The 57,331-nt window shown below is 56.2% G+C and carries 56 protein-coding genes and 2 tRNA genes; 12 read left to right on the top strand and 46 right to left on the bottom strand.

Annotation, left to right across the window (positions count from 1 at the left end; all coding sequences use genetic code 11):
* Positions 1-178: 178 nt before the first annotated feature.
* Positions 179-3,061, top strand: coding sequence for a spermidine synthase (locus tag VMN77_05425; protein ID HTN43222.1), 2,883 nt, complete (start codon positions 179-181; stop codon positions 3,059-3,061).
* Between the two features lie 122 nt (positions 3,062-3,183).
* Here VMN77_05425 and VMN77_05430 read toward each other — a convergent pair whose 3' ends face one another.
* From VMN77_05430 to VMN77_05445, 4 genes are all read right to left on the bottom strand, one after another.
* A complete protein-coding gene (locus tag VMN77_05430) occupies positions 3,184-3,873 on the bottom strand; it encodes a calcium-binding protein (GenBank protein ID HTN43223.1) in 690 nt (229 codons plus the stop codon).
* A gap of 132 nt (positions 3,874-4,005) precedes the next feature.
* Entirely contained in the window at positions 4,006-4,872 is an 867-nt protein-coding gene (locus VMN77_05435) for a hypothetical protein (protein HTN43224.1), read from the bottom strand.
* A 1,007-nt stretch (positions 4,873-5,879) separates the two neighbouring features.
* Positions 5,880-6,608, bottom strand: coding sequence for a calcium-binding protein (locus VMN77_05440; protein HTN43225.1), 729 nt, complete (start codon positions 6,606-6,608; stop codon positions 5,880-5,882).
* A gap of 128 nt (positions 6,609-6,736) precedes the next feature.
* Entirely contained in the window at positions 6,737-7,537 is an 801-nt protein-coding gene (locus tag VMN77_05445; protein HTN43226.1) for a HEAT repeat domain-containing protein, read from the bottom strand.
* A gap of 257 nt (positions 7,538-7,794) precedes the next feature.
* On the opposite strand from VMN77_05445, the gene VMN77_05450 reads away from it, so the two are divergent.
* Positions 7,795-9,132, top strand: a complete 1,338-nt coding sequence (locus VMN77_05450; protein HTN43227.1) for an MFS transporter — start codon at positions 7,795-7,797, stop codon at positions 9,130-9,132.
* An 8-nt stretch (positions 9,133-9,140) separates the two neighbouring features.
* On the opposite strand, the gene VMN77_05455 is transcribed toward VMN77_05450, so the two are convergent.
* From VMN77_05455 to VMN77_05490, 8 genes are all read right to left on the bottom strand, one after another.
* The gene (locus tag VMN77_05455; protein HTN43228.1) at positions 9,141-9,773 is read right to left on the bottom strand and encodes a Fe-Mn family superoxide dismutase; all 633 of its coding nucleotides are present in this window, start codon (positions 9,771-9,773) and stop codon (positions 9,141-9,143) included.
* Positions 9,774-9,830: 57 nt separating this feature from the next.
* Positions 9,831-10,034 carry a hypothetical protein gene (locus VMN77_05460; protein ID HTN43229.1) on the bottom strand — a complete coding sequence of 68 codons (204 nt, stop codon included), beginning with the start codon at positions 10,032-10,034 and terminating at the stop codon, positions 9,831-9,833.
* Positions 10,031-12,934, bottom strand: a complete 2,904-nt coding sequence (locus VMN77_05465) for a cbb3-type cytochrome c oxidase subunit I (protein ID HTN43230.1) — start codon at positions 12,932-12,934, stop codon at positions 10,031-10,033. Before VMN77_05465 ends, VMN77_05460 begins: the two co-directional genes overlap by 4 nt.
* A gap of 53 nt (positions 12,935-12,987) precedes the next feature.
* Positions 12,988-13,557, bottom strand: coding sequence for a peptidoglycan-associated lipoprotein Pal (gene pal, locus VMN77_05470; protein ID HTN43231.1), 570 nt, complete (start codon positions 13,555-13,557; stop codon positions 12,988-12,990).
* 29 nt (positions 13,558-13,586) lie between these two features.
* Positions 13,587-13,769, bottom strand: a complete 183-nt coding sequence (locus VMN77_05475) for a hypothetical protein (GenBank protein HTN43232.1) — start codon at positions 13,767-13,769, stop codon at positions 13,587-13,589.
* Between the two features lie 109 nt (positions 13,770-13,878).
* Positions 13,879-14,289: a CBS domain-containing protein gene (locus VMN77_05480; GenBank protein ID HTN43233.1), complete on the bottom strand. Its 411-nt coding sequence runs from the start codon at positions 14,287-14,289 to the stop codon at positions 13,879-13,881.
* Positions 14,290-14,381: 92 nt separating this feature from the next.
* Complete coding sequence (locus VMN77_05485; GenBank protein ID HTN43234.1) at positions 14,382-14,918, bottom strand: BON domain-containing protein; 537 nt, start codon at positions 14,916-14,918, stop codon at positions 14,382-14,384.
* A gap of 108 nt (positions 14,919-15,026) precedes the next feature.
* On the bottom strand, positions 15,027-16,025 hold the full coding sequence (locus VMN77_05490; GenBank protein HTN43235.1) for a sugar phosphate nucleotidyltransferase: 999 nt from the start codon (positions 16,023-16,025) through the stop codon (positions 15,027-15,029).
* A 353-nt stretch (positions 16,026-16,378) separates the two neighbouring features.
* Here VMN77_05490 and VMN77_05495 point away from each other — a divergent pair, with 353 nt between their 5' ends.
* Both VMN77_05495 and VMN77_05500 read left to right on the top strand, forming a co-directional pair.
* The gene (locus tag VMN77_05495; protein HTN43236.1) at positions 16,379-17,857 is read left to right on the top strand and encodes an ATP-binding protein; all 1,479 of its coding nucleotides are present in this window, start codon (positions 16,379-16,381) and stop codon (positions 17,855-17,857) included.
* The gene (locus VMN77_05500; protein ID HTN43237.1) at positions 17,850-19,253 is read left to right on the top strand and encodes a sigma-54 dependent transcriptional regulator; all 1,404 of its coding nucleotides are present in this window, start codon (positions 17,850-17,852) and stop codon (positions 19,251-19,253) included. The genes VMN77_05495 and VMN77_05500 overlap by 8 nt, the downstream gene beginning before the upstream one ends.
* Before the next feature lie 34 nt (positions 19,254-19,287).
* Here the strand turns inward: VMN77_05500 and VMN77_05505 are convergent, their stop codons facing one another.
* Positions 19,288-20,025 (bottom strand): FKBP-type peptidyl-prolyl cis-trans isomerase, encoded by a 738-nt coding sequence (locus VMN77_05505; protein HTN43238.1) that lies wholly within the window; start codon positions 20,023-20,025, stop codon positions 19,288-19,290.
* A gap of 201 nt (positions 20,026-20,226) precedes the next feature.
* Between VMN77_05505 and VMN77_05510 the strand changes: the two genes are divergently transcribed.
* The 3 genes from VMN77_05510 to VMN77_05520 all read left to right on the top strand — a co-directional run bounded on the left by VMN77_05510 (position 20,227) and on the right by VMN77_05520 (position 24,822).
* The gene (locus tag VMN77_05510; protein HTN43239.1) at positions 20,227-21,285 is read left to right on the top strand and encodes an efflux RND transporter periplasmic adaptor subunit; all 1,059 of its coding nucleotides are present in this window, start codon (positions 20,227-20,229) and stop codon (positions 21,283-21,285) included.
* A 61-nt stretch (positions 21,286-21,346) separates the two neighbouring features.
* Positions 21,347-24,610: an efflux RND transporter permease subunit gene (locus VMN77_05515; GenBank protein ID HTN43240.1), complete on the top strand. Its 3,264-nt coding sequence runs from the start codon at positions 21,347-21,349 to the stop codon at positions 24,608-24,610.
* A 137-nt stretch (positions 24,611-24,747) separates the two neighbouring features.
* A tRNA-Val gene (locus tag VMN77_05520) sits at positions 24,748-24,822 on the top strand.
* Positions 24,823-24,826: 4 nt separating this feature from the next.
* On the opposite strand, the gene dksA is transcribed toward VMN77_05520, so the two are convergent.
* Positions 24,827-25,231, bottom strand: coding sequence for an RNA polymerase-binding protein DksA (gene dksA / locus VMN77_05525; protein ID HTN43241.1), 405 nt, complete (start codon positions 25,229-25,231; stop codon positions 24,827-24,829).
* A 187-nt stretch (positions 25,232-25,418) separates the two neighbouring features.
* Here dksA and VMN77_05530 point away from each other — a divergent pair, with 187 nt between their 5' ends.
* From VMN77_05530 to VMN77_05550, 5 genes are all read left to right on the top strand, one after another.
* Complete coding sequence (locus VMN77_05530) at positions 25,419-25,877, top strand: GatB/YqeY domain-containing protein (protein HTN43242.1); 459 nt, start codon at positions 25,419-25,421, stop codon at positions 25,875-25,877.
* Positions 25,878-25,973: 96 nt separating this feature from the next.
* Entirely contained in the window at positions 25,974-27,770 is a 1,797-nt protein-coding gene (dnaG, locus tag VMN77_05535) for a DNA primase (protein HTN43243.1), read from the top strand.
* A 106-nt stretch (positions 27,771-27,876) separates the two neighbouring features.
* The gene (rpoD, locus tag VMN77_05540) at positions 27,877-29,700 is read left to right on the top strand and encodes an RNA polymerase sigma factor RpoD (GenBank protein ID HTN43244.1); all 1,824 of its coding nucleotides are present in this window, start codon (positions 27,877-27,879) and stop codon (positions 29,698-29,700) included.
* Positions 29,701-29,734: 34 nt separating this feature from the next.
* Positions 29,735-29,807: transfer RNA gene (locus VMN77_05545), tRNA-Ile, on the top strand.
* An 11-nt stretch (positions 29,808-29,818) separates the two neighbouring features.
* The gene (locus VMN77_05550; protein ID HTN43245.1) at positions 29,819-30,604 is read left to right on the top strand and encodes a C4-type zinc ribbon domain-containing protein; all 786 of its coding nucleotides are present in this window, start codon (positions 29,819-29,821) and stop codon (positions 30,602-30,604) included.
* Here VMN77_05550 and rnhC read toward each other — a convergent pair.
* The 32 genes from rnhC to VMN77_05710 all read right to left on the bottom strand — a co-directional run bounded on the left by rnhC (position 30,561) and on the right by VMN77_05710 (position 57,300).
* On the bottom strand, positions 30,561-31,187 hold the full coding sequence (rnhC, locus tag VMN77_05555; protein HTN43246.1) for a ribonuclease HIII: 627 nt from the start codon (positions 31,185-31,187) through the stop codon (positions 30,561-30,563). The genes VMN77_05550 and rnhC overlap by 44 nt on opposite strands.
* 35 nt (positions 31,188-31,222) lie before the next feature.
* Positions 31,223-32,011 (bottom strand): prolipoprotein diacylglyceryl transferase, encoded by a 789-nt coding sequence (gene lgt / locus VMN77_05560; GenBank protein HTN43247.1) that lies wholly within the window; start codon positions 32,009-32,011, stop codon positions 31,223-31,225.
* Complete coding sequence (locus tag VMN77_05565; protein ID HTN43248.1) at positions 32,012-33,109, bottom strand: Do family serine endopeptidase; 1,098 nt, start codon at positions 33,107-33,109, stop codon at positions 32,012-32,014.
* A 6-nt stretch (positions 33,110-33,115) separates the two neighbouring features.
* On the bottom strand, positions 33,116-33,862 hold the full coding sequence (locus VMN77_05570; GenBank protein ID HTN43249.1) for a cytochrome c biogenesis protein CcdA: 747 nt from the start codon (positions 33,860-33,862) through the stop codon (positions 33,116-33,118).
* Between the two features lie 2 nt (positions 33,863-33,864).
* Positions 33,865-34,413, bottom strand: a complete 549-nt coding sequence (locus VMN77_05575) for a TlpA disulfide reductase family protein (protein HTN43250.1) — start codon at positions 34,411-34,413, stop codon at positions 33,865-33,867.
* A 154-nt stretch (positions 34,414-34,567) separates the two neighbouring features.
* Positions 34,568-35,512, bottom strand: a complete 945-nt coding sequence (locus tag VMN77_05580) for a tetratricopeptide repeat protein (protein HTN43251.1) — start codon at positions 35,510-35,512, stop codon at positions 34,568-34,570.
* A 15-nt stretch (positions 35,513-35,527) separates the two neighbouring features.
* Complete coding sequence (locus tag VMN77_05585; protein HTN43252.1) at positions 35,528-36,013, bottom strand: cytochrome c-type biogenesis protein; 486 nt, start codon at positions 36,011-36,013, stop codon at positions 35,528-35,530.
* Positions 36,010-36,564: a redoxin domain-containing protein gene (locus VMN77_05590; protein ID HTN43253.1), complete on the bottom strand. Its 555-nt coding sequence runs from the start codon at positions 36,562-36,564 to the stop codon at positions 36,010-36,012. Before VMN77_05590 ends, VMN77_05585 begins: the two co-directional genes overlap by 4 nt.
* A complete protein-coding gene (locus VMN77_05595; GenBank protein ID HTN43254.1) occupies positions 36,561-38,513 on the bottom strand; it encodes a heme lyase CcmF/NrfE family subunit in 1,953 nt (650 codons plus the stop codon). The genes VMN77_05590 and VMN77_05595 overlap by 4 nt, the downstream gene beginning before the upstream one ends.
* 24 nt (positions 38,514-38,537) lie before the next feature.
* Positions 38,538-38,996 (bottom strand): cytochrome c maturation protein CcmE, encoded by a 459-nt coding sequence (ccmE, locus tag VMN77_05600; protein HTN43255.1) that lies wholly within the window; start codon positions 38,994-38,996, stop codon positions 38,538-38,540.
* The gene (locus VMN77_05605) at positions 38,983-39,480 is read right to left on the bottom strand and encodes a cytochrome c maturation protein CcmE (GenBank protein ID HTN43256.1); all 498 of its coding nucleotides are present in this window, start codon (positions 39,478-39,480) and stop codon (positions 38,983-38,985) included. The genes ccmE and VMN77_05605 overlap by 14 nt, the downstream gene beginning before the upstream one ends.
* Positions 39,481-39,490: 10 nt before the next feature.
* On the bottom strand, positions 39,491-40,189 hold the full coding sequence (gene ccmC / locus VMN77_05610; protein HTN43257.1) for a heme ABC transporter permease CcmC: 699 nt from the start codon (positions 40,187-40,189) through the stop codon (positions 39,491-39,493).
* 128 nt (positions 40,190-40,317) lie between these two features.
* Positions 40,318-40,995, bottom strand: coding sequence for a heme exporter protein CcmB (locus VMN77_05615; protein ID HTN43258.1), 678 nt, complete (start codon positions 40,993-40,995; stop codon positions 40,318-40,320).
* Positions 40,982-41,659, bottom strand: a complete 678-nt coding sequence (gene ccmA, locus VMN77_05620; GenBank protein ID HTN43259.1) for a heme ABC exporter ATP-binding protein CcmA — start codon at positions 41,657-41,659, stop codon at positions 40,982-40,984. Before ccmA ends, VMN77_05615 begins: the two co-directional genes overlap by 14 nt.
* 70 nt (positions 41,660-41,729) lie before the next feature.
* Positions 41,730-44,078 (bottom strand): AsmA-like C-terminal domain-containing protein, encoded by a 2,349-nt coding sequence (locus VMN77_05625; GenBank protein ID HTN43260.1) that lies wholly within the window; start codon positions 44,076-44,078, stop codon positions 41,730-41,732.
* A gap of 21 nt (positions 44,079-44,099) precedes the next feature.
* Positions 44,100-44,582, bottom strand: coding sequence for an HIT family protein (locus VMN77_05630; protein ID HTN43261.1), 483 nt, complete (start codon positions 44,580-44,582; stop codon positions 44,100-44,102).
* 129 nt (positions 44,583-44,711) lie between these two features.
* Entirely contained in the window at positions 44,712-46,157 is a 1,446-nt protein-coding gene (locus VMN77_05635) for an MlaD family protein (GenBank protein HTN43262.1), read from the bottom strand.
* A gap of 82 nt (positions 46,158-46,239) precedes the next feature.
* Entirely contained in the window at positions 46,240-46,998 is a 759-nt protein-coding gene (locus tag VMN77_05640) for an ABC transporter ATP-binding protein (GenBank protein HTN43263.1), read from the bottom strand.
* A gap of 13 nt (positions 46,999-47,011) precedes the next feature.
* A complete protein-coding gene (locus tag VMN77_05645; GenBank protein HTN43264.1) occupies positions 47,012-47,779 on the bottom strand; it encodes an ABC transporter permease in 768 nt (255 codons plus the stop codon).
* Positions 47,776-48,948 carry an alanine racemase gene (gene alr, locus VMN77_05650; GenBank protein HTN43265.1) on the bottom strand — a complete coding sequence of 391 codons (1,173 nt, stop codon included), beginning with the start codon at positions 48,946-48,948 and terminating at the stop codon, positions 47,776-47,778. The genes VMN77_05645 and alr overlap by 4 nt, the downstream gene beginning before the upstream one ends.
* Complete coding sequence (locus VMN77_05655) at positions 48,945-49,523, bottom strand: tetratricopeptide repeat protein (protein ID HTN43266.1); 579 nt, start codon at positions 49,521-49,523, stop codon at positions 48,945-48,947. Before VMN77_05655 ends, alr begins: the two co-directional genes overlap by 4 nt.
* Positions 49,524-49,558: 35 nt before the next feature.
* The gene (locus tag VMN77_05660) at positions 49,559-50,149 is read right to left on the bottom strand and encodes a C39 family peptidase (protein ID HTN43267.1); all 591 of its coding nucleotides are present in this window, start codon (positions 50,147-50,149) and stop codon (positions 49,559-49,561) included.
* Between the two features lie 130 nt (positions 50,150-50,279).
* A complete protein-coding gene (locus VMN77_05665; protein HTN43268.1) occupies positions 50,280-50,696 on the bottom strand; it encodes a PA2779 family protein in 417 nt (138 codons plus the stop codon).
* An 18-nt stretch (positions 50,697-50,714) separates the two neighbouring features.
* On the bottom strand, positions 50,715-51,275 hold the full coding sequence (frr, locus tag VMN77_05670) for a ribosome recycling factor (protein ID HTN43269.1): 561 nt from the start codon (positions 51,273-51,275) through the stop codon (positions 50,715-50,717).
* 24 nt (positions 51,276-51,299) lie between these two features.
* Positions 51,300-52,022 (bottom strand): UMP kinase, encoded by a 723-nt coding sequence (gene pyrH, locus VMN77_05675; protein HTN43270.1) that lies wholly within the window; start codon positions 52,020-52,022, stop codon positions 51,300-51,302.
* Positions 52,019-52,624 (bottom strand): translation elongation factor Ts, encoded by a 606-nt coding sequence (gene tsf / locus VMN77_05680; GenBank protein HTN43271.1) that lies wholly within the window; start codon positions 52,622-52,624, stop codon positions 52,019-52,021. The genes pyrH and tsf overlap by 4 nt, the downstream gene beginning before the upstream one ends.
* Entirely contained in the window at positions 52,614-53,429 is an 816-nt protein-coding gene (rpsB, locus tag VMN77_05685) for a 30S ribosomal protein S2 (protein HTN43272.1), read from the bottom strand. The genes tsf and rpsB overlap by 11 nt, the downstream gene beginning before the upstream one ends.
* A gap of 192 nt (positions 53,430-53,621) precedes the next feature.
* On the bottom strand, positions 53,622-54,827 hold the full coding sequence (gene argJ / locus VMN77_05690) for a bifunctional glutamate N-acetyltransferase/amino-acid acetyltransferase ArgJ (protein HTN43273.1): 1,206 nt from the start codon (positions 54,825-54,827) through the stop codon (positions 53,622-53,624).
* A gap of 85 nt (positions 54,828-54,912) precedes the next feature.
* Positions 54,913-55,965, bottom strand: coding sequence for an N-acetyl-gamma-glutamyl-phosphate reductase (gene argC / locus VMN77_05695; protein HTN43274.1), 1,053 nt, complete (start codon positions 55,963-55,965; stop codon positions 54,913-54,915).
* Between the two features lie 84 nt (positions 55,966-56,049).
* Positions 56,050-56,445 carry a 30S ribosomal protein S9 gene (gene rpsI, locus VMN77_05700; protein HTN43275.1) on the bottom strand — a complete coding sequence of 132 codons (396 nt, stop codon included), beginning with the start codon at positions 56,443-56,445 and terminating at the stop codon, positions 56,050-56,052.
* Positions 56,442-56,891, bottom strand: coding sequence for a 50S ribosomal protein L13 (gene rplM / locus VMN77_05705; GenBank protein HTN43276.1), 450 nt, complete (start codon positions 56,889-56,891; stop codon positions 56,442-56,444). The genes rpsI and rplM overlap by 4 nt, the downstream gene beginning before the upstream one ends.
* Positions 56,892-56,961: 70 nt before the next feature.
* Positions 56,962-57,300, bottom strand: a complete 339-nt coding sequence (locus VMN77_05710) for a hypothetical protein (GenBank protein ID HTN43277.1) — start codon at positions 57,298-57,300, stop codon at positions 56,962-56,964.
* Positions 57,301-57,331: the final 31 nt, after the last annotated feature.

A 57,331-nucleotide genomic window follows, 5' to 3' on the forward strand; every position in this document is an offset into this window, starting at 1 on the left:
ATTGATTCAGTCCGGGTTTTCGGCTTGACACGCCCCACCGTTTGTAGTAGCGTGAATCGAATTTGTTGATTCACGAGGCCCAGTGAAGGCATGACCCCTGATAGCGGTTTAATTCCCCGCAAGTATTTACTCCCAATCCGAATCCTTCTTCGGATCCCACTTTAATCGACGGTATGGAATGACCCTTCTCATCTGCGCGATCTTCTTCATTTCAGGGTCGTCGGCACTCATCTTCGAGACCCTCTGGTTTCATCAGGCGGGGCTGGCGCTCGGCAACAGCGTTTGGGCTTCCAGCCTGGTTCTCTCGGGTTTCATGGGCGGGCTCGCCTTGGGCAATGCGCTGGCCGCGCGATACGGGGATCGCCTCGGTAACCCGGTACGCGTCTATGCCATGGTCGAATTGGCCATCGCAATATCCGGAATCGGCCTGGTCGTTCTGTTCCCGGTCCTCGGAGCGGAGCTTGCGCCCTGGTTTCGGCCGCTGTTGGAACATCCATGGATCTTGAACCCCGTTCGGCTCTTCCTGGCATTCATCTTGCTGCTCATTCCCTCCACGGCGATGGGGGTGACGCTGCCCTTGTTGACGAAGGTTCTTACGGCCTATGATCCCAATTTTGGCCGGGTGCTGGGGAGGCTCTATGGATGGAACACTCTCGGCGCGGTGATCGGGGTGGTGGTGGGCGAGACCTACTTCATCGGTGTTTTCGGAGTGCACGGGACCGCGTTGATGGCGGGAATGTTGAACATGGCCGCCGCCGCCGTCGCGGTGGGGATCTCCCAAATGGCCTCCCCGCAGGCGTCGTCCCCTTCGGGGGCGGGCCGACGACCCCTTTACCGGACCGCGGAATGGCGCTGGCTTGCCTCGGCGTTTGTATCGGGATTCTGCCTTCTCGCTTTGGAGGTTGTCTGGTTTCGTTTCCTCTTGCTCTTTGTCATGGGCCATGCGATGGCCTTTGCGCTGATGCTGGCCGTAGTTTTGGCGGGCATTGCGCTGGGCGGTCTGGCTGCGTCCCTATGGATGCGCATCTTACCGGAGGCCCATCGCTTCGGTTCGCCGCTGGCCTTTTCGGCCGGGCTTTTGTGCGTGGGCTCCTACGCCGCGTTTCCGCTGGCCCTCCAGCCCTTTGCGGCCTCCCCCTACGTGATCACCGGTCCGGTCGAGATTCTACGGGTCGGAGCGCCCCTCATGTTTCCCGTTTCATTTCTTTCCGGTATTTTCTTCACGCTGGTCGGGGCCGCCCTGCGTCACAGCCTGGCCTCCGAAACCGCAACCACCGGCATCCTCACCCTGGCCAATACCGTGGGGGCCGCGTTGGGTGCGCTGGTCGCCGGGTTCTTTTTTCTCCCGGTCTTGGGAATGGAGAAGTCGCTTTTCTTCATCGCCCTGCTCTATGGGGGAATCGGGGCCCTGCTGTGGCCCGGGAGTCCGATCCCGCGGCGGATCGCGTTCGCGGGCGCGGCCGTGTTTCTGGTGGGCGCGGCGCTCTTTCCCTTCGGGTTGATGGAAAATCGTCTTCTTCAGGTTCCCGTGAAGCGGTATCTTCATGGAGACGCCGCCGGCAAGGTCGCGGGCCTTCGCGAGGGTCTCACCGAAACCATCATTTACTTCGAAAAGGAGATGCTGGGAAGACCGCTGTCCTACACGATGCTGACCAACTCATATTCGATGTCCGGGACGGGAATTTCCTCTCGACGCTACATGAAGTTGTTTGTCTACTGGCCGATGGCGGTCCACCCGAACCTCAAACGGGCCCTCCTGATCTGCTACGGGGTCGGGAACACGGCCAAGGCGTTGACGGACTCGAAAAGCCTGGAGTCCATCGATGTCGTCGACATTTCCAGGGATGTTCTGGAGATGAACGACATCGTCTATCCGAAGCCCGCCGACCGTCCTTTGCAGGACCCCCGGGTTCGTGTCCACATCGAAGACGGGCGCTACTTTCTGCAAACGACGGACCGGGACTTCGATCTGATCACGGCGGAACCGCCCCCGCCCGGGATTGCCGGTGTTGAAAACCTTTACACGCGCGAGTACTTTCAGCTGCTTCACGACCGGCTGTCCGAAGGCGGAATCGTCACGTATTGGCTGCCGCTGCATTCGCTCACGGATGTGAGCACCAAGGCCATCCTTCGGGCCTTTTGCGACGCCTTCGAGGACTGTTCGCTTTGGAACGCGATGGGGACCAGTTTGATGATGGCGGGAACCCGCCATGCCCAGGGGCCGGTCTCCGAGGAGCAGTTTACCCGGCAGTGGGACGACCCGGTTGTGGCGCCCGAGATGAGGGCGGTGGGGTTCGAGCGGCCCGAACAGCTCGGTGCGCTCTATATCGGAGATGCCGAGTTTGTGAAACGCCTCGTCGGGGACTCGCCGCCCCTCGTCGACAATTATCCAAAGCTGATCGAGGCTCCCTTAGGGTCCCAAGAGGAGGTCGGGCGGCTCTTTCGGGGCTTCACCGATATGGACGCCGCGAGGGAACGCTTTCGAAACAGCCCCCTCATCAAACGCCTCTGGCCGGAACAACTGCTGACCGCCTCCCTGCCTTACTTCGGCGTTCAGGATATTATCAACGCCCACTGGTACGGTACGATGCAAAGGGAGCATCCCGGGTACGAAGACGCCCATGCCCTCCTGACCCGGTCTTCCCTGAGCACCGCGGTCCTCTGGCGTTTGGGGAGTGATCCGGACATTCAACGCATCGTGGCCGAGGCCGGGCCGGCGGAACGGGCCGACCCCCTTCTGCAGTACCATCTCGGGATACGCTTCATATCGGAGCGGAATTATTCCGCGGCCGTCGAGCCTCTCGCACGGGCCGGGCAACTCCCGCAGGTTCGCCAAGAGGCTTTTCGCCTCGCCGTCTATGCCCTCGCGATGTCGGGGCGGATCGACCAGGCTCAGAAAATGGCGCAGGAGCGATTTTCCCAGCTCCTGATGACGGCGAAAGGCCCGGCCGTGAAATCCCCGGGCGAAATTCCTCTCCCTCCGTTCTGGCAGTGGATGAAGGAAACTTTCGGAATCGATCCCCGCGTGACCGCCCCCGTTCCACAGGGGGCCCCGAAATGAATTCCCCGGCTTGACCAGGCCCGATAAAGCACCCGGATTCCACCGCGAGATCGGATATGGGTCGGGGATATGTCGACGCAAAAAAAACCGCCCCGCCGGAACGGCGGGGCGGCTTCATTCATTTATGGAACATATACGGCCGCAACGGGAGGTGTGTGGTCATACGTGATCGTCTCGCAGCCATAAATGGCATCACTGGTCACGTGCGTACCCCCATCGCAGGCGTCGATTCCGCCGCCGCCGAAGAGCTTGTCATCGGCGTCCTGACCGTACAGCGTGTCATTGCCGACACCTCCGAAGAGCGAATCCTTGCCCGCTCCGCCGATCAGAAGATTATCCCCAGCGCCGGCGAACAGCGAATCGTTGGCGTCGAAACCGATGAGGATGTCGTTTCCGTTCCCGCCATTGAGTGTGTTCTTTCCGGAACCGCCGATCAGAATGTCATCGCCGTCTCCGCCGTACAGGTTGTCGGTAACTCCGCCCCCGCACACGATATCATTTCCGCCATTTGCTTGGACTGTGTTGTTTCCAGCCATGCCGAAGATAACGTCGTCGCCGTCGGTGCCACGAAGCGTCTCGCTTTTATTGCTCCCGACAAGGGTCGCCGGATAGACACCCGGGTGGTTACCCCCGATGACCCGGGCAAATGGATGTTGCGGATTGGTCGCATTGCATACCACGGCAGTCACGGAACCCCAATAGCCGTCCGTCCAGTCCGCTAAAGCTGGGCTCGCAATCGACGCAGTAAACATGGCCGCGGCAATTAAAAATATCGCTAGAATCGGTAAATGAATCTTTGTTTTGTTCTTCATGACCCTTTCCTCCTTGCTTGAGGTTTCTGTATGCCCGACGTTCGAGCGTGAACCTGTCTGGCCTTGCTAAAGCCCGAACATTAAATTTATAGGCAAACACCCCCTTTCGGCTCGGTCGATTGGCCCTAAACGCTAATCTTCCTTTAATGTCTTCAGCAGCGTCCTTGCCATCTCGCTGACACCCGGATCGGGATCATTTACGGCCTGGTTCAGCGGACCCAGCGCGGCCTGCCCGTTCCGCTCGGCCAACAGCATCAAGGCATCCATCCGATGTTCGGGGCTCGCGTCCCTCAAAGCCACCTCGGATAATGGCTCAAGCGGGACAGGCCCGTCTCCATCCTTCAAGACTTCCAAAGCCGCCTCTCGAACCTGTGAATCCTCGTCCGAAAGGCCGGCAATCACCGCTTGAAGGGTCTCCATCCTTTTTTCTTCAGCCTCCTCCTTTAAAGTGGTTATGGCGGTCATTCGAGCTTGAGGATCAATTGTCGCCGCCGACTCGCGCGCCCGATCCTTTCCAGCGTCGGACGTTCCAAGGGATCCCTCTCGGCCACGAGAAACAATCATGAAATCGGCGTCCCGCTGGGCCGTGCCCGGTCCCGAATTCTTTGATACCACCCTGATCTCAACAACCTTTGGAACGGGCGTACGACCATTTGAAAAAGAAGTTCGAGCGTAGGTTAGGGCATAGCTCTTGCCCTGCAGTATCCGCCGGATTCCTTCCTCCAGCGGGAGATTGTTGAATTCGGCCGAGACGGTTTCATTTGCAACAGAACGATCCAGAGAGGTCTCGACATTCGTAAGCTGGGCTAGCTTTTCCAGGACGTTTATTAAGGATACCGCCACAATCTTTGCGCTCAGATGATTGTCTTTGAGGGTCAGAACAAACGGTGGATCGGAAACGGAGGCGGCGTTTATGTTTTTTTCCCACAGAACGAGGAATGGCAGAATGAATGCGCCCGTTAACGCCAAAACCCTGAACTGTGTTCGATGGTCTTTCATGCGGGAGGATCGTTCCAACTTCAGGCTCCTTCATCCATAAATCTAGATCACCCTTCTATGTGAGTGAGCAATTTTGGTGCCATTATTTATCTCCAAAATACAAGTGCCACCTTGTGATAATGGCAACTACGGTGTATCTAGATGGATAACCAAGTTATCCTAAGAGATACTGTTATCTATCAATCGCTAAGCAGGTGTCTTATTAATTTCATCTCTCTTGACGACAGCAGAACAGCCATGTTTTCTACAAAGATAATAGAATAAAGGATTGTTTGTTAAGCCTTTCTCAAGAGGTTATTGAAAGAATGTAAATTAAGATGGCTCACTTTCTGGCCTAATTTGAATCGTGACGCTGTCTTGAATTTCACTATACGCAGTCTATGTCCCTATCTTTCGTGATATCATAGAAAAATGTTGGCACGAAAAACAAAGAAGCCTTCTCCCGAGCATTCGCTCAGAAGAAGGCTTATATTTTGTAACCCGAAAGCCTGACGGCCAAAGAGGGCGCAAGAGCTTCATCCTCATAGAGAAGCCCTAAGCACCATTATAATCCACAGGAGGCCCTTAGTTCCCTGTGGGAAGTGCCCAGCCTCTAATAAGAAGTAACTTTTAAAGCTTTGGGAAAATTTTTAAATAAAATAATAAAGAATATAAGCATATATGCGGGCTAAATGTCAACTACACAAAAGTGGGTTTTTGAAGTAACCATGAAAGGGTTATCCTTCTGTGATGCCTTTATTCCTTTTCCGCCTTATAAAGTCCAAGCCTAGATTTCCTGGTTGATTGCATCGATTGAAGATAAGTGTTCGTATTCCCGAGGGGTCTACGGAGATGACGTCAACTCCGGTACGAGGATCCGGAGAAGGGGAGTTAAGGGCTTGACAAGACCTGACCTCGATCTCTGATCCGGAAGAACGGTCGGAGATGGATGGGAAAAAAGAAAAAAACCGCCCCGCCGGTTCGGCGGGGCGGTTTTCCTTGCTCAGGGGAACCTTCCGGTCCCCAAATTAAGGAATGGCCAGCATCTTATCGCAGTTCGCGTCGGCGTCATCGGTGCCGGTGCCGCCGTTGCAGGAATCCGCGAGTCCGTCATTTAGTCCCTCGATGTTGTCACCGGTGAGGGAGTCGTTACCGGTCCCTCCGTACAGGGCATCATTGCCGGGACCTCCGATGACGGTGTCATCGTCTCCGTCCCCATACAGGGCATCATTGCCGGCGTCTCCTTTCAGAGTATCGTTGCCCGCGCCCCCGATCAGGGTGTCGTTTCCGTCGCCGCCGGACAGGACGTCGTTTCCGTCGCCGCCGGACAGGGTGTCGTTGCCCCCTTCACCGAACAGCGTGTCGTCTCCGGCTCCGCCGACCAACGTGTCGGAATCGTTCCCGCCGATCAGAAGATCGTTGCCATTCCCGCCGACCAGGGTGTCGTGGCCTCCGAATCCGCAGATGATGTCGTCTCCATCGCGACCGCTGATCGTATCCGGACCGGCACTGCCCTTGATCACATCCTGGTCCCCGGTTCCCGCCTTGACTCCGCTGGCTGTCATAGTATAGGGTGCCGTGGCTGTTGATCCGTCCTCATAGGTAATGGTGACCTCCTCGTCCCCGCACGTCGCGTTTGCGACATTTAAGGTGCTGACCTGGGCAAAGGCCTGACCCCCGGTCAAAACCGTGACCACCGCCAGCGCTGATAGAACAATAGACATTGCCGTGAATTTAAATTTTGAGGTGTGTTTCATGACGATTCCTCCTCCCTCTTAAAATTATGTGATCCAGTTTGGACCCTTAATCCGGGGCATTTCCACCATTTCCGGAAACGAATGATTCGAACTCGCAACCTCCTTTCATTGAAATTTATGAGTGTCCCTTAAGGATTTTTCACCTTCAGCTGCTCGAGACGGGTTAGGGCCAAAGCCCGTTGCTCTTCCATCAGACCTTGAGCCAGCCCCCGAACCTCGGGGTCCGGGTCCTTTAGCGCCTCCCGTACCGGATCCAGCGCGGCGTCGCCTCCTTTCTCCGCCAGTAGCTCCAAGGCGTCCATCCGGAGAACGGGGTTTTCGTCCGTCCTGGAAATTTCCGCAATGGGGTCGAAAGGAATCGGCCGGTCCGATCGTCCCAAACTTTCCAGCGCGGCTTCGCGGACCCTTGGATCCTGATCGCGAAGGCCGGAGTCCGTCGCGTCATCGGGGGGCAAGGATGCTTCCGCCGTCTGCGCGGCCACGGAATGGGGGCGATCTTCCCTCGGGCCTGAACCGGAAAAGGGCGCGGAGGAATCCGATCGTTCGTTTCCTAAAGGGGGGATCGCACCTTTCGGAACAACCCGGATTCCCATGAGCTTCGGCAACGTCGTATCGCCTCTTTGAAAGGAAGTTTGGGTGTAAGTAAGTGCGTAGCTCTTTCCCTGCAGAATCTGCCGGATTCCTTCCTCTAACGGAAGGTTCTCGAATTCGACCGTGACGGACTCATTTCCAATGGACCCGTCGAGACAGCTTTCGATTTGCGTGAGTTGGCTGAGGCGTTGCAATACTTCCTTCAAAGAGATCGCCTGAATATTTGCGCTCAGAAGATTGTGTTGGTAGCTCAAAACAAACAAGGGCCCGGCCGCGGATTCGGTTGTGGCGCTCTCTGCCCCTACCCCGAGGAAGGGGAAAATCAGGATCCCGGTCAACAGCACAATCCTAAGATTTGCTCGACTCCGGTTCATGGGGTTCCAGATAGGGTTGGTTTGGGAAGTAATGCATCGGACTATACCCATAACTTATGGAAAATGTCAACTACACAAAAGAAGGGTTTTTGGGGGATGGAAATGGGCCGTTGGCTCGGAAAGCCTGCTGGGGCAGTTTAATGATAATTCTTCCGCGTTGCCTTTGGTTAACTCTATCCTTATAATAATATGATGCATCGCCAGGGATTAGGGAATATTCCGTGAGGGAAGAGGAGCGCCAAACCAATCCGGGGCCAAAACCCTTTTGGGCCGAGGTGAGCGGATACCAGTGGCTGGTCCTGACCGTCGCCTGGCTGGGATGGGTCTTCGACTCGATGGATTCCACCCTTTATGCCGTGACGCTTCAACCGGCGCTTCATGAGCTCCTTGGGGCCGAGAATTCGATTCAAGGAATTGAGTGGTACGGCGGGGTTATCTTCTCGGTTTTTCTGATCGGATGGGCTCTGGGCGGCGTGCTGTTCGGCGTCCTGGCAGATTACATCGGTCGAACCCGGACAATGATCCTGACCATACTGATCTATTCGATCTTTACAGGCATGGCCGCGCTCTCACACACATGGTGGGAATTGACGGCATATCGGTTCTTGACGGCTTTGGGCATCGGCGGCGAATGGGCGGCGGGTGCCGCGCTGGTGGCCGAGACCTGGCCGGAAGCCAAGCGGGCGAAAGCGGCGGGGATTCTTCAATCGGCCTGGGCGGCCGGTTTCTTTCTCGCCGCGTTGGCCAATCTATGGCTCGGATCCTACGGGTGGCGAATCCTATTTCTTGTCGGGATACTTCCGGCGCTGGTGACCCTCCTGGTTCGTTTTACGGTGAAGGAGCCGGAGCGCTGGCTCAAGGTGGGCGAGGACCGGAAGCATGCGCTTCAGAAAGTCGCTCCCGCTGCGCGCTCGGAGCGGGAGCGGGAACTGCTCGAGTTCAGTCTCAAACGGTTGTTCCGTCGAGACCTCCGGAGTCGCACCGCGGTAGGATCCCTCCTGGCCTTTGTCGCCGTCTTCGGCCTGTGGGGCGCCACGAACTGGACGCCGACCCTGGTCCGTGAAATGCTGGCTCCTCAGAATCTGGACCCGGGCGCCGTCAATCGGTATGTGAGCTATTCGGTGATGAGCCTCAACATCGGAGCGCTGGCGGGCTATCTGGCCTTTGGACCGATCGCCGATCGCATCGGCCGCCGCGCCACGTTCTTTCTCATGTGTCTGGGCAGTTTTGTCATGCTGCCCCTCACGTTCTATTCGCCGAAAGATTATACCGTCGTTTTGGGGCTGCTTCCGGTCATGGGTTTTTTCAACAACGGAATCTTCAGCGGCTTTCCGATCTATCTCCCGGAGCTTTATCCCACCTCGATCCGTGCCACCGGTGTAGGGTTTTGCTTCAACATCGGGAGAGTTCTGGCATCAACCGGGCCCTTGGTCAAAGGATACCTGGGCACGCTGTTTGAGCCCGGCAAGGCCGCCAGTCTGATCGGAATCGTCTACCTCTTGGGAATCGTCGCACTCCCTTTTGCTCCGGAAACGAAGGGGAAGCCGCTGCCGGATTAGGCCTGCGGCTAGACCCGATGAATTATCCCTTGTTTCCTTCGTCCCTCATTGGATTGAGCGGCCTGGAAACGCCCGTCGACTATGTTCCAGTCGATGGTCCTGAGAAAGACCTCGATATAATCCCCCCGCTTGATCCCATAATCGATGATATAGGCGTGTTCAAACACGTCCATAATCAGAAGGGGAACGGCTCCGGAGAGTTGGCCCGCATTGTGTTCGTTGATCCAAACGTTGAAAAGTCGCGATTCCATGGAATCGTAGGACAGCACCGCCCATCCGATGCCGCGAAGCGCGCCGGTGGCCTCAAAATCTTTCTCCCAACGGTTGAAACCGCCGAAATCGTTCACCAGTTTTTTAAATAACGACGAGCGTTCGTCTATCGGCGCGGGATCCTTGGTCAAGTTACCGAAATAGTATTCGTGCAGGCGCATGCCGTTAAATTCCCATCCGAATCGGCGTTTCAATTCTCCGTAATCGGGCGTTTCCGTGTTTCCGTCCTGCAACAGCTGATTCAAACGCTCGACCATTTTATTGGTGTTCGCCACGTAGCCTTGGTATAAGGAAAAATGGGTTTTCAACAACCCATCACTCAAGCCTTTTATTCCCAGCAGGTGATTAAAGTTCTTAGGTTCATATTTCATGTTTTTCCCCCTTTCGAATGCCCATCCATGACCCCGGGTAAAAAAATCCGAAGATTCCTAGTCCGTACTCCAGTATTGGATCGTATAATAGACCCCCCAGATCAACAGGGCGATCGAGACGAGCGTGAGCCACAGTGGAATTTTTCCGTGCCGTTCCGCAATTCCCGAGTCCTGGTATCGATAGACCTCGTCCCCGGGGGCTTTGGTCGCTTCCGATCTGTTCAATGTCTCCGTCCCCTCTGTTTTGGTCATTGGTGTCATGGCAGACCTCCCGATGTTTCTACCGGAGAGGAGACCCGAGCGATTCGGGCCTTCTCAGGCCGACCCCGAACCAGGGCCTCATCAATTTCCCCCCGCTGCGCCGCCGGAGAGAGCGAAGCCCAGATGCGCGTGAGGGATACGTCGTGATCCGACTCCTTCAGCCCCGCCGCGGCCAGCTCGGCCTCATGGGCCCGCACCCGAAGGGACTGGACATAATGAACCACGTCCCAAGCCTCCGAAGGCGAAAGCTTATCCTGAAAGGGCGGCATCGGCGTTCCGCCCACCCCGGTCAGGATCGTCTTATAAATGTGTGCTCCATCATGACCTAGCTTCACCCCGCCGTGATCGCCCGCCGGTAAGGTGAAGTTGGCCGGATGTTCCTGATGACCCCAAACGTCCGTCAGCCCTTTGGCCAGCACCCCGTCGCCCTTTCCTCGCGCGCCATGGCACAGGTAACAGATGGCCTTGCCGTGGAACAGTTTTTCGCCGTTTGCGATCGAGGCCTCGGAGACCGGTGGCTCGGAGGATACAGGGATCGGTTGGCCGAGCGGCTCTTTTTGCCAGCGATCCGAGAAGGATTTAATATACTGGATTACGGCCATCCGTTCACGCTCCGAGATCTCCTGCCACGTCGGCATGGCCGTTCCCCACAGCCCGTGGGTGACGGTGATAAAGAGATCACCGTCGGTCGGGAGGGAATCCTTCCCCGGCGTCGATCGGAATTTGAAAATTCCTCGGGTAAAATCACGGGGCTTGGGATCCAAGAAAACGGCGGAGGGTCCGTTCCCATCCCCCTTCTCTCCATGGCATCCGACACAACGGCGCAGATAAACCTGTTTCCCCAAGGCCATCAGATCCCCCCGCTCCATCGGATCGACATTGAACGACGCCCCTGTTGCGAGGCGGGTCGGCGTGAAGACCTCGCGCCAGTCGCCGATGCCGGTTCCCAGTTTCTGGATATAGGACACCAACGCCTTCCCGTCGTCGTTGAGGCGCGGAGGCTCATTTCCCTTCGCCGGATCGAACAGCCAGGGGAACGACGGCATAATCGAGTCCGGTACGACGGCCCGGGGGTTCCAATGGTGGGCGGCATGCCAATCATCTCCGTATTTTCTTCCAACCCGTGTCAGGTCCGGACCGATGCGGCGAGTTCCGAAGAGATGGGGAAAATCAAAGGCGTATTCCCCCGCCTGAGACACCGGCCCCCAACGCATGGATTCTCCCGTGACCGGACGGACGTATTGAGAGTGGCAGTACCAGCATCCCTCCCGGATATAGACTTTCCTCCCCTTCGCTTCAAGCGGGCCGTAGTCGGCCACCTGGATCGTTTTATTCGTGACCGCATCGGTCACCGTGTTGGTTCGGTCCTCGGGCATCATCCAGGGGATGATGCCCTGGATGAAAACGGCCATAAAGAAAAATCCCAATCCGGCGGCAAGGAAAACCGTGGAGGGGGTCTCGATCCAACCCCCCTTGGGCCGGGGTTGTGTTGACGGGGCTTGCTCCCAAAGAGAGCTGTCCGGGACCGCCCGCTCCACCGGTTTTCCTTCACGCGCCGTTTTATACAAGTTGATCACCAAAAGAAGAAATCCGATATCCATCGTCAGCCCGGCGAGACTCCGTACCGCCCACCAAGGCTTCAACTCTTTCACGGTATCGACGAAATTGGCCTGGTACTCCAGCATTGACCCTTGGACGAACCCCATGGCGGTCAGGACGGCGGCCATCAGGCTGAATCCCGTGATCGTCAGCCAGAGATGCCAGCTGGCTAACCGGTTGCTCCACAGTTCACGGCCCGCTACCCGCGGCCAGACGTAATACAGACCCGCGATCGTCCAGACCACCATGGCGCCGAAGACCGTGAGATGTGAGTGGGAGATGACAAAATCGTTAAAATGGGTCAGCTGCTGGACCCGGCGGAGCGCCTCGGTCGATCCTTGAAAGCAGCCCAGCCAGTAATAAATGGCCCCGAGAATCAAAAACTTCGCGGCATAATTGTCCCCTCCGCCCCCTCCCAGGATTGTGCCCCAACGCCCTTTCATCGTCCCGAAGAAGTTCACGGTGACGGCCCAAACCGGAATAATCAGAAACATACTGGTCGTGATCGCAATCGTCTGATTCATATGGGGGATCGGACTATAAAGGTAATGATGGATTCCGACCATGGGGTAAAAGATGGCCAGCGACCAGAACCCCAACAACGATAGACGGTGGCTGTAAAGGGGGTTTTTGGAACTGACCGGGAGAAAATAATAAATCGTCGCGAGTCCGGCCGGGGTCAGCCACAACCCGACGATATAATGGATATACAGGCCGTGCATCGCGGCGCTGTTGACGCCCGAGAAGGCCGGGACGTATTTTAGTATGACATCCCCTAATATCAGGTTCAGGACGGTCCAAATGAAGGCGGCAGAGGTGTACCACATCGCCACATAAAAGCGCCTCTCCTTGCGCCGCCAGATCGTTCCCAGGATCTGGATCGTGACCGCGCCCAAGACGAAAAATCGCAGGATCGCAAAAGGCCATTCGAACTCTCCGGCCTCCAACCCCGCGTTATATCCGAGCATGAAGGAAATGGACCCGAAAAAGATAAAGGCATTCCAGATCCACAAAAGCCACCGGCCCCATTCCTCTTTATACATCCGGACCCCGCAGAGGCGGGGGACGAAATAGTAGGCGAGGGCGATGAAGGTGGTGGAGAAGGCTCCGAAGATCACGCCGTTGACATGAACCGGCCGCAGCCGTCCGAAGGTCAGCCATGAAATGCCGCCCAGAAAATCGGGTTCATGAAACTTGATCGAAACAAGCAGGCCGACCAAGGGAAAGACGGTCAGCCAGACCAAAGCCCATGTCAGCCATTGCTTGACCAATGACCGGTTCACAAGGACTTCGCCGTCCATGGATATTCTCCTTTCCGAAGAGAGAAGAAAGGGTAAACCTTCGGGGATCTACTTCAGGTTCCCGCAGTTAAGGAGACAAAATGGCCCCGCCGGTTTTCCTGATAACACGTCTTGTTGTGTTGGAGGCAGAAGGGCTTGTCCTTTCCATAGCTGATGACCGAGATTCGAGAACCCTCCACTCCCAGCGTGACCAGATATTGTTTCACCGCCCCCGCCCGATGGTTCCCCAAGACCAGATTGTATTCCTCAGTGCCCCGGTCATCGCAATGCCCTTCGATCTGAACTTTCAGATCGGGGTGTTTATTAAGGAACTCGGCATCTTTTTGTAGGCCTGCTTTGGCGTCGTTCCGGATCAGATATTTATCAAAATCAAAGAAGGCGTCCTGAAAGGATTGACCGGAGAGCCCGACTTCGAGCGGTTTGGAGGCTTCGGTCGATTCCTGTATCGGATTCGTAGGAACAGTCGGTGAATATGCCGGAGGCGCTGGGGGTTTCGTCGCCTCGGTGTCCGAGGAGACGTCGCTTTTGACGGTGGCCGTCGCCGTTTTCCGATTGCAGGCCGGCAAAATCACCAAGAGCATCAACATAATAATGATTGCGGAAGCGGATCTGAGTTGCGGCATGGGCTTAACTCCTTTCTTCCAAAGAAAGCTTAATAATACCGATCCCGTCCTGACTGGGTCTTTGGAAACGGGGACGAGGGCCGGTCCCGGTTCGAGATGACGACCGTATCGACCAGATCCCCGCAATGCACACATCGGCACATGGGGGTTCCACCATCCCGGGTAAAGATCCGTTCTTCAACCATGATTCCCTGACATCGTCGACATTTCATTTGAATCCCCTCCATTAATGTCCTGGTTTGTGGCCTGAAGGCCCCCCGCAGGCCCTGGCCGGGAACACCCTTCAGGCCCGTTGCTTTCTCGAGTCGCCGCAAGGGGGGACTATTCCAGGCCCAGGCCGGCGTTGACCATCGCTCGGAGAAGGTCGTGGAGACTGACGGTCTTGATCAGGTAGCCGTCCTCCACGACCGGGAGGTTGAGCAGGTGGTTTTTTTCTATATACCTCAGGGCTGTTTCAATCGGGGTGGTCTGGTTTACGAAATGAAGCTCCCGGCTCATGATGTCCTCCACCTTGGTCGACCGAAGCTCTCTTCCGGATTCAATGACCTCAAGCAGTTCGGATTCGCTGACGAGCCCGACGAACCGGCCCCGATCGTCAACGACGGGGGCCTCGGGGGCGTGGGCCGAGAGCAACGTCTGGGCGACCATCGTCCCTTCCGTGCCGATCTGGACGCGAACCGTGTTCGTCCCTTTGACATCCTGAATCGTCCGATACAACGTTTGAATGGCCATAATTCCCTCCTTTGGGCCAGGATCCGGGAAAACAACCCGATCGTGGCCCTATTGGTGCGGTGCCTTCCATGTCTTTGGATTCACAATCGTCCTCAGACCTGTTGAAAGGTTTCCATTTTGTCGACGACTTTAGACACATCCGGAAGCATTGAAACGAGTCGATCCGCGAAGTGTCTCTCACGGGACCGATCGACGATGCCGCGCAGGGTCACAATGCCGTTGACCACGCGTACCCGTAGTTGCCTGATATCGATCAGCGGGTTTTCGATCAGAGTCGACCGGGCCTTTTTTTCTATCGCGATGTCCTGATCCAGAGGCGGTATTACCAGGATGTTGTTCTGGACCCCTCGTACCCCGGGGATCTGCATCGCGATCAGTTCGGCCAGGCCTTTTTCCTCCCCGGTCAAAACAGTTCCTTCCAGTTTAACAATCCCGTGATGGGACGACACCCCGATGCGGTTCAGGTTCAAATGACCGTCTTTTTCCATGGTGGACTCTGTGGCTGTTTTGATCCAGAGATCCCCTTTCTCCATCGGCGTCGCAGGGGAGGCCGGCCCCGGGATCAGGATCACCAAAAAGACGGCGGCGACTACCAATGTCCACGCTCCGATGTTCATCAGTTTATTCACAATAATCACCTCCCGAAACACGATTTTCCCATCCGTATTTCCTTATATTTTATCAATAAATTTCAGGTCCCTCTTTCCGTTTTGGCCGGCCGACCTTGGGTTCCGGATTCAGGCCGTCCTAACTACCGGATGGTTTGGGGGGCCGATTTGCTCCAAGTCGCTCAGACAACCCAATCGCCTTAAATCATTCAATACACGATGCTCCGATCCCCAGTCGCTCCACGAAACGCCGTCGATGTTCAAAACCGCCAAGTGGGACTGATACCGCCGGGCGAGATTTTCCAGGATCTCCTTTGAAAAATTCATCGGCGTCATTTGAGTGTAGACCGATTCGACCACGTCGTATTCGGCGGGAGTATCAACGGCCTCCCCGATGCGTTTGTAGGCAAGAAAAACATCCGGGACGCATAAGGCCATTAGATCCAGCATGGTTTTAAGCCGGAACACCATCACCAATGAATTCCACAAGCCTCCTCTTTGTATAAGGGTGTGGGCCGCGTGTGACCCGGGTTTTTCGATGAATTTCAAGACGGTTCGGATTTCCTCCGAGCGGTTATCTTCGACGGGGGGGCCCGGAAGGATATAGCCGTATTCGGATTCGGGTTCCCGCGGCTTGATCCCCAACAGGACCAATCGCGAAGGATTGCGTTCAACATACCGAAAGGCGCGTGCCACGTAATCCATGAAGGAGTCTTCTTCCACAATGAAATGGTCCGAAGGAAAGACGGCTACGACGGAGGCCGGATGTCGTTTGGATAGGTAAATCAACGGCAAAAAGAGTCCGGGCCCGGTGTCCTTGTTTTCCGGTTGTACAATAATCGTCTTCTCCCCACGTCTCGCGATTTGGCGTTGGACATCGAGATAGCGTAGGTGGCTCTTGTTGATGATGGTATAGAGATACTCCGGGGGGATGAGTTTTTCAACCCGGTAAAAGGTCTGTTCAAGCATCGATCGTGTTCCGTAGAGATTTACAAACTGCTTGGGCAGGGCATTCCCTCGAAGCCGTTGGACCAATGATCGCAGGCGCCTGCCGTCGCCCGCCGCCAGCACGATCCCGCAACGATGAAAGCCGTATGACGATTCCCGTGTTTTCTCTTCCATCATCATGAATTTCATCTCCCCCGAACGAATCACGGGTTTGGGTCGTGATTGGTTTACTGAGCGAACATTGCAAGGACGATACCAAATCGAAAAGTTACATTTAATTGGGTCGTCAGCAAGAAGAGAATCGGGAAATGGGAGCGGTTATCAGGTTTCAACACCCGATTTTCGGTAAATCGATCCTGATAGATGAGGATGCTGAACCCGCTTAAACGGGGAATGAGTCCGCTGTGATGCATGGTCCGGAATTTGCTTTAGGAAGTCTGCAGAAAGTGACTGTGACTTGAGACGTGAGCCCTTCGTATGATAGCATGAACGATATGTATTCCATCTGGTCGTTTAGGTCGCGCCTTACGTGGATGATGCTTCTGATCCTGTTGACCACGACGGGGTTGCTGTTTGTCCTGAATTATCAAATGGAAAAACAAGTGTTGACCGATCAAATCCGCCAGCGCGCCTTGCTGATGGGAAAAACTCTTCAGTTGAACCTATCCCGCTTGCTCTTAAGGACGGACCATCAGGTTCTCGCCAACCTTTCGGAGGACGACCGACAACAAATCCGAGACTTCATCCAGCATTTCAGCGATGAGGAAGCCCGCTTCGACATTTTTAGCGTCAATGAAGGAATCAACGACCTCTATTTCATGGACGACCAAAATAAGGTGGTGATCGACAATCCGGCGCAAAGGGAAGGACGAACCCTTCCGCCGGACGAGCAAATCGGCCCGGAGACGATGGCCTATTTGAAGAAGAACAAGATCGACACGCGGATCCAGAACCGGGGAGATCACACCTATATGTTCATGACCTTTCCCGTATTCCAGAAGAATCGACTTTTGGGCCTTGGTAGAATCGAAATGTCGATGGATTCTGCGGTGGCGCAGTTGGACCGCATCAAATTGTGGGGCTTGTTCACGACCGCGGGGCTTTTTATGATTGCACTGCTTTTTGCTTCCTATTTTGCCAAAAGCGTGACCCGGCCGATCGGCGAATTGGTCCGGGCGGCGGTCCGGATCGGTCAAGGTGACTTTGACCAACGACTGGATGAATCCCGCAGGGATGAAATCGGCGTCTTGATGGCCACCTTTAACCGCATGACCGAGGGAATCGTCAAACTGGAAGAAACGCAAAAACGGGTGGAAAAGCTCGAGATTGCCAGCCAGTTGGCCGCCCGGGTCGCCCACGAAATTAAAAACCCGCTGAACAGCATCGGTCTCATCATCGATCATATGCGGGACCGGTTTGCCCCGGCGAGTCAACCGGAACGCGAGAAATTCCTGGATTTGTCCAGCAACATCCAGCGGGAGGTGGATCGGCTGAATAAAATCGTCGAAGGTTTCCTTCGCTCCGCAAAGCCAATCTCTCTATCTCGGCAGCCGACGGATCTGAACGGTTTGATCGACGAAACGTTGGCCTCCATCATTCCCGAGGCGGACCAGCAGAAGGTCACTATTCATCGTCATTATCAGGGGAACCTGCCCCGGCTGTCCGTGGATTATCACCAGTTGCGCCAGGCGCTTCTCAACCTGTTGATCAATGCGTTGCAGGCGATGCCGACCGGAGGCGAACTGTCCCTGACCACCTCGGCTTTAAACCATGGGACGGAAGCGGTGGCGGTTTCGATCGCCGACACCGGTTGCGGGATACCCCCCGAAAACCTGCCGCGGCTTTTCGGTACCTATTTCACCACGAAGGAACGCGGCTTTGGATTGGGGCTTTCGATCGTAGAGCGGATCGTTCAGGAGCACGGCGGAAGGATCAAAGTAGAAAGTCGGGTCGGGAGGGGCTCGGTGTTTACGCTCCTGTTCCCGATTCAAGGGGAAACGAACCATGCCTAGTGTACTAATTGTCGATGATGAAAAAGTGCAGACCAGCATCTTGGGTGACATCCTGACTCATGAGGGGTATGATGTCACCACGGAGAATAACCCGGAACAGGCCCTCGCCCTGGCCCAAAATCAATCCTTTGATCTGGTGATCTGCGATATGAAAATGCCCCAGATGGACGGGATCGAATCGCTCAAACGCCTCCGGAAAATCAATCCGGACCTCAACGTAATCATCATGACCGCCTTCGGAACAATCGAAACCGCCGTGAAAGCCATGCGGGAAGGGGCGTTTGATTATGTCATGAAGCCGTTCTCGAAGGAGGAACTCTTGATCACCATTCAACGCGCCATCAAGAATCAAGAACTGGTGCGGGAAAATGTTTATCTCCGGGAGGAGCTGGGTCTCCTTGAAGATTCCGTCCGATTGATCGGGGAGAGTGAGGCGATCCAGAATATTCACCGGATGATCGCCAAGGTGGCCCAAGATGACAAGGCCACGGTCTTGCTCCAGGGAGAAACGGGAACGGGAAAGGACCTCATCTCAAGGGCCATTCATCAGAGGAGCCCCCGGCAAAAGGCCGCGTTTATCGTCGTCAACTGCGCCGCGGTCCCGGAGGGACTGATGGAAAGCGAATTTTTCGGGCATGAAAAGGGGGCATTTACCGGCGCCGTGACGGCCAAACCGGGACGGTTTGAACTGGCGGATCGGGGGACCCTTTTTTTGGATGAGGTGGCCGAACTGGATGCCAACGTCCAGGGCAAACTGCTCCGGGTGCTTCAGACCAAGGAGTTTGAACGCGTCGGCGGAACCCGTACGCACCGGGTCAATGTCCGGGTCATTGCCGCCACCAATAAAAACCTTCAGGAAGGGGTGCGCTCGGGACGATTTCGAGAAGACCTTTTCTACAGACTCAACGTCGTGCCCATTACGATTCCCCCCCTTCGAGAACGGAAGGAAGACATTCCCCTACTGACTGAATACTTTCTGAAAAAATTTCAGGCGGAGGGCAAACGAAAGGTCCAGATCTCTCCGGATGCCATGGAGGCACTGATGAAGTATAATTATCCCGGAAATGTCCGAGAGCTTGAAAATCTCCTCGAACGGGCGATCATCCTCTCCGATGGAAAGGTCGTCACCTCCCGAGAGGTCCATCTCTATCCCCTCGATCCCCCCTCTCCGTCCAATGTTCCGGTCGCACCGGAAGACGGGACCAAGACAAACTCCCTTCGCGATGTCAGCCGCCATGCCGCGGAAGAGGCGGAGAGAGTCCTAATCATGGAAACCCTTCTGAAAACAAATTGGAACAGGGTCAAGGCGGCGAGGGCGCTCGGAATCGATTACAAAACGCTTCGCCTCAAGATCCGCCAGTTCGGACTCGCGCCCGGCAAAAGCCTGATGCCCTAGCCACTCCAAAAGGATCCGGCGCTCACCATCCCGTTTACTTCTTTGGTGTTTTCGTTTTTTCCTGAGTTGGCGTTTTCGCCTTTTCCTGAATGGAGAGCAGTTCCACCTCGAAAACGAGCGTGGAATTGGGCCCGATCATTTGACCGGCTCCCCGGGGCCCGTAGGCGAGGCTCGACGGGATGAAGAGCTGCCATTTTGAGCCGACCGGCATCAACTGCAGCGCCTCGGTCCAACCGGAGATCACGCCCGACACCGGAAAAGTGGCCGGCTGTCCGCGCTTGTATGAACTGTCGAATTCAGTACCGTCGATCAGGGTGCCCCGGTATTGGGTGGTGACCGTATCGGTGGCCTTGGGTTTTTTCCCGGTGCCGGCCGTAATGACTTTATACTGGAGACCGCTCGGAAGGGTGACGACCCCCTCCTTTTTCTTATTCTCGGCTAAATAAGCCTCGCCTTCCTTCATGTTTTTGTCCCCGAGTTCTTTGTTGTGCGCGATGGCCTTGGCCTTCAACTCCTGTTCAAAGGCGGTCATCACGGATTGGATTTCTTCTTCCGTGAGCAAAGGTTTCGCATCCGACATCGCGTCTTTGATCCCTCGCGCCAACAGATCCGGATCAACCTCGATGGCCCGTTGTTTGAAATCGGATCCGATGTTCAGCCCGATGCTGTAGCTGACCTTGTCCTTTTGGGTCTTCAGGACCGTGGAGTCCGCTCCGCGAGCCGAACCGGCCAGCAGCATAATTCCGAGAACCGCCACCAATCGAAATAACATAAAATCTCCTTTCCTCGATGAATGCCCCAGTTCTGCACCGGCCATTTCCCGCGCGAACATCACAGAAACAGCGGACTTCAAGTGGGGCTTTTGTTATTTGTGACACTCTTGTATAATCAATTTCTCCGGATGAGTCAATCATTATGTTGTAAGAACTTGATCATGAGGGGAAAGTGTGATTTGGCGCATGAAAGAATCTTGATGAAGATCTTACGGCGGAAATGGGTCTGGCTACCGGTGCTCTTGGGGGTCGTCCTTCTCGTCGTCTTCCTGACGGTCCATGGAAAAAAGACGGGTCCGTCCCGGTCCGAAAGGCCGTTGATCCATGCGGAACTGATCAAACTCCGATCGGAAGAAATCCCTGTTTACCGGGAGGTCACGGGAACCGTCGCCTCCGCCTCGGCCGCGACCCTGGCCAGCAAAGTACTCGGGCAGGTGGAGGAGATCCGAGTGAAGGAGGGAAATCGGGTAAAAACGGGTGACGTTTTAATCACCCTGGACAGCCGTGCGCTCTTGGCCCAACGGGAGCGGGCGGAGGCCGAACTTGAAAACGCGAAGATCCATTATCAGAGGATCAAAACACTGTTCAAGGAACGATCCGCCACCCAGCAAGAATTGGATAATGCCGAACGGACCTATAAAGTGGCGGAGGCGACGTGGAAATCCATCGAGGCCGATTTGGCGTACACCACAATCAAAGCCCCTTTTGACGGGGTGATAACGGAAAAATTGATCGAGGTGGGGGAACTCGCCTCGCCGGGGCGGTCCCTCTTGCGAATCGAGGATGAGGGGCATCTACGTCTCGAAGTCCCGGTGGCCGAGACGGACGCGGCCGGCCTGCGCATCGGGCAAACCGTCGTGGTTCGCCTGGATGCCCTGGATGGTCTTGCCCTCGATGGCCGTGTCGCCCAGATCCTGCCGGCCGCAGATCCGTCAACGCACTCGTTTTGGGTAAAGGCGGACCTTCCGTCGGTTCCCCGGATCAGGAGCGGTCTGTTTGGGAGGATGGTGTTTCCCATCGGACGACGAAGCGCCTTGATGATCCCTCAAGCGGCCGTTCAGGTTGAGGGCGAACTATCTCGGGTGTACGTAGCTGACGAATCCGCGATCGTTCAGTCGAGACTGATCCGGCCGGGACCGGTACGGGAGGGACGGGTCGAAGTGCTCTCCGGCCTCGTGGACGGCGAGCGGATCCTCGCCCGTGCTTCGGACGGTCGGGAGGGAGCCATCGTCCGGATTCCGGAGGGAAGCCGGCCATGAATCCGAGTAGTGAGCGCCATCCCCGCCTGGAAGGGCGGGGTTAGCGAGCGATTTAAAAAAGATGGAAATTTTGTCCCCTCGGAACGGAGAATCCCCGGCTGGAAGGCCGGGTTTCTTCAATCGGCTGGGTCTCAGCGGCCGGATTGCTCAGGTTTTCATCCGCTCCAAACTCACCCCCCTTATGATCGTCGCCGCGCTCCTGCTCGGGGGTCTCGCCATCCTAGCCACGCCCCGGGAAGAAGAGCCCCAGATCCTCGTCCCGATGGCCGATGTCTTTATTCCTTTTCCCGGGGCCTCGCCCAAAGAAGTGGAGGAGTTGGTGGTCCGACCCCTCGAGCGGAAGCTGTCCGAAATACGTCGGGTCGAATATGTTTACTCCACCTCGCGGCCGGGCCTGGCGCTTTTCATCGTCCGCTTCTATGTCGGAGAAGATCTGGAGAAGAGTTTGGTTGATCTGTACGATAAGCTGATGTCGAATCGCGATCTGTTGCCGCCCGGCGCCTCGGACTTTATGGTGAAGCCCAGGGACATCAACGATGTGCCGATCGTGACCCTGACCCTTTGGAGTTCCCGCTATGATGATTATCAGCTGCGACGTATTGCGGATCACCTGCTGGAAGAGGTAAAGAAAATTCCAAAGACCTCCGGGGGATTCATCGTGGGCGGGAGACAGCGGCGCCTGCGGGTAATGCCCGATCCGGGGCGGATGAAATCCTACGGTGTGACCCCGCTGGAACTGGTCTCCGCGATCCAGAAGACCAATCGGAAGCTTCCCTCCGGCCGTTTTGAGCGAGACAACCGGGAATTTCCGGTCGAGACCGGAGAGTTTATCCGGGACCCGGAAGATCTGGAGCGCGTCGTGATCGGAATCCACGGGGGGAGGCCGGTCTTTTTAAGGGACGTAGCGAAGGTGTCGGATGGCCCGGAGGAAGCGGTTCATTATGTGTGGTTCGGTCCCGGTCCGGGAAATCAGGCGGCCGGGGACTATCCCGCCGTCACTCTTGCCGTGGCCAAGCAATCCGGAACAAACGCGGTCCAGGTGTCCCGTGCCGTCCTGCAAAAGGTAAAAGAACTGCAGGGCTCGGTGATTCCTCCCGATGTTCGGGTAACGGTGACCCGGGATTACGGCCAGACGGCCGATGAGAAAGCCAATGAGCTTTTGAAACATCTTCTGTACGCCACCCTGTCCGTGGTGGTTTTTTTAGGGCTGGGCTTGGGCGTTCGCGAGGCCGCGGTCGTATCCCTGGCCATCCCCCTGACCTTGGCCCTGACCCTTTTTGTCTCATGGTTGATCGGCTACACGATCAACCGGGTCACGCTGTTTGCTCTGATCTTCTCGATCGGCATTCTGGTGGATGATGCGATCGTGGTCGTGGAAAACATTTATCGTCACCTTCGGATGGGACCTAAGGATCAACGCGATGGCGGGATCCTGGCCGCGATTTTGGCGGTGGATGAGGTGGGCAATCCGACTATCCTGGCCACGTTGACGGTCATAGCGGCCTTGCTTCCGATGGCGTTTATTTCGGGTCTCATGGGGCCTTATATGCGGCCGATTCCCGTCAACGCCTCGTTGGCCATGGTTTTCTCGCTCATGGTCGCCTTTGTGATCGTGCCCTGGTTCTGCCGGATCTGTTACTCGAAATTGTCCGGCGGAGGTCATCCCTCCGGTCCCGAAGCCTCTTCGAGGGATTCCGGCCTCGTTCGCTTCTACCGATGGCTGCTGACTCCGCTGATGCGCAGCGTCCGGAATCGGGTCCTTCTCTTGGGCGGGGTCGGCCTCCTGTTGCTGGGGTCTCTCTCTTTGTTCTATTTCAGGCTGACCGTGATGAAGATGCTTCCCTTCGACAACAAAAGCGAGCTGCAGGTGGTGATCGACATGCCGCGGGGAACCCCGCTGGAGGAAACGGCCCGGGTGACACAGTCCCTAACGGCCTATCTGAAAACCGTTCCCGAAGTGGAAAATTACCAGGCCTATGTCGGAACCGCCTCGCCCTTTAATTTTAACGGTTTGGTCCGACACTACTTCTTGAGGGAAGCCGGCTCCATGGCCGACATCCAGATCAACCTGGTCGAAAAAGAGAATCGAAAGGCGCAGAGTCATGAAATCGCGAACCGAATCCGGTCGGATATCCACGCCGTGGCGCTACGATTCGGTGCCAACGTTAAGGTGGTCGAGGTCCCGCCCGGTCCGCCGGTTCAGTCGGTGTTGGTCGCGGAGGTGTACGGATCCGATGATGAAAAGCGCACGGAACTGGCCCGACGCGTCCGCAAGGTGTTCGAGCAGACGGCCGGCATCGTGGACGTTGACGACTCGATCGAAGCCGATCAGGTACAATACCGATTTGGAGTCGATACGGTGAAGGCCGCCCTGGATGGCGTCTCTTCCGATGAGATCGTCCAAACGCTTGAACTGGCCTTGAAGGGGAGTGCCGCCGGTCTGGCGCACATTCCGAAGGAGAAGAATCCGGTGGCGATCGAGGTCCGGCTACCTCGGGCCCTTCGTTCAGGAACCGAGGGTTTGGAACAAATCCACCTGCGCAACCTTTCCGGTCGCATGACCCCCCTCTCGGAACTGGTGCGGGCCCGGGAGGAGCCGATGGAAAGGGGGATCGACCATAAAAATCTGAAATCCGTGACCTATGTTGTGGGAAATGTCGCGGGAAGGGAGGAAAGCCCCGTTTATGGCATTCTGAATATCGGCCAGGGACTGGAGGCGTTACGCCTTCCGGATGGAGACTCTATACGGGAATATTATGCGGAGTCGCCTCCGTCGGAGAAAAAACCCGCCATAAAATGGGACGGAGAATGGCAAATCACGTACGAGACTTTCCGGGATATGGGTCTCGCCTTCGGGGCGGCCCTACTTTTAATTTATCTTCTCATCGTGGCTCAGTTTCAATCCTTTGTCATTCCTCTTGTGATTATGGCCCCCATTCCTCTGACCTTGGTGGGAATTGTCCCGGGCCATTGGATGACCGGTTCTTACTTCACGGCCACGTCGATGATCGGCTTTATTGCCCTGGCCGGAATTATCGTGCGGAACTCCATCTTGCTCGTGGATTTCATTTTGACCGAGCAACAGGACGGCCAGGAGTTATCCGATGCGGTGATTCGGGCCGGCGCGGTGCGCACACGACCCATTCTCCTGACCGCCGCGGCATTAATGGTCGGGGCATTTGTCATCCTCTTCGATCCCATCTTTCAGGGGTTGGCCATCTCGCTGTTGTTTGGAGTCTTTGCCTCCACCCTGTTAACGTTGATTGTAATTCCAGTGATCTATGTGAGTTGGCGGGAGTGGGAGGGAAGGAGAACGAAGACTTAGCGGATGGTCTATAATCGACCCTTCATGGATGTGTGGCGGGCGCCTGGCGGAGATCGGAAGACATCCGAGGGGAAGGACCGGAATGCGTTCCATGATTGACATAAAGAAATGACTGTGTTACAAGGATGTTTCGTCGGGGGCGATTAGCTCAGTGGTAGAGCGCTTGCTTCACACGCAAGAGGTCGTTGGTTCGATACCAACATCGCCCACCATGCCTCAGGATTCGCGGATCTTCTCGTCCGCCTCTTGCCGTGTTTTGCAATCGATGCACAAGGTTGTGACGGGCCGGGCCTCCAATCGTTTCAGGGAGATTTCTTCGCCGCAGCTCTCGCAGATGCCGAACGTTCCGTTGTTGATGCGTTCCAACGCTTCATCGATTTTCTTCAGCAATTTCTGTTCTCGTTCACGGAGACGTAGTATAAAATTCTGATCCGTTTCAGCCGAGGCTTGATCGGTCATGTCCGGAAAGTTTTCTGTGCCCGGGTTTAGACCGCCCGAAATAATTTCTCCGGATTCGGCCAATAGAACGGCTTTCTGGCGTTCCAGATCTTTCTTTATTCCTTCGTATTTTCCTTCTTTTATATCACGTTCTTTCTTGACTTTGCGATCTTTTCCGACCATAGCATGCCCCTTGTCGTATTGGTCAATTTGATCTTTGATTGCACCAGCAAATGCAAAACTATATCAGAAAGATGGTTTTGAGTCAATCAAAAACAGGTTGGAAACCCTTCCTTGACACTGGGAGTTTTCCCTGTTATAATTTTGTTTTACTTATATAATTTTAATTTTCAAACAGTTTAAACCCGCCATGCCATTACAACAACGCCTCCTGGAAGACATGAAAACGGCCATGCGTGACGGGAATGCCTTAAAAGTCTCCGTCATCCGGTTGCTCCGGGCCTCGATCAAGAATAAGGAGATTTCAAAGGGGAAGCAAAATCCGTTGACGGAGCAGGATATATTGGAAACGATTATATCCGCCACGAAACAGCGCAAGGATTCCATCGAGCAATTCACTAAAGGGGGACGAATGGACCTGGTCGCCAAGGAACAAAGCGAGCTCGAAATCCTGCAAACCTATCTTCCCCAATCCCTTTCTGTGGAAGAGCTCAAGTCCAAGGCCCGGGTCCTGATAAAGGAGATCGGAGCCAACGGGCAGAAGGATATGGGAAAGGTCATGAAGGTCTTGATGCCCCAGGTGGTCGGGAAAATTGACGGCTCGGTTGTCGGGCAGGTGGTGAAGGACCTTTTATCTCAGTCATCCTAGGCGAGTCCAAGACGGGCGGATCGTTTAACCTAAAAAGAGACGGCCGCCCTTTTCTCATCTTCACCTTCTACCTTGAAAAAAGTTAAGGATCATTCCATGGAACGGGGATATTTCTCAGAAGATCTGGTCCCGAGGATAAAGCAAGAGAGTGATATCCTGGAATGGGTTTCAAGGTATGTCTCGCTCAAGAAGACAGGGCAAAACTGGGTTGGGCTCTGCCCGTTCCATTCCGAAAAGACCCCCTCTTTTACCGTCAGCCCCGGCAAGCAGGTTTACCATTGTTTCGGGTGCGGGGTTGGGGGTGATGTAATCAGTTTTTTGATGAAAATGGACGGATCGACCTTTCCGGAGACGATCAAAGTACTGGCCGAGAGGCTCGGCATTTCGATCCATCAGCAGCGGGGAGCGGAAGCCGATCGGGCCGAAAAACTCCGCGAGGAACTCTTTCAGATCCACCGCGACGCCGCCGATTATTATCATGCGGCGCTGTTGAGCCACCCGGAAGCCCAGCAAGCCCGGGACTACCTTCGTGGGCGGGGAATATTGAAAGAGACCATCGACGCGTTTTCTTTGGGTTTTGCTCCTCCCGGATGGAACGGACTTCAACAGTTCCTTACCAAAAAGGGATGGTCTCCCGAGCCGATTGAAAAAGCCGGTCTGATTATCGCGAAGACTCAACCGGCCTCATCTCGGAAGCATTACTACGACCGTTTTCGCGAGCGGGTCATTTTCCCGATCTTTGATCTTCAAAACCGGGTGACCGGTTTTGGCGGGAGGGTCCTGGACGGCAGTTTGCCCAAATATCTAAACTCGCCGGAGACGCCGATTTTCAGCAAAGGCCGTCAACTGTATGCCATGGACAAAGCCAGGGAAGCGGCCGGCAAATTTGGCCATCTGGTCGTGGTGGAGGGTTATTTTGACGCCATTGCGGCTCATCAGGCCGGGATTCATTCGGTTGTTGCGACACTGGGCACCGCCCTGACCGCCGATCACTTGGAGCGGATACACCGATTTGTACAGACGGTCAAGTTGATTTTTGACCCGGATGAAGCCGGGATCCGTGCCGCACTACGGACCGTGGACCTGATTATTCCAAGTTCCGTGGCCGGGGAGGTGGTCTTGTTGCCCAACGGAGAAGATCCCGACAGCTTCATTAAGAACCAGGGCGCCGCGGCCTTTAATCGCTTGATGAGTCAGTCCATGAAGCTTTTGGATTTTGCGATCCGGCAGGGCTTGGCGGATCCCGCGGCGAGAACGATCGAAGGAAAATTGAGGATTGTGGATCGGATCCTGCCTGCCATACGAAAAGTCAAAAGGGCGGTCGAGCGCAGTTACTATGTCAAACATCTGGCGGAAAGTCTCGGGTTGGATGAGCGGGAGCTGACAAGGGAAGTGGCCCAACTTGGACCAATCAATATCCCTGGGGCGCTCTCTTCTTCTGCAAGCTCCCTTCCGCTGTTGCCGCAAGAAGAACAAATTCTGATCCATCTTTTGGTGCACAACCGGGTCACGGCCCCGATGTTGCTTCAACAGATCGATCAGGACCATTTTACCGATGGCCGCCTTCGACAGATATTCAATCAATGTGTTGAATCCTCGCGGTCCAGAGGGGAAGCCGTTCGTTTGGACACGCCGATCCGCTCCGAAAGGGCCGATCCGCAATTGGATTCGATTCTGTCGGCGCTGATGGTGAAGGAACCCGATTATGACGATTCACACCAGACTCTCAAGGATTGTATCCGGACGCTCCGGGTGAAGAAGATCCGCACGGCCATGAAGAGCCTGGAGAGCGAAATACGCGACGCGGAGCGATCCGGAGATAATCCCCAAGTCAAATCGTTGCTGGATAAATTGGTGGGGCTTAAAAAAATAAGTTTGGACGTTAATGGGTAGAAGGATGTCGACGATCCCGGCGGGTGCGACCCAATTAAGATGGGAATCGACATTCTCGAAGAAGGTTCGATAATCGTCGAAGGTGTTCCGTTCCGGAGGAGGTTTCATGTCCAAAGATGAGAAGGTGGATGAGGTCAAGCAGCTAATATCGCTTGGCAAAGAAAAGGGGTATCTGACGTACGATGAGCTGAATAACGCTCTTCCGGCGGACATGGTTTCCTCTGAACAGATCGATAACCTGATGATGATGTTCGGGGAGATGGATATTGAGATTATCGACACCCCGGAAGAAGAACGCTACCAGAAAATGATGGCGGAGCCCGAAGAGGAACGCGGGGGATTTAAAGGTTTGGAGGAAGGCGAAGAGGAGGCCGAAGAAGAAGAGAAGGTCAAGGAAATCGATCTCACACCCGGAGCCCTCAGCCGGACGGCCGATCCGGTTCGCTTGTATTTGAAGGAAATGGGCAGCGTCCCGTTGCTCTCTCGGGAAGGCGAAATCGAGATCGCCAAGAAGATCGAGGAGGGGGAAAAAGAGGTGGCCACGGTGGTCTTCGGGACTCCGATGATCGTCAAAGACCTTTTGTCGCTGATCGAAAAACTTAGGCATGGGAAAGTCAGCATCCGGGAAATCGTCTCGGCCTTTGATGAAGAGTTTGACGAAGAAGGCGTGGTGCAGGAGCAGGATGATGCCGAGCTGACGAGCCGAACGGTCGAAGCCATTTCGAAAATGCGAGCCCCGTACCGGGACCTGATGAAGGCCTATCAACGTTTAAAACGGGCCAGCTCCGACCCCGTCAAGCGTCGGAAGATCAAGACCGAGCTTCGCGAGATCAAAACCCAGATCGCAGAGAGGATCGAGCAAGTCAACTTGCATCCCACATTGGTCGAAAAAATGACCGGCCAGGTCAAGGCCCTGGCCATGGACATCCTGCATGCCGAACGCGAGATTACCAACTGCAAGCGCCGAATGGGGGTTTCGGGTGAGGAGGGCCTCCTTCTCCTCAAGAAAATAGGAAGGGGTCCGGCCGGGATGAAATCCGTTCGAAGAAAAACCAACCTCTCCGCCGAGACGCTTCACGAAATCGACAAGGTTTACCGGGAGGCTCGGAAAAAGGTCCGGGCGGCGGAGAGCCAGGCGATGGTCACGGCCGAGGAAATCAAAGAGGCCGTCAAACTTCTCGAACAAGGGGAGAACAAGATCAAATCCGGCAAGACCGACTTGGTCGAGGCCAATCTCCGCTTGGTGGTCAGCATAGCGAAAAAATATACCAACCGAGGGCTCCAATTTCTTGACCTCATTCAGGAGGGGAACATCGGTTTGATGAAGGCCGTGGACAAGTTCGAATATAAACGGGGATACAAATTCAGCACCTACGCGACCTGGTGGATCCGACAGGCGATCACGCGCGCCATCGCGGATCAGGCTCGAACGATTCGTATTCCGGTTCATATGATCGAGACCATCAATAAATTGATCCGGACCTCCCGGCACCTGGTTCAGGAACTCGGCCGCGAGCCCGTGCCGGAAGAGATCGGTGAGAAGATGGATCTGCCCATCGAAAAGGTTCGAAAGATCCTAAAAATCGCCAAGGAGCCGATTTCGCTGGAGACTCCGATCGGAGAGGAAGAGGACAGTCATCTCGGCGATTTTATCGAGGACAAGAAGGCGGTCTCCCCGATCGAGGCCGCGATCCGTTACGACCTCCAGCGTCAGATCACTAACATTCTTCAGACGCTGACCCCGCGGGAAGAAAGGGTTTTAAGAAAACGCTTCGGAATCGGGGAGAACACCGACCACACCCTGGAAGAGGTTGGACAGGATTTCGAAGTCACCCGGGAGCGGATTCGTCAGATTGAGGCCAAGGCGCTTCGAAAACTGCGCCACCCCAGTCGGAGCAAGAAACTAAAGAGTTTCGTGGAGAGTCTGTAATTCCACGCCGATTCGTTTATCGCAGAGTGGTTTTGGGCCCATAGCTCATTTGGCAGAGCAGACCCCTTATAAGGGTCAGGTACCTGGTTCGATCCCAGGTGGGCCCAGAGGAGAACCGGTGTCCGAAGAAACGCATGTGAAAGATCAGCTGGAGCATCTCGTACGGCTTCAGGAGATCGACAACCGCCTGAATATTATTAAAAGCGAGACGGTCCGTATTCCCCAGCGCCTCGAGGCCGTCCGGACGAATCTGGCCGATGCCCAGAAACAGTTGGCTCAGAGCCACGCCGATTGGGAAGCCTGTAACCAGCGGAAACGCGGAAAAGAGCGGGACCTCGAGACCTGTGAGGAGCGGCTCTCAAAAGCCCGTAATCGTCAAAGCGAAATCAAGACCAACAAAGAGTACCAGGTTCATCTTCAGGAGATCGAAACCCTCAAAGCGGAAAAAGGCCAGATCGAGGAAGAGTTGCTGACCTTGATGGATCAGGTCGATGTTTACAAACGGAAAGAGAATGAACTGGCGCAGAGGGTCAAGGCCGCTGAGCAAAATTTCGAATCGGAGCGATACCAACTGGAAAGACAGACCGAGACATTGACAGCGGATCGGGACGCGGTCGAGAAAGAACGGGAGGCGGTCGTCCCGCTCGTCGATCCGAAGCTGTTGAAGATGTATCAGCAGCTAAAAAATCTTCACCGGGATTTGGCCGTGGTTCCCATTCAACACGGGACCTGCGGCGGCTGCCACATGAACATCCCGCCCCAGAGAATCGCCGAGGTGAAAGCCCGGCAACAAATCCTGACCTGTTCTCAATGTCAGAGGATTCTCTATTGGGCCGTTTCGATCGAAGCGGCGGCGGTTTCTAACGAGGCGAGCACTCCTGAAGCACCTGCTGCGTCGTCCTGAAATGCCATTTCGCCACTTTCTTTAGGACCTCCGCCGACGTCCGCTTGACCAAAGTCACCGCCGCGGCTCGGACCTGATCCGATGCCCCTTTGGGTAAGTCCATCCCGTGTTCTTCCGACAACTGTTTGAGGCGTTTCAAAAATTCCGCTCGCGCGACTATGGAGGCCGCGGCCACGGCCGGATCTTCTTCCGCGCGCGGACGCTGCTCCAGCACGATCTGCCGTCCCTTTTCCATCAGCGCATTCTTGATGAACCGCTCGTCTCCGAACTGATCGGCGATGGCCCGGGGGGACTCGGTTTCCGACAGCAGGTTCTCAAGGGTCCGGGCATGCGCCCAAGCCAGCAACTTGTTCAAGTTCCGCATCTTCTCATATAAGATATTATATCGTTCCGGCCCGATCGCCACGACCGCGTGCCGACAGGCCTCTCGGATCCTCGGCTCCAGTTCCAGGACGCGTTTGTCCGTCAACCGCTTGCTGTCCTTGACGCCCCAGGCCACGAGCCGGGCCGAGAGCTCCGGGTCGACCTGAACGCCAGCCACCACCAGCGGGCCGAAATAGTCTCCCTTTCCGGATTCATCCATACCGATCCATGAATGTTGAGTCGACACCGGTTTCACTATCGGATGGATACCGGCGCGGGCGAGGCGCGTCCGGAGACTGACTGTCGCCAGAAATAAACCGCAAGGGCCACGATGAATAAAACGACGCTGAAGACCTGAGGGACAGGGAAAACCCCGCCGAACAGCAAGGAATCGCCGCGAAAGAATTCCAGAACGAACCGGGCGATGGCATAGACGATCGCGTACATCAGAAACAGCTGGCCGTCAAACCGGGTTTTCTTCCGGAAGTTCCACAGGATCGCAAAGATGAGAAGATCCGTGGTCATTTCGTAGAACTGGGTCGGATGGAGCGGGATATTGTGCGGGGCTTGGGCCGCCGGATTGGTGAAGGTGACGGCCCAGGGGAGCCTGGTCGGTTTTCCGTAACTGCAGCCGTTCAAGGTGCAGGCTCCTCGACCGACGGCCTGACCCAGCATGATGGAGGGGGTCAGGAGATCGGCGAAGCTCCAGAAGGCCAGCTGCCGTTTCTTACAGAACCAAATCCCGGCCAGCAATCCTCCCACCAATCCGCCGTGCAAGGCCAACCCGCCTCGCCAGATCGCCACGATATCCAAGGGATGGTAAAGGAAATAAACCGGGTTGGAAACCAGGACGTAGTAAAGACGGGCCCCGACGACGCCGGCGATCATGACATAGAATAGGAGATCATAGATCAACTCCGGATTGTACCCCTTTCGACGAGCCTCGCGGACGCCGAGGAAGGTCCCGGCCAGGAAGGCCAGGGCGATCATTACGCCGTACCAGCGGATTTCCACGTTTCCGAACTGGAGCAGAATAGGATGCATCTACTTTTTTCCTTCCTTCTCTTCCATCGGTCCGATCCGGACCGTAAAGGTCCGTTCCTTGCCGTCCCGAACGGTCTTGAGTTTGACCTCTTTCCCGATCGGTGTCTCCGCAACGATCAAGGGCAATGTTCGCATCTGGGTAATCCTTTTACCGTCAAATTCGACGATGACATCCCCGCGTTGAAGTCCGGCCTTGAACGCGGGGCTGTTTTCAAAAACATCCGAGATCAGCGCTCCGTTTTTGTTTTTTAATTTGAAGGAGCGGGCGAGGTCTTCGTTCAATTCCTGAATCATGACGCCCAGCCAGCCCCGTGTGATTTTGCCGTACGTTTCCAGCTGGTCAAGGACTTTCTTGACTTGATTGATCGGAATGGCAAAACCGATTCCCTGGCCGGAAGGATTGATCGCCGTGTTGATCCCGATCACTTCGCCCTTGATATTGAAAAGCGGGCCGCCGCTGTTTCCGGGATTAATCGAGGCGTCGGTCTGGATATAATCATCAAACGGCCCGTCTCCGATATTGCGCCCTTTGGCACTGACGATCCCCACCGTCACGGTTTGCTCCAGACCGAAGGGGTTGCCGATGGCCACGACCCATTCTCCGACATCGAGTTGGTCTGAATCGCCCAATCGTGCGGTCGGAAGGTTTTGGTGATCCGAAATCTTGATCAAGGCCAGGTCGGTCTTTTCGTCGCGACCGACCACCTTGGCCTCAAATTCGCGTTCATCGGATAGGCGTACGATGATCTTGTCCGCTTTTTCAATGACATGGTTATTGGTGAGAATCAAGCCGTTCTTCTTGATGATGAATCCCGATCCCAGGCTCTGTCCATTGAATTCCTTCGGAAGGATGTTGCCAAAAAAATCCCCGAGCGGCGGGTGGTCCTCCGGCAATCCGCCTTCTCCGACCGCGGTCTTTTGTGTCGTGCTGATGTTGACCACGGCCGGTTTTTCATTCCGGACGATATCGGCAAAGGAGAAGAGTTTGGGTTCCGACGGAGCCGGGACCTTTTTTCCGGAGTCCGCGAGGACTGAACCGGAACCCGGCGCCAGCAGCGCGAGGGTCAGACCGATGCAGTGACCGAGTCGAATCTTCATGGCCATTTATTGTCCGATGGACCAGCCGATCCCGTATTGGGTCAGCCAGCCGTTCAGGATTCTTAGGGAATTGGTGAATACCAGCACCCCGATCAGAATCAAGAAGAGGCCGCTGGCCAGCGAGACGATCCACATATAGTCTTTCATTTTCCGGTACGAGGACAGGAAGGTGTTCACGCTCATCGCGGTGATCAGGAGGGGGAGCCCTAGTCCGATCGAGTAAACCGCAAGAAGCCGCACCCCGTCCACCACCGATTGAGACGTGCTCGCGAGCATGTAGACCGAACCCAGGATGGGACCGACGCAGGGGGTCCAGGCCGCGGCGAATGTGATCCCAATGAGTACGGAGCCGACCGCGCCGGCCGGACGGCTCTGGAAGTGGTATTGTTTGTAGACCATCAAAAACGGGATCTTGACGGCACCGATCAAATAAAGTCCGAAGAGGATGATCAACAATCCGCCGGCCTTCCGAATCCAGTCTTGGTATAGAAGAAGGGTCTGGCCGATGGCGGTGGCGGACGCTCCAAAGGCGATGAAGACGATCGAGAAGCCCAATATAAACAGAAGAGAGTTGGTTAAGGTGACCCGCCGGACCCGTTTGGTACCGGCGGTGTTCGTCAACTCCTCCAAGGAGAGTCCCGTGATGTAAGAGATATAAGCCGGAACCAACGGCAGGACGCACGGGGATACGAAGGATAAAAAACCCGCCGTGAAGGCGATCATGTAGGAAACGGTTTGAGGGGCTTCCGGCATCGTTATTTGGTCTTTAGTAGTTTTGCAATCAGATCCCGCGATTCCGGATTGCTCCAGTTGCGGGCCCCCACAAAGCGGTGGGTGATGACCCCGTTCTTATCGACCAAAACGGTCGTCGGAACGGACTGAATCAAATATTTATCGTCCACACGGAAATCCGGATCCAACAGGACCGGGTAGGATAGGCCGAGCTTTCTGATAAACGGTTGAACGGCCGGTGCCCCGTCCATATCGCTCGAAACCGCCAGGATTTCGAGTCCCTGGCCTTTGAATTCGTGATACAGGGCTTCCATGGACGGCATTTCGGCACGGCAAGGGCCGCACCAGGTGGCCCAGAAGTTAATAAATACCACCTTGCCTTCCAGGCTGGCCATGCTGACCTCTTGACCCTGAAGATTGGTCAGTCGAAAATTCGGCGCGAGGTAGCCGATTTTCGGGGCCTCTTCGTTGGCGATCGCGGTGGCCACCGATGGGGCAGAGGCCTTTTGACAGCCCGAAAGAAACAGTGCGAACGCGGCTGAAACGACGACTGCAGAAACGGAGAGTCTCATGAGTTTTGGGCCGAATCCCTACAGGGTTTTTGAGTCACGGGGCGATTGAACAAGGCCGATTACCAGAGGGTCTTAAACCATTTTGTGGCGATTACAAGCCTTTTTATTATACAACAGATCCAGATTCAGGACAAGCCGGTCGAACGGATCGGCGTCAAAGCGCCGGGGGATTTCCGGCTCGAAGGCTATCGAGCGCTTTCTTGACGAACTCGGCGTCTTCCGTTCCGGGTGCGAGATTGTGGAAGGCATCGGTCCAGCTTCGGTCGGCTAAGGCGTATTGTTTGAGACGCAGGAGAGCCACACCCTTATACCAAAGCAGCGCCGGATCCCTCGGCATCTTGACCAGGGCCGTTTCGAAGTGATCGAGGGCTTCCTGCGAACTTTTCCGATCGTCCGGAGACGACGTCTGGAGTTGGATGACCCCCAGAAAAAAATGCCCTTCGAAGTTGCCTTGGTCGAGCTCGACCACCTTGCTCCAGGCCTTCCTGGCGTCGTCAATTCGCTGCAAGGTCATGTAGGATCGCCCGGCCATGATCTGACCCTGAAGATCATTCGGGTTGTCCTTCAAGTGTTGCTCAAGCTTCGCAACCATCTCGGCCGGATTCGGCATTCCCGAAGGGTTGGCTGGGCCTTCGGTTTCCGCAAACCTTCGCTGGGCCTCGAGGCCGATCCTGGACGTTATATATTCGTAAATCACCGTGGCACTTCCCACGACGATAAGAGTCAGCGCAATCGATCCGGCCCATTTCATCGGTCCGGAGGTTCGAGGGCCCGGTTTTAAATCCGGACTTTTTGGCACGGGACGCTGTTTGGAAAACGAATCGAGTTTGTTTAGGATTTGGCCGAGCCGGTTTTCGTCGATCGCTTTGAGCCGTTGATGATCGGGAGAGTTCAGCCGGCCTTGGGCCAGATCGAGATCCAACTCGGCCAGCGAATTCAGGAGGGTCTGTTTCTCAATTTCAAGATCGATTCGTTCCTGGTCGAGGGATGCCTCGAGACCCATGGGAATCGGGGCGCCGTTCTTATTCCATAAAGGATAGGCCAGGACGACGATGACTGCGAAGAGGATGAGGCCCGCTGTGAGGGTGAATAAAAGCATGGGTGGGATTCCGGGTCAGTCTTCCCGGCTATGCAACTCCTTTTCGATGCGTTGGCGGAGGCGCTCATCGAGGGGAGGCGGGTCTTCGTGTTTTGCCGCGGCCGTCTGGGCGACCCAGCGGGACACGGTTCGGTAGAGAAGAATCCCGCCGGTGCCCAACAGGACAAAGGGGCCGGCCCACAGGACCCAGTTCAGTCCTCTTTTCCGCGGCGTCAGGAGGATATAGTCCCCGTAGCGGCTCAGGAAATAGGCCCGGACCTGATCGGGGGATTCTCCTTTGAGCAGTCTTTCCTTGATGAGATCGCGCATCTGTTGCGCCAGTTCGGCTTGGGATTCCCAGACGGATTCGTTTTGGCAGATCGTGCAGCGCAGGGTTTTAGCGATCTCGCGCACTTGAAGGTCGATCTGTTGTTCTTCGACCGTCTCCCCCCAGGCGGGAAGGGCAAGGCTCGAGACCATGAGAATCAAAGGGAGGACGGCGATGATCGGGGCTTTCTTCATGAACGGGAGATGGATCTTCCCTCCAGAAGAGGCTGAAGGATGTCGTCCGTCAAATGGGTATAGCCCGGACCCACCAGCGGGCCGACGTATTTATAGCGAATGACGCCCTGCCGGTCGATCACAAAGGTTTCCGGAACCCCGTAGACGCCGTAGTCGATCGAGATCGTTCCCTTCAGGTCCCGGACATGGTCGAAGTTGCTGCCGTATTCCTGCAGGTATTTCTGGGCGTCTTCCAGGCGATCCTGATAATCGATGCCCAGCATCACGAAATCCGGATTCGGGCTGAATCGCCGGTTGAGGGCCAGCAGATTTTCATGCTCCGTGCGGCATTCCAAACACCAGGAGGCCCAGAAGTTGATCAGGAGGACCTTGCCCTGGAAGCGGTTCGTGGACACGATTTCTCCCGTGCGGACTTCCGGGCCGGAAAACGTCACCGCCGGGGTGCCGATCAGGACGGTCGGGATGGACCGCGGGTCGCCCCAAAGTCCTTTATAGAAAAGGGCCAGGAGTCCCAGCACCGCCATCACCAGAATAAAATGCCAGATTTTCATGCGGACGCCTTTGTCCTCGGTCTGAAAATATTCAAGACGACGCCCAGGCCCATGATCCCTCCGCCGATCCAGACGAGGAGCACGAGCGGGTTGATGAGCGCCCGGACCGTCACGCTGTTGTCCGACGCCACCTCGGGCATCGTCAGAAAAATATGCCCCAAATGGATGGTGTAGAGAGCGGCCTCCGTTGTCGGGGTCTCGGATACGGGATAGAGTCGCTTCTGTGGTTTGAGGACACTCAGCAGTCGGTCTCCCTTCGACACCTCGAAGAGACCTTCCTGGGCGGTCCAATTGGCCCCGGAGACCTCATGCAGTCCGACCATCTTGATGGAGTAGTTTTCTAACTGGATGACGTCGCCGATCCGCATCGAAACCACCTTCTCAACCTGGTAAACGGTGGAGGCGATGATCCCGACCACCATGATCAGTACCCCCAGATGGGTGACGAGTCCGGCGGAGCGTCTTTGATTATTCGTGAAACCCCGATAAAAACCGATCAGGTAATTGGTCTCATGACGCCGGGCCCAGAGGGCCGAGACCTTCCCAAAATCCACGAAAATCGTCGTGGCGACAAACGTGACGACCAAGGCGCCCGCCATGCCGAAAACCGTTCGGATCCCGATCAGCCATGCGAGGACGGCCGCTGCGACGGCGAGGAGTGCGGCGGGCATAAAATTCCTTTTCAGATTGTCCAACGAGGCCTTTCGCCACGCGATGGTGGGGCCGATCCCCATCATCAGCAGGAGACCGAGGGCCACCGGCATAAAGACGGCGTTGTAATAGGGGGGGCCGACGCTGACCTTGGCCGTCTTGAGGGTCTCGACCAGGAGCGGGTAGAGGGTTCCCAAGAAAACCGTCGCCGCGGCGACCAGAAAGAAAAGGTTGTTAAAAAGGAAGACGGACTCTTTGGAAACAATCGAGTCCATTTCGATCTGGCTCCGGAGCTTCCCCGAACGGACGATGAGGGTTCCGAACCCCAACGCGAGCATCAAGGCCAGGAACACCAGGATGTACAGCCCTCGTCCCGGATCGGTCGCGAAGGTATGAACCGAAGAGAGGACGCCGCTCCGGACCAGAAAGGTTCCGATCAGCGAGAGCGAAAAGGTTACAATGATCAGAAAGAGGTTCCAGACCTTGAACATCTTTCTTTTCTCCTGGACCATCACGGAATGGAGAAATGCGGTGCCGACCAGCCAGGGCATGAAGGAGGCGTTCTCCACCGGGTCCCAGCCCCAATACCCGCCCCACCCCAACTCGTAATACGCCCAATACCCGCCCATGAGGATGCCCGTCGTCAGTGAAATCCAGGCAAAGAGCGTCCACCGTTGCGTGACCTTGATCCATTCCTCGCCCAGCCGCCCGGAGAAAAGGGCCGACATGGCAAAGGCAAAGGGGATCGAAAAGCCGACGTAGCCGAGGTACAGCATCGGCGGGTGAACGACCATCGCCGGATCCTGAAGGAGCGGGTTGAGGTCCCGGCCGTCCGGAGGGACGGGGTATAGACGTTCAAAAGGGTTCGACAGAAAAACGATCATGGCCAGGAACCCGAACATGATCAAGGATTGGATCGATAAAAGATAGGGCATGACGACGGGTTGGGTTCTCCAGTGCAGCCAGACCACGAGGGTACTGTAGGCCGTCAGGATCCAGACCCAGAGCATCAGGGAGCCTTCGTGACCCCCCCAAAGTCCGGCCACTTTGTAGAAAACCGGGAGCTTGCTGTTGGAAGTTTCCATCACGTATTTCACGGAATAGTCATTCGTCAGAAAGGAATAGATCAAGGCCGCCATGCCGATGGAGACCAGGAAAAAATTCAGGGTCACGGCCTGACGGGCGACCCGAACCAGTTCGGGACGGGCGGTTTTCAATCCCACGATCGGACTGACCATGGCGAGGACCGAAAGAACCAAGGCCAGAACGACGCAGAAATGTCCGATTTCAATAAACATCCAAATTTCTTTCCGGCGGATTTTTTATTGTTGTAGGGTTTTCAGAAGATCCTTCTTGGGAAGCTGCACGCCGGCGCGTTTCATCTCAATGGGCATGTAATCCTCGGAGTGTTTGGCCATGATCAGATTGGAGTGAAACTGTTTTTGGGAATCCCAGTATCCTTCGACGACCGCCCCCTTGCCTTCCTTGAAGAGATCGGGCGGTATTCCCTCGAACACGACCGGGATGGTGGCCGCACCGTCCGTTAATGTGAAACTCAGCTTCAGCGTATTGGGAACGACCTGGAGACTTCCTTTTACGACCATCCCTCCCACCCGGATCTTCTTGCCGTAGTAGGCCGGCGAAAAGGAAACCACTTCGGACGGAGTGAAAAAGTAGACTAAGTTTTGCCCGAACTGGCCCAATCCCAGATACATCAACCCTCCCGCGATCACGATCAGGCTGAAGATTAAACCGACTTTTTTGCCCTTACTCAAATTCACCGACCTCGGGTTCGTAAAGCTTGGACCGCTTGATTTCAGTATACAACAACCGAACTCGTCGTTCCATCATAAAAAGAAACAGGGCCAGCGGGATCATGACGAGATACGCCGCGATAATAAATCCGTAGTTCGGGATGAGGGCCAGGTCCTGCGCCAGAAAGCTTTGCGAGGCGGCATCCCAGCCGCCGATCACGACAAGCGTCTTGAGTTCCCGAAGACTGTCCGTGTCTTTTCCTTGGTAGACGACCGGAATCCGCTGTCCGTCTTCGACGAGGGAAAACAGCATTTGGGAGGTGAGGGGATCCTTCCGAAGGCTTCCGGCTTCCACCATGCCCAGCATGCGAACCGGGCCGGCCAAATGATTTTTCAGGACCTGCTCCGGGCTCAGGGGCCGCACGTCGCGGTTATAGCGGTGTGCGCCGATGGCGGCAATCCAAAACCCGACCAGAATCAATACTCCCCAGCGGATATAAAATCCTTTCATCGTCCCGAGCTCATAGACGAACCTCTCCCAACAGGCGCCCCTTTTTGGCTTCCAGGAGCTGCTTGAGGTAGAGCATCTGGGTGCGGACTCCCACCATGTAGGTGAACAGCAGGTAAAAGCCCACCGACATGAAGATCAGCGGATAGAGCATAACGCCGGCGATCGCGATTCCGCGCTGGGAGATCGAAAGCGGCTGGTGCAGGGTGCGCCACCACTCCACCGAGAAATGAACAATCGGGAGATCAACGGCGCCAACAATCGCCAGGATGGCGGCGTAGCGCGCCTCCCGTTCCTTGTCCTCGATGAACGTTCGAAGCATGAGATAACCGATCAGGATCAACAATAAAATGGTGAATGAAACCAGGCGCGCATCCCAGGTCCACCAGGTGTTCCAAGTCGGTTTGCCCCAAACCGATCCGGTAAAGAGGGCCCCGGACGTAAAAAAGACGCCGATGCCCGCAGTGGCATGCGCCAGGTTGTCGATCAGCGGATCCCGTTTCCAGAGATACCACAAACTGGCCGCCGTCAGGACGGCATAGGCCGTCATGGACGTGCTGGCGAAAGGAACATGGACGTACATGATCCGGACGACCTCGCCCTGATAGGAATCGGGAGGGGAGGCCACCAGGCCAAAATAAAGCCCGATCGCGATGCAGATTCCTCCTGCGGTTCCTATCCAGCCTTCAAACCTTCGGATCCATCGAATCATTTTTATAGGGGCTCGCGTCGCCCCCTCCCTTGGCGGAGCCAGAGGGAGCGATTCGACTGAACTCGTCGAAGCTCTCCCCCTCTCGCTCGCGTTGCTCGCTGAATGTTAAACGACGCAGTCCGATCGGATTAATGATCCAAGATAAATTCAAACACCCAGAAGGAAACGATCGTAAAAATGACGTCAAAGATGATCAACAACTCGATCCATGGACGGTAGAACATGACCGGTTGTCCCTGCAGGACGCCCCCCGTGGCCTCCACCGCCCCGATGATGACCGGGACGATCAACGGCAGAAGCAGGATCGGGAGCATCACTTCCCGGGCTCGGATCTGGACCGTCATCGCCGAAAAAAGCGTGCCGACCGCCGAGACCCCCAAGGTCCCGGCCACTAATATTAACATAATGAGCGGAATCTTTTCAAAGATATCCAGGTTGAAAAAGATCACGAACAACGGAAATAATATCGCCTCGACCACCAGCATGAACAGCAGATTGCTCACCAGCTTCCCCAGGTAGATGGCCCCCCGCGGGATCGGGTTCATCTGGAGGTTCTCGAGGCAGTCGTTCTGCAGCTCCGCCGTGAAGGATTTTCCGAGGCCGATGATCCCCGTGAAGATAAAGGCCACCCACATGATTCCCGGCATCAATTCCTGGGCGGTTTTCTGGTCCATGGAGAAGCTGAAACTGAAGATGAGAATGACGATGAGCGCGAAGAAGAACATCGAGGAGATGTTCTCCCGGCTTCGCATCTCGCTGAGCAGATCTTTCCAGGCGAGCCATCGGATCACGTTAAAAAAGTTCATGAGCGGCGACCAGATCCTTCACGGCGATTTCGCGCAGCACTCCCTGATGCAGCACACCGGCTTTCCCGGCCACCTCGGCCGAGTGGACGCGGTTGTGGGAGGTCATGAGGACTGCCGCCCCCTGCTCGAGATTCTCCCGAATGAAGTGGTTCATCATCGTGATGCCCCGCTCATCCAGGGAAGAATAAGGCTCGTCCATCAGAAGCACTTTGGGACGGATCAGCATCGCCTTGGCGATCGAGAGCCGCTTTTTCATTCCTTCGGAAAAGTAGCGGATCTTGAAATCCGCGAAGGCTCCGATCCCGACACGATCCAACGCCACCTTGATTTCGCGGGCGGTAGGGGACAGGCCGCGAAGACCCACGGCGAAGCGGATGTTTTCCACGGCGTCCAGCTCGTTGTACAGATACGATCCGTGCGCGATCATCAACAGAATCGCACGGACCTTATTTCGGTCCCGGATACCGTCAAAGCCCAGCAGCTCAAAGCGGCCCGAGGAAGGTTTCTGGAGCGTGGCCAGAACCTTTAACAGAGTGGTCTTGCCGGCACCGTTCGGGCCGAACAACGCGTAGCATTCCCCCGAAGCCACTTCAAAGGAAACGTCCTTCAAGACCTGGTAATGACGGTACGATTGGCTTAGCTGTAATCCTCGGATGGCAGACATGCCTGGTTTATCTCATCGGCGGAAATCGAAACTACAAAAATACTTCAATTGCGGAGGGTTTGTCAACCCTTCAGGACTTTTTCTTGGCGCCCGGGACGATCGGTTCGATCAGCTTAATGGGAGCCTGGAGGGTCCTCTTCATCATTCCGACCAGGCCTTCCGCCACCGCCTCGGGCGGGACGGTCTCCACCTCCAGCTTCTCAAAAGGACCTTTGACCCGGACCGGGATGCTTATGAGCGAACCCCCCAGGATGTCTTTGATCAGAGGAATTTTCTTGATCACGGCATCGGTCGTGGTAAAAGGGGCTACCAGAAATGTAAGGTTCAAATTCCGGTCGGGCAGATTGACGGAACCGTTGCCGACGATGTTCACCAGAGGGCTTACGAAAATCATTTCTTTAAATTTCAAAAGACCGTTTTTCACATTTCCCCGAAGGGTCACGGAATCGTAAGGTACGCCTTTTCGTTCCGGATCGGGGAAGCTTCCCCGGAGCAGGTCGCTGACATTAAGGAACTGCAGGACTCTAACAATCACCCCGCCTCGATAGATTTTCCCCTTCTTCGCCGTAAAGGTCACCGTTCCTTGAAGATGACTCACCAGGTCCGTCCCGGGACCATGGGCGGAGAAGCTTCCGGAAAGGTCAAAGGTTCCGGTGGATCGGAGGTCCTCGCCGGTAAGGCAGGGCAGACTTGATTCCACATCCTGATGGGTCGCGGAGGGTTTAAAATCCAGATCGAGATTTCCCGGTGTAATGGTCGCTTCGCCTTGAAGATTTACTCCGCATACGACGGCCTCCTTCATCGAGATTCGGATCCGGTCGGGCTCGAGCGAGATCTCCGCTCGGGCGGGGCGCGCCGTCCATCGTCCCGCGGAAAAATATTCGGTCGATATCCGAAGAGTTCCGCGAACGGGGACGAACGGATTTTGGGGCGGGGGTGGTTCTCCCCCCGCCTTCTCGGTCGCATCCGGAAGGATTAATGCCTGAAGTCCTTCCCACTCCAACCCGTCAGAATCCAGGTCCAGAAGCCATCCGTTCTCCATCGCCTTAAGATCACCCCTCACCGTATGGTGAAAGGACCCGTAGGCCAGCACGATCGGATTCAGTGTGAGGGTGTGATTCGCGGCGTTCAGGGAGATCCGGTCGATGGTCACCGGGGTCTTCTTTCGAAGGGGGAGCACCAGTCGCTCCCCCGTCAGGGTTCCCTTGGCGCTGGATTCTGTTGGACGGTCCAAAACAATTCGGGCCTTGAAGTCTCCTTTCAGCCATCCGAACTCAAATTGTTCATGCTCGAAGAAGCCGTTGAGCGTCGATGGCACAAGGTTTCCCGCGAACGACAGGTCCAGAATCCTATTTTCGAAATTCATGGTTAGCGTCGCCCGGGATTCTTTGTCTTCGATGCGGAGCTCCCTCACGGCCAGGCGATCGGTTCCCTGGGCCACATCGTATGAAACGGAGGGGCCGTGCCCGACGACGGCGGTCCCCGCCATCCGCATCATTTTGTCTCTCTCCCATTGGAAATGGGTCCGGGACAGAACGAGCGGGGTTTGAACGGTCATTTCAGGCGGCAGGGAGGCTTTGGCGACGATCCAGTGCATCGTGTCCGGACCGAGGGTCCCGTTCAGGTTCAAATCCACTTTCCGATCCAGGGTGAGGTAAGCCTCTATCCGGCCCGATAAGTTGAAGGAGGCGTCCAGAAATCGCATTCGGGTTTCTGTCAACGAGATCATCTGGGGATTGATTTCAAACTGTTCGACAGTGAAGCGAACGGGTCCGGGCAGTGATTCATCCGTGAGGGCACCGCGGAAATTACCCACGATCCGGAAGGATTGTTCCGGCGAAACGCCGTCGCTTCCACCCGTTGTCGAGGGGGGTGCAAAGGCCATCCGGGTGTCGACATCCCGGAGGGATATGAGTTTCTGTCCGTCCTCGGTTATGGTCAGCCCGCCTTCTTTGATTTGGATCGAAAGGTTCGGCATCCCGGCGGCGGCCGCCGCCAGAATGGCCATCGGATTCCCTTTGGGCGATTTTTCAATGGCGGTGGCCGCTTGAGTTCCGGTCTTCCCCGGCAGCGATAAAGTGAATTCGGGATGGTCCAGCATGACAGTGGCGATTTGAATTTTCCCGGTGAGCAGGGGGAGCCACTCCAGATAGGTATCGAATGATGCCAAGGTTCCCGTCACACGGCCGGGGATCGAAAGGTTCGGCCCCCGGAGTCGGATGCCCGGACGGGGAAAGAGGGAATAATCCAGGCGGGCATAGGTCAATTTTCCGCCGAGCCCTTTCGAGACGATGGTCTCGATGTTGTTCTTCACCGATTCTCGATTGATGATTCGGGGTGCCAGCCATTGAGCCGCGGCCAGCAGGACCAACATAACGGTGAACGCGGCCGCGATCCCCCAAAGCCATTTATTCCCCATGCGGATCATCCGGTAGCCTGATCAGGATCGGTGAATTTCGGTTTCGGCCGAGATCCTCTTGATTGTGGATTGAATCGAATCCCGTGCTTCCACGATGGATGACCGATCCTTGTAAGGACTGCGCCTCCAGACGAGGATTTTGGAGAACAGTCCGTCATTTCTCCAGCGGGGGGCGATGTGGACATGCAAGTGGGGAATGCTTTGGCTGACGCGGGTGTTGATGGCCACAAAGGAACCCTCGGCGTTCAGGGCTTTCTCGACGGCGCGAGCCAGCAACTGCACGTTTTTGAAAAAGGGGCCGATGCGGTCATTGGGGAGATCCTCCAGCCGCTCGTAATGCTCTTTGGGAATGAGGAGGCAATGCCCGCGCAGCAGGGGGCGGTGATCCAGGAAGGCGAGGGACAGACCGTCTTCAAACACCCGATGACAGGTGGTTTCGCCCCGGATGATCCTGCAGAATGCGCATTTCTCGTCGGGCGGATCGGGCCGCCTGAGTGGTTCCATCGAAGGGTCCTCCCTACGGCACAGGGTCGCTTTACTTTATCATAACGGAGGCTTCAAAACAAAACGACCCCCTGTTTCAGAGCCCGAAGGGGGGCCGGCGGAACCCTTTGGAACCATCGTGCCGCCCGGCTATCGGACCGGCAGCGTGGCGCTGCCGATGAGGTATTTAAGGTCGTCGTCATCCAGACGGAGGCCGCCGCCGACAAAACCGGTGTCGATTTTCTTGTTGAGGAAATTGTCGTAGCCGCCTTGCACGAAGAGATATCTGAAGAAGGTGTAACGGGCGGTGGCCTTGAGGTGAGGATGCTTTTCCTGCGGGTCGTTGCTGTTGAAATCCCAGGCATCGGCGCTGAATCTCAGGGCGTCGTTAAAGAGGTAAAAATCGGCCCCCCCTCCGAGACTGTTTTCGACCAGCCCCATCCGAAGGGCCAGGTCCGAAAACCGTCGTCCGAACTCCGCGCTGAACTTTAACTGGGTCTTGGTCTTGATGGTCGTCACCGGTGGATTATTGCCGGTCTGGGTGGTGGTCTTTGTAAAATTACCCCGAGGATCATTCACCAGCTGGAGAAGATAAAATTTGTCCTCCCGGGGTTGGAGTTGGACGGTGAAATAACCCTTGGTATCATGGGAGTCGAATTGATACTCGCTGCTGCCCTCGACGATGGTCCTAAACCGTTCGATGCGGGACACGGCGTTGCCCACGCCTTCGAGGGTCGTTGTGAGTTGATCGTACGCTTTCTCGTCGGTGAAGAGTTTCCCGATCGTGCCCTCTCCTTTTTCGACCTTCAGCGTGATATCGTTCAACCCTTGGAGCGTCGAATCCAGCTTGTTGTATATCCCATCGTCCTGAATGAGTTTGCCCAGCGTCCCTTCGCCTTTCTCAACCTTGGTTGCGATCGCCTCCAGTTTTTCGGAGGTGCGATTGAGACTATCCATCAGCTTGGGCAGATCCGTTTTGAGGGATGAACTGACGTCTTGGATATTGGCGACGGCCTTGGTGAAATTCTCGCGGTTGTCTTTCACCGTGCCGTTGAGGTTGTGGCTGAGCTCGCGAATGTTGGCCACGATCTCCTTCAAGGAGGTCTCGCCCTCCTTGGTCCCGAGCGCTTCGCGGAGGGAGGCGCTGACCGTTTTGATGTCGGATGCGATGCTGCTGAACTGGTTGATCAGGCGGTCCAAATCGGCCACCTGTTCGCTCTGGGTGATGGTGTCGCCGTCCTTCAGGTAGCCCTCTTCTTTTCCCGGTACGAGCTCGAGGTACTTATCTCCCAGGAGTCCGGTGGCGCGGACGGCGGCCTCGGTTCCTCGGTGAAGTTTGACGTCCGGATTGATCCGCAATGTGACCTTGGCCTGACCGTCCAGAAGCGTGATGGTTTCCACCTGGCCGACCTCCACGCCGGCGACCCGGATCTTGGATTTGGTATCCAGTCCCGCCACGGTGTCGAAAAGCGCGATAATACGATAGCCGGCTTGGGTGCCGAAAGTGTATCCGCCTATCTTAAAGGTCATATAGGTCAAGATCAGAACCCCGAGCAGAACTACCAATCCAACCCGGGCTTCGGTGCTCAATCGCATGGAAGGGACGATGTCCTTTCTGTTTTGCTGTCCGATTCGCCGTAGGGGCGGTTCGCGAACCGCCCCTCCATGATCCCGTTGCCTACACCGTCATAATCGGCCCGACCGAGCTCCCTGTGACAAACTGACGGACGATCGGATTGTCGCTGTTCCTGATCTCCTCCGGCGTTCCCACGGCTTGGATTTTCCCCTGGTACAGCATCGCGATACGGTCCGCGATCTTGTACGCGCTGGTCATGTCGTGGGTAATCGCCACCCCCGTGACCTGGAGGCGGCGCTTCATCTCGAGGATCAATTCGTTGATCGCGTCCGCCATGATCGGGTCCAGTCCGGTCGTGGGCTCATCATACAATAAAATTTCAGGTTCCATCGCCAGCGCGCGTGCGAGACCGACCCGCTTTTTCATTCCGCCGGAGAGATCGGCCGGCATGCGGTCTTCGACCCCTCGGAGGCCGACCATGGCCAGCTTTTCGGTCGCGACCCGCCGGATCTCGGCGTCCTTCATTTGGGTTTTCTGGCGGAGGGAAAAGCCGACATTCTCCCATACCGACAGAGAATCGAAAAGCGCCGCGTACTGGAAAAGCATCCCGAACTTCTTCCGCAGCTCGTCCAACGCCCGCTCCCTCAGGGAGGAGAGGTCCTGTCCGGCGACGATCACCATTCCGCGGTCCGGTTTCATCAGCCCGATGATGTGCTTGAGGATGACGCTCTTGCCGCTTCCGCTTCCGCCGATGATCACCATCGTCTCGCCGCGTTCGATCGTGAGCGTGGTTCCTTGGAGAACGCGATTGTCCCCAAAGGATTTGTAGACATCCAAAAGCTGAATGACCGGTTCGCCCACGTCGTTGCCCCTGTCAGAACAGCATCGAGGTCAGAAAATAGTCCGAGATCAGGATCAGCATGGAGGAAATGACGACCGCGCCGGTCGTGGCCTTGCCCACGCCCTCCGCCCCCCCCTGTGTATTAAATCCTTGGTAACAACTGATCGTCGCGATGATCATGCCGAATACGAAGGCCTTGAGCAAGCCGCCGAAGATGTCGTCGTATTCCAGATAATCGGTCGTGCGCCGCATATAGACAACCGGGTTGACGTCCAACATCTGCACCGCCACGAAATAACCGCCCGCGATTCCGATGGCGTCCGCGAAGATGGTCAGGATCGGCAGCATCACCATTCCGGCCAGGAGCCTCGGCACGATCAGGTATTTGACCGGGTTCGTGGCCATTGTGCTGAGGGCGTCGATCTGCTCGGTGACCCGCATCGTCCCGAGCTCGGCGGCCATGGCCGCGCCGGCGCGGCCGGCCACGATCAAGGCCGTGAGGACCGGTCCTAGCTCCCGGGTCATGGACAGCGCCACGACGGTTCCGACCAGGCTCTCCGCGTTGAACCGCTTGAAGCCGGTGTGGCTTTGGAGGGCCAGCACCATGCCGGTCGAGACGGCCGTGATCAGGACGACCGGAACCGAACGGACGCCGACCTCCTCCATTTGCTTCAGGATGTTCCGAAATCCGACCGGGGGACGCAGGGCCCATTTAACCGTTCTCAGAAAAAGCACGGCCACATTCCCGATTTCTTCGATGAATTTCGTCGTCCTGAAACCGATGACCTCAAGCCATTTCATGAGGCATCGACTCCGCCGCGATAAAGACGGGGCACCCGTTGGCTGACGGCGCAGAGGATCTCGTACGGGATGGTTCCAAGCTTCCGGGCCAGCGTGTCGGCCCCGAGCGCCTCGGATCCCTGCGCACCCATCAGAACCGCTTCTGCCCCGGTTTGTACGGTCGGCAGGTCCGTAACATCCACCATGGTCATGTCCATACAGACCCGCCCGACGACCGGGAAGCGTCGTCCCCCGATCAATACCTGGCCCCGGTTTGACCAGGCCCGACTGTAGCCGTCGGCATAGCCGATCGGCAGGACCGCGATCAGACTCTCCCGGCGCGTGGTGTAGGTTCGGCCGTAGCTGATCGACGTTCCGGCCGGGACCCGTTTCAAATGAATGATCCGTGTTTTGAGGGTCATGACCGGTTTGATCGGAATCGATCCCGGGGCCGAAAATGCGGGCGCATACCCGTATAACACGATTCCGGGTCTCACGAGGTTGAACCAGCCGCGTTCAAGACTCACGATCGCCGCGCTGTTGGACATGTGGAGCCGGGGAATTTTTATGCCGAGGGACTCGATCATGCGATGCGCTTCTTCGAAACGATCGATCTGATCCTCGGCCGTCCGGCAATCGGTCAGTTCGTCATCGGCGAAATGAGACATCAATCCCTGGATCTCGATTTTTTTGATGGCGCGGGCCCTTTCAACGAAGGCTCCGAGCTCCCCCTCCATCAACCCCAACCGGCCCATCCCGGTATCGATTTTAAGATGGACGCCGAACGGACGGGCGGTCTTTTGCGCCAGTCGTTTTAACACGTCCAGTTGATCCGGATTGGAAACCACCGGCGTGAGACGGTGTTTTAGGCATCCTTCGGCTTCTTCCGGGAGAAAACCGGCCATCACCAGAATCGGCTTCGTGATTCCGGCCCGGCGAAGTTGGACGCCTTCTTCGACGAACGCGACGCCCAGCCCCTGGATATCCTCGGACGAGGCGGCCTTCGAGATGGAGACGATCCCATGACCGTAGGCATTGGCCTTGACCACGGCGAGGAGCCCGCGCCGGGGGCCGATACGGTTTCGGACCCATCGGAGATTATGGCGAAAGGCGTTCAGGTCGATTTCTGCGACGGTGGGATGGACCGGTCGGATCGCGAGGGTCTTTTTAAGCATCTTGGTGAGCGTCACGGAGCCTCCGTTGTATTTGAACCCCGTGTGGATAGGGCCGCGTCGATTTTTGATCGGGTTGCGTCATGCTGCTCTGCGAAACCCGGCAACTCCGACCCGGCCGCCGTCTCGGCCTGAAGCGACGCGGCCCGGGCCCGGGCCGGTTGTCCGAGGCTTAGGAAAAGAAGGGCGCGGGTGTCCTCATAAAAAGCGCGGTGCCCGGGGTCCGCAGCCAAGGCGCGGTCGATCCGTTCTCCGGCCTCCGCCAAATGAATTCCCTGTAGGATATAGATCCAGGCGAGATTGTTGTTGGCCATGGGTTGGTTCGGATCGCGCTGCAGCGCCCGGCGGTACATCTTTTCGGCGGAGGCGTACTGTTCCTGCTGGGCATACACATTGCCCAAATTGGCCAGCGCAGGCAGGTAGTCCGGGTCTTGAGCGAGAGCGGCCTGATATTGCTTTTCGGCCGAGCCCCAGTCTTTCTGCGACTCATAACTCACGCCGAGTTGTACGTGTTCCCGGGGAGTGAGCGGGTCGTGCAAAACCACGATCCGCGGCAGGGATCCGCAACCCCCGACCGCGAGAAGGAGTCCCATTCCGATCAGCCATCGGACTTTTTGAGTTTCAGGTTTTATGAAGTCACCTCCGGAGGGAGAATCAGCAGGCTCCAGTAGCCTGTTTTGGACCAGGCGTTCAAGAAAGTATCAACCGGCATTCTTTCATAGGCCCGGTCTCCGGAATGGACGATAACCACCGAGTGAATCCCGTCATAGCCTGTGACGACCACGAAATGGCCCTGCGGAAACAGGCGCCATCTTAGATTGAGAAAGACGATCACGGGCTGGTTCTTTCCTAGATGAAGGCGAAGATCATCCATACTGCCGGGGTAAGAAGAGACGGCGAGACCATGCGTTTGCGCGGACCGTTCCAGATCGATGGGCAAACTGCCTTTTAGTTTTTCGAGATAAACCTCCCGGGTGATTTCTTCCAGGGAAACGGGGCGTCCCCAGTAGGCTAAAAGGCTGGCCACCGCCGCGGGCCCGCATCCAAGTTCTTCCTGAGGATAGAAAGGAACGCCGTCGATGAGAGATTCTTCGGAGGGCGGGGGTTCCGAGAAGGCTGTGCGGCCATCCGCAAAGAATAACAACGTTGCGATTCCGAGGAGCAGGTACCCTTTTGGTGTTGGATGGTAGCGCAACCGATACCCCGCAGGGCTGTTCATTATTGTAGAGGCTTGCGTCGCCCCCTCCGCCGGCGGAGCCTGATGGAGCGACCCGCCTGAGGGCCCCGGACTGAGGTCGCCGCAATCTCGTCGATGTCCTGCCCCTCTCGCTCGCCTTGCAGCCGGGTATCTACTTCGTGATAATGATCTTGTGGCCCGTCAACTGCAAAAGGACGACCACCAGGATGGCAATGACCAGCAAAACGACGACCGTTCCCAGGACATCTCCTCCCGGTTGCTGAGCATCCAATTGGGTTGCGATCTCGTGAACTTGCTGGTCTGAAAGTTGACTCAGGCGCGACAGGATTTCGGCTTGGTTCAGTCCGAAATCGGCCAGGCGCTGAACGAGGAGTTTGGATTCCAGAACGGCCTGGATTTTTTTCAGCGAAGTTTCACGATCCGGCCCGCCGGTTTCCGAGGCTACCACCGTTGCGGAGGGGAGGAAGGCGGCCGAGGCTTCCCGGTCTTCGAAGGCAAGGCTGAGGGTCGTGACCACCAGACAAAAAACGATCAGGGGACGAAATCGAGATTGGAACGACACCGACATGAAACATACCTCCGCTGTCTAGTTTTTTTCCAGGATTTCGTTTTCCTTGCTTTTAATGACTTCGTCGATTTTTTTGATGAATTCGTCGGTCAATTTCTGGATCTCCTCTTGAGATTTTCGGAGGACATCCTCGCTCAAGACCCCCGACTTCTGCTGACCCTTGAGCTCCTCATTCGCATCCCGACGGAGATTCCGAACAACGACCTTGGAATCCTCCCCCAATTTCTTACAATGCTTGCTCAGATCTTTTCTTCGTTCCTCGGTCAAAAGGGGGATGCTGATACGGACGATCTTGCCGTCGTTTCCGGGGGTGAGGCCCAGATCGGAAGACAGAATGGCCTTTTCGATTTCGGCGATGAGGTTCGGTTCCCAAGGCTGAATGGCGATCTGGCGGCTTTCGGGAATGGAGAGGGCGGCCACCTGGCGTAACGGGGTCGGCGTGCCGTAATAGTCCACCTTTACAGAGTCCAAAAGCGCCAGCGAAGCCCTGCCGGTGCGGACACCGGCCAGCTCTTTACGAAGATGGTCGACAGCGCCCTCCATCTTGTCCTTCACCGCTTTTTTGATGTCCGGTGCCATTGAGGAGCGCTTCCTCCCGATCGGTCAAAGAGTTTTACGGACAATGGTGCCGATTTTTTGTCCGAGGATGATCCGTTTGATGTTTCCGATTTCCTTCAGATTAAATACGATCAGCGGGAGGCTATGATCCATGCAAAGAGTGACGGCCGTTGCGTCCATGACGCGGAGATCTTTTTCGATGACCTGAAAGAAGGTCAGTTCGTCATAGCGTTTCGCTTTGGGATGCTTCATCGGATCGGCATCGTAGATGCCGTCCACCTTCGTGCCTTTGAGGATGACCTGCGCGCCAATTTCCATGGCGCGGAGGGCGGCTGCGGTATCGGTTGAAAAATACGGGTTGCCGGTTCCCCCCGCAAAAATAACGACCCGTTTCTTTTCCAGATGACGGATGGCCCTTCGGCGGATGTAGCTCTCAGCCAGTTGCCGCATCTCGATCGCCGATTGGACACGGGTAAAGACGCCTTTGCGTTCGAGGGCGTTCTGGAGCGCCAGGGCGTTGAGAACCGTCGCCAGCATACCCATGTAATCGGCGGAAGAACGTTCCATCCCCCCGGCGCTGGCGGCCAGACCCCGGAAGATGTTTCCTCCGCCGATCACGACGGCCACCTCGACCCCAAGGTCGTGAATGTCCTTGATCTCGGTGGAGACGGCGTCGATGACCTTCGGATCAATTCCGTAGCCTTGGTCCCCGGCCAGAACCTCGCCGCTGATCTTCAGCAACACCCGCTGATATTTCGGCGCATTCATTCCCCGATCATCTCACCCAGTCGAAACCGTGTAAACCGGCGAACGGAGATATTCTCACCGAGCTTGGCGATTCTCTGACCGAGCAAATCTTTAATCGTGATCCCGGGGTCCTTGACGAAGGGCTGCTCCAACAGACAGAGCTCGGCATAGAATTTTTCCAATCGCCCCGCGACGATTTTATCCAAAACCGCCTCCGGCTTGCCGCTCTCTTTGGCCTGAGCCCGGAAGATTTCTTTCTCTTTTTCCAGAACGGCCGGGGGGACATCCTCCCGCTGAAGGTATCGGGGGTCGGCCGCGGCGATATGCATGGCCAGGTCCCGGCCGAGTTCTTGAAAGTCGTCCGTTTTGGCGACGAAATCGGTTTCGCAATTGACCTCGAGGAGAACCCCGAGTTTGCTCCCGGCATGAATATAGGAGACGATCAGACCGTCGTTGGTGGTCCGCCCCGCCTTCTTTTGGGCCAAGGCCAGACCTTTCTGCCTCAAGAAGTCGATCGCTTTGGCGATATCTCCGCCCGATTGGGTCAGGGCTTTTTGACAATCCAGCACCCCGGCGCCGGTTTTCTCGCGGAGGTCCTTTACCAATGTCGCGTCAATGGGCATTGTCCGCCTCCACGATGCCTTCGACCGGATCGCCCACGGGGGCTGCGGTCGGCATCACCGATAAGCCCGCCTCGGGAAACGGGGCCGCAGCCATGGTTTCGGCCTGAGGCTGCTTTCGGGCGCGAAGCTGCAATCCTTCGATGGCAGCGTCCGCGATACGTGTGGTGATGAGTTTGATCGCTCGGAGGGCGTCGTCGTTTCCCGGGATGATCAGATCGGCATCTTCCGGATCGCAGTTGGTATCCAGGATCGCGATGATGGGAATTTCCAGGCGCTTGGCTTCCTGAACCGCGATATGCTCCTTCTTGGTGTCCACAATATACACCGCGCCCGGAAGCGTCGTCATTTCCTTGATCCCGTTAAGGTACTTTTCCAGTTTCATCCGATCCTTTTCGAGATCCGCGACTTCCTTCTTTGTGAGGCGGTCATGGGTGCCGTCCGTCCGTGCGGCTTCCAGTTTCTTAAGGCGCTCGATGTTTTTGCGGATCGTCTGGAAATTGGTCAACATTCCTCCCAGCCACCGCTGGTTGACATAGAACATCTGGCTTCGCTTGGCCTCGGTCTCGACCACCTCCTGGGCCTGGCGTTTCGTGCCGACAAAGAGAATGGACCGTCCGTCCGCCACGGTCTGTCTGACAAAATCATGGGCGGCCTGAAAACGCTTCACCGTTTTCTGCAGATCGATGATGTAAATCCCATTACGTTCCCCGAAGATGTATTTTTTCATCTTGGGGTTCCAACGCTTCGTTTGGTGGCCGAAGTGAACCCCGGCCTCCAAAAGTTCTTTCATGGAAATCACGGACATGTAAACCTCCTTTGTGGTTGATCCTCCGCCTGTCTGTCCGTTCGAATCGTAGGCCCGTGCGCGGGCCTGCACCACGTCGAACGCCGATCCCTCTACCTCGAGTGGGAAACGGTCAGGCGTGTGAATTGAGTTCCATCAAACCCTTGGAAAAATAACATATTAAAGAATGATTTGCAAGCGAAAAGATGGAGATTAGGAGCGGTAAGCCGTGTTGATCCGTATGTATTCCTCGGTCAGGTCGCAGGTCCAGGCCGTGGCGGTATGCCTTCCGGTCCGAAGATCGAGGGTCACCGTAAAGTATTTATTCCCAAGCACCCGGGCGGCTTTTCTCTCAGCGGCCGGGCCGAGGCCCACTCCATTTTGTACCACTGCCACATTGTCAAAAAAAATACTCACCCTGGCGGGATCAAACTCCACCCCGGCGGAACCCGCCGCCGCGGCGATGCGGCCCCAGTTGGCGTCTTCTCCCAGAAAGGCGGTCTTGACCAATGGTGATTGAGAGATCCGTCGGGCAATGCTTCGAGCCGCATCCTCGTTTTTGGCCCCGACCACTCGGATCTCCGCCAATTTCGTGGCGCCTTCACCGTCCCGGGCAATCATTTTTGCCAGTTCGGTGCAGACGGCGTCAAGGGATTCTTGAAAAGCCCTTCGCGCGGCCGGTGATCTTTCAATGGATTCGTTTTCAGCCGCTCCGTTGGCCAGACAGACCACCATGTCATTTGTGCTGGTTTCCCCGTCGACCGAAACCATGTTAAAGGATCGATCCACGGCCGCTGTCAGCATTTTTTGAAGACGTGCGGACGGGATTCGGGCGTCCGTGGTCAAGAAGGCAAGCATGGTCGCCATATTGGGGTGAATCATCCCGGCTCCCTTCGCAATGCCTCCGATCGTGACGGTTTTTCCAAGAATCCTCACTCGAACGGCCGCTTCTTTCGTGAAGGTGTCGGTCGTCAAGATAGCCTCGGCCGCTTTTCGGCTTCCTTTGTGGCTTAAGGACGAGATGGCCCGTGGAATTCCACTCTGGAGCGCCTTGAGCGACGGGGGCGCACCGATTTTTCCGGTGGAGGCCACCGCGATCCGGCGGGGTGAGATCCCGAGCATTTTACCGGTTATCGTCGCCATCTGTTCCGCAATGGCCAATCCCTCGGCGCCCGTGCAAGCGTTGGCCGATCCCGAATTGGCCACGATCGCTTGAAGATTTCCATTTCGGGAATGGTTTCGGGTGAGGACAACCGGGGCGGCTGCGGCCCGGTTCAAAGTAAACACCGCGGCGGAGGAACAGCGATGATCGGCCGCGATCAGGGCGAGGTCGGGGCTTCGTCCGGATTTGATTCCGCAATGAAGGCCGGCGGCGCGGAAGCCTTGCACGGCTGTTATTCCCCCCTGGATTTTCTTCATCGGTTGATCCTTTTTTAGGGGCTCGCGCCGGCACAACGGGTCGGAGCCTCCCCCTCTCGCTCGCCGTGCTCGCCGGGCATCTTACCTATGGAAACAGTCCCGGGGCCGTAAGTCCGAGGGATTCTTCGTAACCCATCATCAGGTTCATGTTCTGAATGGCCTGGCCGGCCGCTCCTTTGACCAGATTATCAATGGCCGTGACCACGACGAGGGTCGCCGCCCCGGGATCCGAGTGTCCGTCGACCACCAAACCAATGTGACAGTCGTTTGAGCCCTGCACGTTTCGGGTGTTGGGCAAGTCACCGGATGACAGGACCCGGACGAACGGTTTCCCTTTGTAAAAGGCCTGGTACCGTTTCAGAACCTCGTCGGTCTCGATCGTCCTGGTGAGCGGGATGTAGATGGTGGAAAGAATTCCCCGGTTGATCGGCACAAGGTGAGGTGTGAAAGTCACCGCGATCTTTTTTTTAACCAGGATGGACAGCTCCTGCTCGATCTCGGGCCGGTGACGATGTCGGCCGATGCTATAGGCCGACACGGCCTCGTGGGCCTCCGGAAAATGGTAGGGTTGGCCCGGGCTCCGTCCGGCGCCGGAAATTCCGGATTTCGCATCGATGATGATCTGACCGGAATCCACCCGCGGTTTTTGGAACAACGGAAGAAGCCCCAGAAGCGCGCCGGTCGGATAACATCCCGGATTGGCCACGAGTCGGGCCGATTTGATCGCGTTGCGGTGAAGTTCGGGCAGGCCGTAACAAGTCTGTCCCAGCAGCCCGGGATAAAGATGGGGGGTCTTGTACCACCGCTCATAGATCTTGGGGTCTTTTATCCGGAAATCCGCGCTGAGGTCGATCACGCGTTTCTTCCTCTCAAGCAGCCGGGCCGCGACCGGCATCGCGGTTGTGTGCGGCAAGGCCAGAAAAAACAGGTCCGCCCTGCCCGGGAGGCGGTTCAGATCTAGGGGCTCCAAGGTCATCGACAGCCGCCCCTTGAGATTTGGGAAGACCGTGTCGATCGCTTGGCCGGCCGATTTTCCGGAAAAGGCCGCGGTCAGCTTGATCCGGGGATGCAGGAAGAGCAGCCGAAGTAACTCCCCGCCGGTATAGCCGCTCGCGCCGACTACAGCGACTTTCACCATGAATTCTGCCTCCTGTTACTCGCTCTCGAAAAATGGGACATAAAAAAAGGGGCCCTGCGGCCCCTTCTTCATTCCATTTCGCTCTTAACGTTTGGAATACTGGAACCGCCGGCGCGCGCCTTTCTGGCCGTATTTTTTCCGTTCCTTCACGCGGGAATCGCGGGTCAAAAGGCCCTCTTTCTTCAACGGCTCGCGAAGGGCGGCGTTGGTTTGCAGCAAGGCCTTGGCGATTCCGTGGCGTACCGCGCCGGCTTGACCCATCTCGCCTCCCCCCTGCACGTTGACGGCCGCGTTGAACTTGCCGGTCGTGCTGGTGACCTGAAAAGGCTGAAGGATCTGGATTCGGTGGATCTCCCGCGGGAAATAATTCTCGAGCGTCCGATCGTTGATGAGGATCTGCCCTGTTCCCGGTTTCAGTTGGACGCGGGCGACGGCGTTCTTTCTTTTTCCGGTTGCGGCAATCAGGCCAGCGGTGCTCATTCGGTTCTCCTCGTTCCGGGCGACTCCATCGGTTTTAGCTGCTGAGCTTTATGGGGATGATCGGGCCCGGCGTACACCCTTAGCTTCTTGATCATGGCCCGGCCTAATTTGGTCTTGGGGAGCATGCCCTGAATCGCCCAACGGACCATCCGATCAGGGCGCTCATTTAACAGGGTTCCGGCCGTGATCGATTTGAATCCGCCGGGGTAATCCGAATGGCGAGCATAAAACTTACTGACCCGTTTATCCCCCGTGAGATGGATTCCCGCTGCATTGACCACCACGACGTGATCGCCGCAGTCCACGTGGGGGGTGAAGGTCGGTTTGTGCTTTCCCCGGAGGATCGAAGCCACCTCGGATGCAAGGCGCCCCAAGATCTTGTCCTGGGCATCGACCAGGTACCAGGTTCGATTAAAATCTTTTTTCTTGGCTGAAACCGTTTTCATATCGCGCACCCATCCTCTTAAAGTCTAAAAGAATACAATAAAATTATTGTCCCTGTCAAGCAGAATGTGGTCATAATCCCCTTCTGAACAGCCCGATATTGACACCGATGAAGCCGCCGATGGCGCCGCCAGAGCCCGCGCCGATGATCAAGGCAGAAGGTCCGCCCAGCCAAAGGGCCAGCACGGCACCGATAAATGTTCCCACCAGGACGCTGATGAAAAAGCGCCGGGCGCTCAACATCGAGATGAATCCGCCGAGAACGATTCCAAGCAAGGTCGCCGTGGTCGTGAGAAGGGGACCGCCGATGTTCAACCCGATCACGGCCCCGGTTGTCCCCATGATGATCATCCCCATGACCAGGTCGATCGTAATCCTGAAGGTTTTTATCTGATCTATTAAATCGGGCATGTATGCTTTTTCCCGTTTACACTCCGAAAGA

The sequence above is a fragment of the Nitrospiria bacterium genome, from assembly GCA_035498035.1.
Lineage (GTDB): Bacteria > Nitrospirota > Nitrospiria > JACQBZ01 > JACQBZ01 > JACQBZ01.

Bases quoted from the DNA above. Each gene is read 5' to 3' on its own strand.
- VMN77_05490 (HTN43235.1), bottom strand. From the start codon at position 16,025: ATGATGATGGAAGAGAAAACACGGGAATCGTCATACGGCTTTCATCGT.
- VMN77_05630 (HTN43261.1), bottom strand. From the start codon at position 44,582: ATGGAACCACTCAGGCGGCCCGATCCGCCCGACGAGAAATGCGCATTC.
- VMN77_05530 (HTN43242.1), top strand. From the start codon at position 25,419: ATGCCATTACAACAACGCCTCCTGGAAGACATGAAAACGGCCATGCGT.
- VMN77_05480 (HTN43233.1), bottom strand. From the start codon at position 14,289: ATGGCCATTCAAACGTTGTATCGGACGATTCAGGATGTCAAAGGGACG.
- VMN77_05590 (HTN43253.1), bottom strand. From the start codon at position 36,564: ATGAAAATCTGGCATTTTATTCTGGTGATGGCGGTGCTGGGACTCCTG.
- argJ (HTN43273.1), bottom strand. From the start codon at position 54,827: ATGAAGAAAATCCAGGGGGGAATAACAGCCGTGCAAGGCTTCCGCGCC.
- VMN77_05465 (HTN43230.1), bottom strand. From the start codon at position 12,934: ATGGACGGCGAAGTCCTTGTGAACCGGTCATTGGTCAAGCAATGGCTG.
- VMN77_05435 (HTN43224.1), bottom strand. From the start codon at position 4,872: ATGAAAGACCATCGAACACAGTTCAGGGTTTTGGCGTTAACGGGCGCA.
- frr (HTN43269.1), bottom strand. From the start codon at position 51,275: ATGGCACCGGACATCAAAAAAGCGGTGAAGGACAAGATGGAGGGCGCT.
- pal (HTN43231.1), bottom strand. From the start codon at position 13,557: ATGCCGCAACTCAGATCCGCTTCCGCAATCATTATTATGTTGATGCTC.
- VMN77_05615 (HTN43258.1), bottom strand. From the start codon at position 40,995: ATGAACTTTTTTAACGTGATCCGATGGCTCGCCTGGAAAGATCTGCTC.
- VMN77_05575 (HTN43250.1), bottom strand. From the start codon at position 34,413: ATGAGACTCTCCGTTTCTGCAGTCGTCGTTTCAGCCGCGTTCGCACTG.
- ccmA (HTN43259.1), bottom strand. From the start codon at position 41,659: ATGTCTGCCATCCGAGGATTACAGCTAAGCCAATCGTACCGTCATTAC.
- VMN77_05475 (HTN43232.1), bottom strand. From the start codon at position 13,769: ATGAAATGTCGACGATGTCAGGGAATCATGGTTGAAGAACGGATCTTT.
- VMN77_05645 (HTN43264.1), bottom strand. From the start codon at position 47,779: ATGAAATGGCTTGAGGTCATCGGTTTCAGGACGACGAAATTCATCGAA.
- VMN77_05655 (HTN43266.1), bottom strand. From the start codon at position 49,523: ATGGGACTCCTTCTCGCGGTCGGGGGTTGCGGATCCCTGCCGCGGATC.
- VMN77_05635 (HTN43262.1), bottom strand. From the start codon at position 46,157: ATGCGATTGAGCACCGAAGCCCGGGTTGGATTGGTAGTTCTGCTCGGG.
- VMN77_05425 (HTN43222.1), top strand. From the start codon at position 179: ATGACCCTTCTCATCTGCGCGATCTTCTTCATTTCAGGGTCGTCGGCA.
- pyrH (HTN43270.1), bottom strand. From the start codon at position 52,022: ATGAATGCGCCGAAATATCAGCGGGTGTTGCTGAAGATCAGCGGCGAG.
- VMN77_05455 (HTN43228.1), bottom strand. From the start codon at position 9,773: ATGAAATATGAACCTAAGAACTTTAATCACCTGCTGGGAATAAAAGGC.
- VMN77_05605 (HTN43256.1), bottom strand. From the start codon at position 39,480: ATGAAAGGATTTTATATCCGCTGGGGAGTATTGATTCTGGTCGGGTTT.
- argC (HTN43274.1), bottom strand. From the start codon at position 55,965: ATGGTGAAAGTCGCTGTAGTCGGCGCGAGCGGCTATACCGGCGGGGAG.
- rpsB (HTN43272.1), bottom strand. From the start codon at position 53,429: ATGTCCGTGATTTCCATGAAAGAACTTTTGGAGGCCGGGGTTCACTTC.
- VMN77_05710 (HTN43277.1), bottom strand. From the start codon at position 57,300: ATGCCCGATTTAATAGATCAGATAAAAACCTTCAGGATTACGATCGAC.
- VMN77_05495 (HTN43236.1), top strand. From the start codon at position 16,379: ATGATGCTTCTGATCCTGTTGACCACGACGGGGTTGCTGTTTGTCCTG.
- VMN77_05665 (HTN43268.1), bottom strand. From the start codon at position 50,696: ATGTCGGTGTCGTTCCAATCTCGATTTCGTCCCCTGATCGTTTTTTGT.
- VMN77_05515 (HTN43240.1), top strand. From the start codon at position 21,347: ATGGAAATTTTGTCCCCTCGGAACGGAGAATCCCCGGCTGGAAGGCCG.
- rpoD (HTN43244.1), top strand. From the start codon at position 27,877: ATGTCCAAAGATGAGAAGGTGGATGAGGTCAAGCAGCTAATATCGCTT.
- tsf (HTN43271.1), bottom strand. From the start codon at position 52,624: ATGCCCATTGACGCGACATTGGTAAAGGACCTCCGCGAGAAAACCGGC.
- VMN77_05570 (HTN43249.1), bottom strand. From the start codon at position 33,862: ATGCCGGAAGCCCCTCAAACCGTTTCCTACATGATCGCCTTCACGGCG.
- VMN77_05440 (HTN43225.1), bottom strand. From the start codon at position 6,608: ATGAAACACACCTCAAAATTTAAATTCACGGCAATGTCTATTGTTCTA.
- VMN77_05460 (HTN43229.1), bottom strand. From the start codon at position 10,034: ATGACACCAATGACCAAAACAGAGGGGACGGAGACATTGAACAGATCG.
- rpsI (HTN43275.1), bottom strand. From the start codon at position 56,445: ATGAGCACCGCTGGCCTGATTGCCGCAACCGGAAAAAGAAAGAACGCC.
- dksA (HTN43241.1), bottom strand. From the start codon at position 25,231: ATGGTCGGAAAAGATCGCAAAGTCAAGAAAGAACGTGATATAAAAGAA.
- VMN77_05500 (HTN43237.1), top strand. From the start codon at position 17,850: ATGCCTAGTGTACTAATTGTCGATGATGAAAAAGTGCAGACCAGCATC.
- lgt (HTN43247.1), bottom strand. From the start codon at position 32,011: ATGCATCCTATTCTGCTCCAGTTCGGAAACGTGGAAATCCGCTGGTAC.
- VMN77_05585 (HTN43252.1), bottom strand. From the start codon at position 36,013: ATGAAGAAAGCCCCGATCATCGCCGTCCTCCCTTTGATTCTCATGGTC.
- VMN77_05510 (HTN43239.1), top strand. From the start codon at position 20,227: ATGAAGATCTTACGGCGGAAATGGGTCTGGCTACCGGTGCTCTTGGGG.
- VMN77_05430 (HTN43223.1), bottom strand. From the start codon at position 3,873: ATGAAGAACAAAACAAAGATTCATTTACCGATTCTAGCGATATTTTTA.
- VMN77_05625 (HTN43260.1), bottom strand. From the start codon at position 44,078: ATGGGGAATAAATGGCTTTGGGGGATCGCGGCCGCGTTCACCGTTATG.
- VMN77_05660 (HTN43267.1), bottom strand. From the start codon at position 50,149: ATGAACAGCCCTGCGGGGTATCGGTTGCGCTACCATCCAACACCAAAA.
- rnhC (HTN43246.1), bottom strand. From the start codon at position 31,187: ATGGATGAATCCGGAAAGGGAGACTATTTCGGCCCGCTGGTGGTGGCT.
- rplM (HTN43276.1), bottom strand. From the start codon at position 56,891: ATGAAAACGGTTTCAGCCAAGAAAAAAGATTTTAATCGAACCTGGTAC.
- VMN77_05580 (HTN43251.1), bottom strand. From the start codon at position 35,512: ATGCTTTTATTCACCCTCACAGCGGGCCTCATCCTCTTCGCAGTCATC.
- ccmC (HTN43257.1), bottom strand. From the start codon at position 40,189: ATGATTCGATGGATCCGAAGGTTTGAAGGCTGGATAGGAACCGCAGGA.
- VMN77_05595 (HTN43254.1), bottom strand. From the start codon at position 38,513: ATGTTTATTGAAATCGGACATTTCTGCGTCGTTCTGGCCTTGGTTCTT.
- VMN77_05505 (HTN43238.1), bottom strand. From the start codon at position 20,025: ATGTTATTTCGATTGGTGGCGGTTCTCGGAATTATGCTGCTGGCCGGT.
- dnaG (HTN43243.1), top strand. From the start codon at position 25,974: ATGGAACGGGGATATTTCTCAGAAGATCTGGTCCCGAGGATAAAGCAA.
- VMN77_05565 (HTN43248.1), bottom strand. From the start codon at position 33,109: ATGAAGATTCGACTCGGTCACTGCATCGGTCTGACCCTCGCGCTGCTG.